We start from the raw sequence: 55,243 nt of genomic DNA on the forward strand, positions 1-55,243 counted from the left end.
GCCGCCCGCTGGGGCGGCGCCCCCGCCCCCCCCCCCGCGGGGGGGGGCGGGGGGGGGGGGGGGGCGGCGCGCCCCCCCCCCCCCCCCCCGCACTCCATAGATCCCGGGCTTCGAGTTCCGCACGTGGATGTGCGTCGACGCCGTCGTCCCGATCCACAGGTCGTTCAGCGCGGTCTCCGGTTCGTGCAACGACGGCCGCGCGAACTGGAAGCACCGCGCGGGCACCGCGTCCGGGTTGAAGTCGATCTGCAGCGTGTAGTCGTTCACCGGCCGCAGGAACCGCCGGTCGCAGACCTCGCTGTCCGCACCGGGCCTCATCCGGACCGTGTAGTCGACGAGCGCCGTCTCGCCCGCTCTGAGCATCCGGTCGAAGAGGATCTCCGCGACGAGGAACCCGGTGGAGTCCTCACTGCGCACCCTGCCGAGCCGGCACGGCGGCCCCGCCTCGATCGACGGCACGCCGAGGTCCGTGGCATCGGCCAGCTGGATCGCGAGGAACCTGTCGACGCCGTCCTCCAGCGCCTGGATCACACCGGTGCAGTGGTTCGAGACCTCACGGCGGTCCGGCCCGATCACCTGCCGGTCCTGCACGCTGAGGTACGTCGTCGCCGTCGGTTGCAGCCGGTCGATCCGCGACATGACCTCACCGAGGTCGGTGGCCCGCGAGTCCCACATGTCCTCCAGGGACAGCGACTGGTCCACCCAGCGCCCGCGCGGCCTCTTGTCGCCCAGCCGGTCGGTCAGGAAGCCCTCACCGAGGTCGAGCAGCTCCTCCAGGGCGGCGACGACCTTCAGCGACTCCGGGCGTTCCGGACGGCTGCGGCCGCGGCGCCAGTAGCTGAGCGTCGAGATGCTGACCTGCATGCCCCGGGCGGCCAGGTGGTGCTGGATGCGCTCGAGGCTGAGGCCGCTGTTGTCGACGGCTTTCGTCAAGGCCTCCGCGAAGTCCACCACGGGGACACCGTACGGCCCCGCACCTTGCGCCAGTAGGCCCACACGACGGGTGATGAGGGGTCTGTCTCAACTGGCGCGTTCCCCCCGACGCCACACCGAGTGCGTCAACGGGACGCCCGGCCGGTACGCCAGATGCGTGATCGAGGGTGCGTCCAGCACGTGGAGATCCGCCCGCGCACCAGGCCTGATGACACCGACGTCGGTGCGTCGCAACGCCTGGGCACCGCCCGCCGTCGCCGCCCAGACCGCTTCCTCGACGCTCATCCGCATCTGCAAGACCGCTGTCGTCACGCAGAACGCCATCGACGAGGTGTAGGACGAGCCGGGGTTGCAGTTGCTGGCGAGGGCCACCGTCGCACCGGCGTCGAGCAGGGCGCGGGCGGGCGGCAGCGACTGGCGGGTCGAGAGGTCGCACGCCGGGAGCAGCGTGGCGACGGTGTCCGAGGAGGCCAGCGCGTCGACGTCCGCGGCGGACAGGTACGTGCAGTGGTCGACGGAGGCGGCGCCGAGTTCCACGGCCAGCCGCACGCCGGGGCCCTCGCCGAGCTGGTTGCCGTGGACGCGCAGGCCGAGGCCCTTCGCCGCGGCCGCCTGGAGCACGGCCTTCGACTGGTCGTAGTCGAAGGCACCCTTCTCGCAGAACACGTCCGCCCAGCTCACCAGGGGTGCGACGGCGTCGAGCATCTCCCCGCGGACCAGGTCGACGTAGGTGTCCGCGTCCTCGCCGGGCGGCACGAGGTGGGCACCGAGGAACGTGACCTCGTCGGCCTGTTCGGCGGCGATGCGGGCCGACCGCACCTCGTCGGCGACGTTCAGGCCGTAGCCGGTCTTGGTCTCGACGAACGTCGTCCCTTGGCGTAGGGCTTCGGCGACGTGCCTGCGCACGACCGCGGCCAGTTCCTCGTCGGTCGCGGCACGGGTCGCGTTGACGGTCACGGCGATGCCGCCCGCGGTGTAGGGCTTGCCGGCCATGCGCGCGCCGAACTCGGCGGTCCGGTCGCCCGCGAACACCAGGTGGGTGTGGCTGTCGACCCAGCCGGGCAGCACCGCGCGGCCCTCGACGTCGACCCTGTCGTCGGCCGCCGGAGCGTTCGTGGACGAGCCGACCCAGGCGATCTCCGCGCCGTCGATGACCAGCGCGTTGCCGGTGACCTCGCTGTTCGTGGTCAGCTCACCGATGCCGGTGATCAGCGTGCTCATGCCCACAGCTCCTCGATCGCGTCCGCCAGCAGCCTGCCGACGTCTCCCAGGGTCTCGTGCACGCCACCCGCGGCGACCACGCGACCGCCGACCACGACGGTGTCCACATCGGACGCCGTGGCCGTCAGGAGGACCTGCTGCGGCAACGAACCCGCGGTGCGCGGCGTCGAGCAGCTGATCGCCACGAGGTCGCAGGGCGCCCCTGGCTCGATGCGTCCCCCGTCCCAGCCGAGTGCGGAGTGGCGGGTGGCCGCGTCGAGCAGTTCGGCCGGCGAGAAACGACCTCGCTGGCCGGTGCGGAGCCGTTCGTTGTGCTCCAGGGCGCGGGTTTCCAGCAGCGGGTCGATCACCGCGTGCTGGTCGCTGCCCAGCGACAACGGGCTGCCCGCGTCGGCCAGTTCGCGGGCGGGGCCGATGCCGTCGGCCAGGTCCGCCTCGGTTGTCGGGCAGAAGCACGCGCCCGTGCCGGAGCCGCCGAGCAGTGCGATGTCCTCGGGTGTCAGGTGCGTGGCGTGCACGGCCGTTGTCCGCGGGGAGAGCGCACCGGCCTCGTGCAGGAGCCCGGTCGGCGTGAGGCCGTACGCGGCGAGGCAGGCCTCGTTCTCGGCGGGCTGCTCGGAGAGGTGGACGTGCAGCGGGGCGTCCGGGAACGCCTGCGCCACCACGGAGAGCTCGGCCCGTGGGACGGCGCGGACCGAGTGGATCGCGGCGCCGACGCGCATGACCTCGTCGGACTCCAGCTCGGCGACCCGTGCGGCCCACGCCTCGGCGGTGCCGTCGGAGAAGCGCCGCTGCACCTCGTTGACGGGCTGGTCGATGCCGCCCGCGAGGTAGCAGGTGTCGAGCAGGGTCAGGCGGATGCCGGCGTCCTGCGCCGCCTCGCGTAGGGCGTACCCGAACTCGTTCGACCCGTCGTGGACGTAGTGGAACTCGCCCACGGCCGAGACACCCGCGAGCGCCATCTCGGCGTAGACCGCACGGGCCAGGCGGTAGTACGACTGCGGGGTCAGCTTCGACGCCAGCGCGTACATGCCTTCGCGCCACGTCCAGAACGTGCCGCCACCGTCGTGCGTCCGGCCCCTGAGCGCGCGGTGGAACGCGTGCGAGTGCGCGTTCGCGAAGCCCGGCACGACGATGCCGTGCAGCCGCCGCACACCCAGCGGAATTGTGTCCACTGTGGACACGTTCGCGATCACGCCGTTCTCGACCCTGATCAGGACGCGCTCGGCGAGCCCTGCGGGCAACCAGGCCCGCTCGCACCAGAAGTTCATGAGCCGAGGTGTTCGATCGTCGCCGCCAGCGCCCTGACGCCCTCGTCGACGTCGGCCTGCTCGGCGAACTCCTCCGGCGCGTGGCTGACGCCGGTGGGGTTGCGCACGAACAACATCGCGGTCGGCACGTGCGCTGCGAGGATGCCCGCGTCGTGGCCCGCACCGGTCGGCAGCGCCGGAACGCCACCGAGCGCTCCCGCGATGTCGTCCCGCAGCCCGCTGTCGAAGTACACCGTGTCGCCGTAGGACTCCTCGGTGATGGTGACCTCGCAGCCCTCCTCCTCGGCGGCTTGGCGGGCAGCCTCGGAGATCTCCGCGACCATCGCACGGGTGCGCGCGTCGTCGCTGTCCCGCGCGTCCAGCCAGACGTCCACTGAGGACGCGATGACGTTGGTGCCACCGGGGTTGGGGACGAGCCTTCCCACGGTGGCACGCCCGCCTGCCCTGGCCGCCTTCCTGGCGGCGAGGACGAGTTGGGAGGCCGGGAGCATCGGGTCGCGGCGGTCCTCGATCAACGTCGCTCCGGCGTGGTTCCCCTCGCCGGAGAACGTGAAGCGCCACCGGCCGTGCGCGAGGATGCTGCTCGCGACACCGACCGGCACGGTCAGGCCGCGGCCCTGTTCGACGTGCAGCTCGACGAACTGGCCGATGCGCCTCAGCGCCCGTTCGTCGCGGCCGACCAGGTCCGGGTCGTACCCGGAGGCCTTCATGGCCTCGGCCAGCGTGACGCCGTCCGGGTCCTTGAGCGCCAGCGCCTTCTCCGGGGCGATGGCACCGGTCAGCAGCCGCGAACCGAGGCACGCGACGCCGAACCGGCCGCCTTCCTCCTCCGCGAAGACCGTGATCGCGAACGGCCGCGCGGGCTTGAACCCCTTGGCCTGCAGGAGGTCCACGGCCTGCAGGGAGCTGGTCACCCCGAGCGGGCCGTCGAACGCGCCGCCACCGGGCACCGAGTCCAGGTGGCTGCCGGTGACGAGCGCGTTGTCGCCGCGCTCGCCCCACCAGGCCCAGATGTTGCCGTTCTGGTCGGTCTCGACGTTCAGGCCGCGCCTGACGGCCTGCTCGACGAACCAGTGCCGCAGCTCCAGCTCCGGCTTGTCGTAGCCGTGGCGGGAGTAGCCGCCGCGCTTCGGGTCCCTGCCGACGTCCGCGATCTGGTCGAGCATCAGCCCTCCACCGGCGTGCTCACGCAGGGGTCCCCTCCAGGGGGTCCCCCGATTTCCATTGTCCCAGCGAGGTCTGACAATTCTCAGCCCTCCATCGGGATGCGGACGCCCTTGTCCGACGCCACCGACTTCGCCTCGTCGTACCCGGCGTCCACGTGCCGGATGACGCCCATGCCGGGGTCGTTGGTCAGCACGCGCTCGATCTTCTGCGCCGCCAGCGCGGTGCCGTCCGCGACCGTCACCTGGCCTGCGTGGATCGAGCGGCCGATGCCGACGCCGCCGCCGTGGTGGATCGACACCCACGTGGCGCCGGAGGCCGTGTTGACCAGGGCGTTGAGCAGCGGCCAGTCCGCGATCGCGTCGGAGCCGTCGGCCATCGCCTCGGTCTCGCGGTACGGGGAGGCCACCGAGCCGCAGTCGAGGTGGTCGCGGCCGATGACGATCGGCGCGGACAGCTCGCCGGACGCCACCATCTCGTTGAACTTGAGGCCCGCGAGGTGCCGTTCGCCGTAGCCGAGCCAGCAGATGCGGGCGGGCAGGCCCTGGAACTCGACGCGCTCGCCCGCCATCTTGATCCACCGGTGGAGCTGCTCGTTCTCCGGGAAGAGCTCCAGGATCGCCTTGTCGGTCTTGGCGATGTCCTCGGGGTCGCCGGACAGCGCGGCCCAGCGGAACGGGCCCTTGCCCTCGCAGAACAGCGGCCGGATGTAGGCGGGCACGAAGCCGGGGAACGCGAACGCGCGGTCGTAGCCGCCGAGCTGCGCCTCACCGCGGATCGAGTTGCCGTAGTCGAACACCTCGGCGCCGCGGTCCATGAACCCGACCATGGCCTCGACGTGAGCGGCCATCGACCTGCGGGCGCGGTCGGTGAACTCCTCGGGCTTCGCGGCGGCGTAGTCCTGCCACTCCTCCAGCGGGACGCCGACGGGCAGGTACGCCAGCGGGTCGTGCGCCGAGGTCTGGTCGGTGACGATGTCGACGGCGACCTCGCGGCGCAGCAGCTCCGGCAGGATCTCCGCCGCGTTGCCCACGACACCGACGGACACGGCCTCACCGGCGGCCTTGGCGGCCAGCACGCGCTCGATCGCCGAGTCCAGGTCGTCCGCGATCTCGTCGAGGTAGCGGGTCTCCAGGCGGCGCTGGGCGCGGTGCGGGTCGACCTCGATGCACAGCGCGACGCCCTCGTTCATCGTCACGGCCAGCGGCTGCGCGCCACCCATGCCGCCCAGGCCCGCGGTGACCGTCAGCGTGCCGCGCAGCGTGCCGTTGAAGCGCTTGGTGGCGACGGCAGCGAACGTCTCGAAGGTGCCCTGCAGGATGCCCTGGGTGCCGATGTAGATCCACGAACCGGCGGTCATCTGCCCGTACATCGTGAGGCCCTCGGCCTCCAGGCGGCGGAACTCGGGCCAGTTCGCCCAGTCCGGCACGAGGTTCGAGTTCGCGATGAGCACGCGCGGTGCCCATTCGTTCGTGCGCATGACGCCGACCGGGCGTCCGGACTGCACGAGCAGCGTCTCGTCGGCTTCCAGGTTCTTGAGCTCACGGGTGATCGCGTCGAACGACGGCCAGTCGCGCGCGGCCTTGCCGGTGCCGCCGTAGACGACGAGGTCCTCGGGGCGCTCGGCGACGTCCGGGTCGAGGTTGTTGTGGAACATCCGGAGAGCGGCCTCGGTCGACCAGTTCTTCGCGGTCAGCTCGGTGCCGCGGTCAGCGCGAACAGCCATTACAGGGCTCCACTTCGGATCAGGGCCTCGGCGGCGGCGATCTCGGGGGCGAGGTGGCGGTCGGGGCCGGGACCGGCGACCGTCTCGCGCAACTTCGCCACGGCGGCGGCCGTCGCGGGGGCGGGCTTGAGGGGCGCGCGCAGGTCGAGCGCCCGCGCGGCGGTGAGCAGTTCGACGGCCAGCACGGTGGTGAGCCCGTCGACGGCCTTGCGCAGCTTGCGGGCGGCGGACCAGCCCATCGACACGTGGTCCTCCTGCATCGCGGAGGACGGGATCGAGTCGACGGAGGCCGGCACGGCCAGGCGCTTGAGCTCGGACACGATCGCCGCCTGGGTGTACTGGGCGATCATGTGGCCGGAGTCGACGCCGGGGTCGTCGGCGAGGAACGGCGGCAGGCCGTGCGAGCGGGAGACGTCGAGCATGCGGTCGGTGCGGCGCTCGGCGATGGAGGCCACGTCCGCGAGCGGGATGGCCAGGAAGTCCAGCACGTAGGCGACCGGGGCGCCGTGGAAGTTGCCGTTGGACTCGACGCGGCCGTCCGCCAGCACGACCGGGTTGTCGATCACGGACGCCAGTTCGCGGTCGGCCACCGTCGCCGCGTACGCGACGGTGTCGCGCGCCGCGCCGTGCACCTGCGGGGAGCAGCGCAGCGAGTACGCGTCCTGCACGCGGGTGCAGTCCGGGCCGCGGTGCGAGGCGACGATCTCGGAGTTCTTGAGGAACGCGAGCATCCGGGCGGCCGACAGGTTCTGGCCGGGGTGCGGGCGCAGCGCGTGCAGCTCCGGCTCGAAGACGCGGTCGGTGCCGAGCAGGGCCTCGACGCTCATCGCGGCGGTGAGGTCCGCGATGTCCAGCAGCCGGGTGAGGTCGGCGATCGCCAGCGACAGCATGCCGAGCATGCCGTCCGTGCCGTTGATCAGCGCGAGGCCTTCCTTCTCGGCCAGCTGCACGGGTTCGATGCCCGCTTCGGCGAGGGCTTCGGCCGCGGGGACGAGCTCGTCGCGCGAGTTGCGGACCATGCCCTCGCCCATCAGCGCGAGCGCGCACGCCGACAACGGCGCGAGGTCGCCGGAGCAGCCCAGCGAGCCGTACTCGTGCACGACCGGGGTGATGCCGGCGTTCAGCATCCCCGCCATCGCGTCCACAGTGGACAGCCGGACGCCGGTGTGGCCGGTCGAGAGCGTGCGCAGGCGCAGCAGCATCAGCGCCCGCACGACCTCGCGTTCGACCTCGGGACCGGCGCCGGCGGCGTGCGAGCGGATCAGCGACCGCTGCAGCTGGGCACGGCGGTCCGGCGGGATGTGCCGGACGGCGAGCGCGCCGAACCCGGTCGAGACGCCGTAGGTGGGGCGTTCGGCCGTGGCGAGCTGTTCGATGTGGCCGCGGGCGGTGGTGACCGCCTCGCGGGCCGCTGCGGTGATCTCCACCGGGGCGCCGTCGCGGGCGACGGCATGAACGTCCTCGAGGGTCAGAGGCTTCGGACCCAGCTCCACCGGTTGTCGCATGGAGACATCACAGCGCTCCGGGGCCGAGTCAGCGACCCCGGAGCGCTCGATGGTGTCTGAGATGCCAGACGGACCTACAGGCCCCTGCCGATCCAGCTCGTGTCGGGAGAGGGCGAGAGCTCGACGTCGTTCGCGGTCCTGACCAGCTCCTCCGGCGAGGCCGCACCCCGGACGGTCACCCACACGGAGCCGTCGAGCACCGCGACCGCGCCGTCCACCTGCACGCCCTGCTTGCCGCGCACCGTGACCGGCGCCCCGCCGGACAGGCCGGGCGAGCGGGTCGAGACCTGGACGACGAGCGGGTCCTCGGCCAGCTGGGCGCCCCAGTCACCGGGTGAGCTGCCCCAGACCTCGGTCGCCTCCATGCCCTTGAGCACGAACGGCGGCCGGTGGACGACCTTCGAGTCGGCTCGCACCGACTCCGCGACCCGCAGCGCGGTCTGCTTCACGTCGTCCGTGCCGCGCACCGTGACGCTCAGCCAGTCCTGCGCCTCCCAGACCAGCCGGGCGGTGAGACCCGGCGACTGGCCCTGCTCGGTGCGGACCCAGGCCTTCAGCCCGCGGACGGAGACCTCGTCCCAGCCCGTCGTGTCGGGCTTGCTCTTCGACTTGCCGAGCTTGGTCAGCGGGCCGCCGTCGGTGAACGGGTAGCCCTGGGCACCGGTGGGCACGTAGGCGCGTTCGCCGTCGAGCAGGCCCCGGTAGACCTCGCCGTAGCCCTCGGGCAGCCAGTGCGGCGAGTACTTGAGCGGCAGGCGCGAGACCTGGTCGTCGCCGACGAGCGCGGCCGCGGCGTTGTTCTGGTTCGGCGGCGTGTACCTGTCGCTCGCGATCACGCCCGCGAAGATCAGGACGACGACCGCGGCCATGCCGGCCGTGGCGATCAGGAAGATGTTGTTCCGCTGCCTCTTGCGCTTGCGCCGCAGGGCGTTCAGCGTCGGGCCCGGATGCGGAGTGCGTTCGGCCAGCTGACCGAGCGCCTCCTTGATGAGCTGTTCGGTGTCGTTCACGACAGGCCCTCCCCGAACCGCAACCCGACTCCAGCGGGTTCCGGCGTGTGGTCCAGGCGGAGTGTGGCCAGCGCACGCGAGATGTGGCTGCGCACGGTTCCCTCGGCACAACCGAGCATCTGTGCGATCTCCGAGTCCTCGTAGTTCTCGTAGTAGCGGAGCACGACGGCGGCCCGCTGTTTGCGGGGCAGCTTCGCGATCCGCTGCAACATTGCTTCCCGCTCGTCGTAGTGGTGCGTCTTGTCGCCGACGGGCGGGGTGACGGACTCGAGCGTCGTCATGCAGAGAGCGACGTCCTTCGCGGCCCTGCGTCTGCGCCACGAGAGGTACTCGTTGGTCACCATGCGCTTGACGTAGGCGTGAGGGAGGTCGACTGAACCGATGCGGTCCCACTTCTGCTGCGCGCGCAGCAGCACTTCCTGGACCACGTCCTGGGCCAGGTGCGGGTCGCACGTGAGCACGGTGGCATAGCGCAGCAACGGGGTCACCTGTTCTGCCACGAAGTCATCGAAACTCGGTGTCAATCCCGACCCCCTTCAAAACCGTCACGCCCCTCCAACGCTCCCCGGGCGTGTTCTGTTGAGTGTGCCCTGATGTCGTAACGGCGTGGGGTGCATCACATGGGAAAATCACCGACGTGGGCAGCAGCAGTGACGTTCCCGCGCTGCGGCGAGGGTTGGCAGTCCTCCGGCTGCTGGCGGGCAGACCGGGGCCCGTCTCCGCGGCGTCGGTGGCGCGCGAGCTGAACCTGCCCAGGTCCACGACCTACCACCTGCTGTCGGAGCTGACCGAGGCCGGCTTCGCGACGCACTTCCCCGAGGAGAAGCGCTACGGCCTGGGCGTCGCGGCGTTCGAGCTCGGCTCCGCGTACCTGCGGCACGATCCGCTGGAACGCCTGGCCCGCCCGTTGCTGCGCAAGCTCGCCGACCGGATGGAGAAGGTCGCACACCTGGGCGTCCTGCACGGCGCCGAGGCGCTGTACCTGGTGCGCGAGCAACCCCGCCAGCCGCAGTCGATCGTGTCCGACGTCGGCGTGCGGCTTCCCGCCCACCTGACGGCCTCGGGTCGCGCGATGCTCGCGCACCTGCCTCCAGCGCAGGTCAGGGCACTGCTGCCGTCGGTGGCCTCGTTCGTCGACCGCACCGGCCGCGGCCCGCACAACCTGCCGGCGTTGCGCCGGCTGCTGACGCTGGAACGGCGGCAGGGCTGGTCGGTCGAGGACGGGTTCGTGACGGCCGGGTTCGCCTCGGTGGCGGCGCCGGTGTTCGACCACGGCGAGCGGCCGATCGCGGCCATCACGCTGACGTTCCGGCACGTCTGCGACACGCCGTGCGGACAGACGTGGCCCGACCTGGCCAAAGAGGTGCACAAGGCCGCCGAGGAACTGACGCTGCGGATCGGTGGTCACGCCGCGTCCTGATAGTAGCCATGTATATAGTAGCCATGTACTGTATCTGCCATGAGCAGTGCGGAACAGACTCCTGGGCACCTCGTGTGGCGTTTGGCGATGAAGTGGCGGACGGCCGTTGACCGAGCGTTGGACCCTCTCGGGCTGACGCACGCGCAGTACGTCGTGTTGGCATCACTGCTGGCCCTGGACCGGCCCTCGCAACGCGAACTGGCCGATCACACAGGCCTGGAAGCGCTGTACGTCTCGAAGCTGGCGCGTTCGCTGGAGGCGTCGGGACTCATCTCGCGCACACGGGACGCGGTCGACACACGGACCGTGCGGCTGTCACTGACCCCGCAGGGCCTTGAGACGGTCGAGCCCGCCGTGGCACTGGTCCGCTCGTTGCTGGACCGGCTGCTCGCGCCGCTGGGCGACCGCACCTCCGCCTTCTCCGGCGAACTGCTCGCACTGCTCGCCGTCCCCCTCGACTGAGGAGCCCTCGATGCCCGTCGTTCCCGTCCTCGACTCGACCATGCACCACGAGGCCCACGGCTCCGCGCCGTTCGTGTTCCTGCACGGCAACCCCGCCTCGTCGCACACGTGGCGCAACGTCCTGCCCGAACTGGGCGGACTCGCCCCCGACCTCATCGGCATGGGCAGGTCGGGCAAGCCGGCCATCGGCTACTCGTTCGACGACCACTCCCGGTACCTCGACGCGTGGTTCGACGCCCTCGAACTGGACCAGGTGGTCCTGGTCGGCCACGACTGGGGCGGCGCGCTCGCGTTCGACTGGGCCGCCCGGCATCCCACGCGCGTGGCCGGCGTCGCGTTCTTCGAGACGATGGTGAAGCCCCTTCGCTCCGCCGACCTGCTGCCCGCCGCGCAGGAGCGGATGCGCAGGCTGCGGACCCCCGGCCTGGCCGAGGAACTGGTGCTGGACCAGGACACCGTCGTGCGCCAGGCGTTCACCGGCGGTGTGCGCACACCGGTCTCGGAGGAGGACATGGCCGCGTACCTGGCGCCGTTCCCCGACCGGGAGAGCCGCCGTCCGGTGCTCGCGTGGGCACAGCAACTGCCGGTCGACGGCGACCCGCCTGCTCTGGTGCCGCGCATGGAGGCTTACGGCGAGTGGCTGGCGACCTCGGAGGTGCCGAAGTTGCTGCTGACCTTCGAGAACGCGCCGACGCTGCTCATCACTCCTGAGCTGGCCGCATGGTGCTCCGAGAACATCGCGGCGCTGGAGGTCGTGGCGGCCGGTGAGGCCGGGCACCACGCTCAGGAGGACCGGCCGAAGGAGATCGCGGCCGCCATCAGGTATTGGGCGGAGAGCAACGGTCTGGTTGCATAGCGTGCATGGGGGTTACAACCGAACAGATCGAGGAACTGGATTTCTCCTCCGCGTCCGAGGAGGACCGGCGCGGCCTCTACGAGGTCGTGGCGGCCTGGGTGGTCGAGGACTCACCCGGCAAGAAGCGGCCGTCCTACGAAGCCTGCATCGCCAGGTGGGAGCTTCACGACGACCTCGGCTTCGAACCGCCGCGCTTCGTCGTCGCGCGAGAAGCCGGAAAGATCATCGGCTACGGCGAGGTGCGGATCTCCGAGGCCGAGGCCAACGCGCACCTCGCCACTGCCAACGTGGTGGTGCTGCCGGCCCACCGCCGGCGCGGCATCGGCACGGCGTTGCTCCACGCCATGCTGTCGTTGGTGAACGGCCGCACCGTCATCGAGGCGTGGAGCGTTTTCGGGGACAGCCCGGGCGAGCAGTTCGCCGCCGCCCGCGGATTCCGCGTCGTTTCCACCATGACCAGGCAACGGCTCGCCCTCTCGGATCCGCCCGAAGTCGGCGAGCTTCCGGCCGGATACGAGCTCGTCACGTGGAAGGGCGCGGCACCGGAGGAGTTCGTCGAGGCCTACGTCGAGGCGCTCAACGGCATAAGGGACGCTCCGCGGGGCGAAACGACGCTCGATCTGACGCGCAACACCGTCGAGAGCATCCGGCGGGAGGAGGCCGACGCCGTCCCGGTCCGATGGATCGTCCTCCTGCTGCACGAGGGCCAGGCCGCCGGCGTCACGGTCGTCGAGTTGGATCCGGCCGTGTCCACCGTGGCCGAGCAACTGCACACGGTCGTGCTCCCCGCACATCGTGGCCGGGGGTTCGGCAGGTTGATCAAGGCGTACATGCTGCACAACTTGAAAGGCGTCGAAACGATCTACACGCGCACCAGCAGCGAGAACGAGCACATGCTCCGCGTGAACCATTCGCTGGGCTATGAAGACACGTTCATCTACATGGGCGTACAAGCGAAAACCGCCGACCTGCAGGCATAGGCCTGCGGGCCGGCGGTCGTCAGAACGCGATCAGATGCCCGCGGAGGCGAGCCACTCCTTGGCGACCTTCTCCGGTTCCGGCTTGTCCGGCGCCGAGAGCTTCTGGTTCAGCTCCAGCAGCACCTTCGTGTCGAGCTTCTTCGAGATGGCGTTGAGGGTGTCGCGGACCTGCTGCGACGCCTTCTTCTCGTTGATGAGCGGCAACACGTTCTGCGCGGCGAAGACGTTCTTCGGGTCTTCCAGCACCACGAACTCGTTGGCCTTGATGGCCGCGTCCGTCGTGAACAGGTCGGCCGCCTGCACCGTGTTGTCCTTCAGACCGGCGACGGTCAGCGGGCCGCCGACGTCGAGGACCTTGAACTCCTTGAACTCGCAGGAGTACTTGGCCTTCAGGCCCGGCAGGCCGTCCGCGCGGCTCTGGAACTCCGGCGGGCCGCCGAAGACCAGGTCCTTGCAGTACGGCACGAGGTCGTCGATCGACTTCAGGCTGTACTGCGCCGCGATCTGCTTCGTGACGACGACGGCGTCCTTGTCCTCCGCGGACGACTTGTCGAGCACGATGAGGTTCTGCGGCAGCGCCTTCTTCAGCGCCGCGTACACCTCGTCGGAGCCGACTTCCTGCGCCTCCTTGTTGATGTACTTGAGAAGCACGCCGGAGTACTCCGGGATCAGGTCGATCGAGCCGTCCTGCACACCCTTGTAGTACAGCTCCCGGTTGCCGATGTTCAGCTTCTTGGACACCTTGACGCCCTTGGCGGCCAACGCTTCCGCGTAGATCTCCGCGAGCAGGCGCGACTCCGGGAAGTTGCCCGAACCCACGACGATGGTGTCCGTCGGGGCCGGGTTGTCGGCGCCGCCCGTCAGCGGGTCACCACCGCACGCCGACAGAAGCATCACGGCAGCGACAGCCGTGGCGATGCGCTTCATCTCTTTCCTCCGGTTCCCACTGGGCGCAATCCTGGCGAGACCGTCAGCCGTTGCAGGCCGGCGAACCCCAGGTCGACGAGAACGGCGAGCAGTGCCACGAGCACCGCGCCGGCGAGCATCTGTCCGAAATCCTGCAGGGCGAGGCCGTCGAAGACGAACCTGCCGAGTCCACCGGCGCCCGTGTAGGCGGCGATGGTGGCGGTCGCGACCACCTGCAGCGCGGCGCCGCGGAAACCGCCGAAGATCAGCGGAAGTGCGTTCGGGATCTCCACCTGGAGCAGCACGCCCGACTCGCGCATGCCGACGCCCCTCGCGGCGTCGACCGTCACCGGGTCGACCGCGCGGACGCCCGCGTACGTGCCCGCCATGATCGGCGGGATCGCCAGCAGCACCAGCGCGACGTACACCGGGAAGTCGCCCAGACCCGCCCACAGCACGACGAGGATCAGCACCGCCGTCGTCGGCAGCGCCCTCAGCGCGTTGGAGAGCCCGACGATCACGAACCCGCCCTTGCCGGTGTGCCCGACGAACGCGCCGAGCGGCACCGCGATCAACGCCCCGATCACCAGGGTCAGCAGCGTGTAGCCGAAGTGCTCCACCAGCCGCACCGGAATCCCGGTCGAGCCGGACCAGTGCGCGGGGTCGAAGAGCCAGCCCATCTCAGCTCACCTCCCCACCCGTGCCCACGGCGTGAGCAGCCGTCCGATCAGCAACAGCAGTCCGTCGGCGAGCACCGCCAGCACGACGGTCCCGATCAGGCCCGCGAGGACCTTGTCGGTGTTGTCGGTCTGGTAGCCCTCGGTGAAGAGCTGACCGTAGCCGCCGAGACCGACGAGCGCGCCCACGCTCACCATGCTGATGTTCGACACGGTCGCGACCCGCAGGCCCGCGATCGTGACCGGCAGCGCCAGCGGGAAGTCGACGGTGAGGAAGCGCCGCAGGGGCCGGAACCCCATCGCGTTCGCCGCGGCGACGACGTTGCCCGGCACCGCCGCCAGCGCGTCCGCGACCGCGCGCACCATCAGCGCGACCGTGTAGACCACCAGCGGCACGATGACGTTGATCTCGTCCAGGATCTTCACGCCGATCAGCACCGGCGTGATCACGATGAGCGCGATGGACGGGATGGTGAACAGGATGTTGGCGAACGGGAAGAGGATCGCGCGCGCCGTCTGCGACCGGCTCGCCCACCACCCGAGCGGGATGGAGAGCACGAAACCGATCACCACCGGCACGACGGAGAGCCGGAGGTGCACCTCGGTGACTTCCCAGAACCTTTCCCAGTTCTCGAAAATCCAGGTCACTTCGGGACCTCACCCGCCGCGCGGGCCTTCGCGAGCGCCTGGATCACGTCAGCGGCCTGCACCACGCCCGTGACCGCGCCGGCGTCGTCGACGACCACGCCGAGCGCGGACGGCGAGCTGAGCGCCGCGTCGAGCGCGCCGCGCAACGTCGTGCCGTCGTAGAGCGAGCCGCCGGAGATCAGGTCCTTCTCGGCGACCTCGACCTCACCGTCCACACCGGACAGCCAGCCCTTCGGCCGGTTCTGCTCGTCGACGACGAGCGTCCAGTCGGTGATGGTGACGCGCTCGCCGAGCCTGGCGGTGGTGACGGGGTGCACCGGTACGTCCGCGTGCAGGAACGTGAGGGTGCGGTAGCCGCGGTCCCGTCCGACGAACGAGGCCACGAAGTCGTTGGCGGGCGCGCTGAGCAGCTCCGCCGGCTTCGCGTACTGCGCGAGGTGCCCGCCCGTCTGGAACACCGCGACGCGCTCGCCGAGCTTGAGCGCCTCGTCGATGTCGTGCGTGACGAACACGATCGTCTTGTCGAGTTCCGCTTGCAGGCGGAGGAGTTCGTTCTGCAGGTCCTCGCGGACCACCGGGTCGACGGCGCTGAACGGCTCGTCCATCAGCAGCACCGGCGGGTCGGCCGCGAGCGCGCGGGCGACACCCACGCGTTGCTGCTGGCCTCCGGAGAGCTGGGCCGGGTAGCGCTTGCCGAAGGCCGGGTCCAGCCCGACGATCTCCAGCAGTTCGGCCGCGCGCGTGCGCGCCTTGCGTTTGTCCCAACCGGACAGAAGAGGCACGGTCGCGACGTTGTCCAGCACCGTGCGGTGCGGGAAGAGGCCCGCCTGCTGGATCACGTAGCCGATGCCGCGCCTGAGGGTGGGCGGGTCGACGGTCAGGACGTCCTTGCCGTCCACCAGGATCGTGCCCGACGTGGGGTCGATCATGCGGTTGACCATGCGGAGGGACGTCGTCTTGCCACAGCCGGAAGGACCGACGAACACCGTGATGGTGCCCGCCTCGACCGTGAGGTCGAGCTCGTCGACAGCGATGGTCCCGTCCTCGAACCGCTTGGTTACGGCCCGGAACTCGATCACCCTTCGGATCCCTCCGGTCGCGACGACCACCCCGATTGGGCCGCCCTGGATGTAGATCCCAAAGACCTTAACTCGTTCGGCGTACCCCGGCACAGCGTTCCACGATGTGACGGGCCGTATGGTTTACCGCTTGTGACGATCGATCAGGTTCGGCAGTTGGTAGCAGAGCGCGGCGTGCACGCCCGCAAGCTCCGCGAGGTGTTGTCCCTGCTCAGTGAGGACTGGCACCCGCTGGCCGAACTCGTGCGCCTGCCCGCCGTGCCCCGCCGCACCGTGCAGGACCTGCTCAAGGCCCTCGGCGACGACGCCGAATCTTCAGGCGATCGTTACCGCATCGCTCCAGGTCTGGTCGCCTCGTACCGCTCCGCCTTCGGCGTCTCGGGTGTCCGCGACCACACCGACGTGCTGCGCCAGATCCTCGTGGACATCGCCGACGTCCCGCCGCCGTTGTCCTCGTTGGACCACGTGCAGGCCACGGCCGAGACGGCGCTGAACCGCGCGGTGTGGCTGGACTCGTCGTACGACCTGACGGGCAGGCGCCTGCTGTGCCTGGGCGACCACGACCTGACCTCGCTGGCCGTCGCCGCGGTCAACCCGAACGTCTCGATCACGGTCGTGGACCTGGACGAGCGCCTGCTGGAGTTCATCGACGCACGGGCCGCCGCACGCGGGCTCGACATCAGGACGTTGCACTGCGACATGCGTTTCGGCCTGCCCAGTTCGGTTCTCGAGTCCTTCGACCTCGTTTTCAGCGACCCGCCCTACACGCCGGAGGGCATGGGCCTGTTCGCGGGCCGCGGCATCGAGGCGTTGGAGGACATCGCTTCGGGCCGCCTGCTGCTCGCGTACGGCTTCTCGGAGCGCACGCCCGCTCTGGGCCTGAAGGTGCAGCAGGAACTGCAGAAGCTCGGCCTGGTGTTCGAGGCGATCCTGCCCGCGTTCCACCGCTTCGACGGCGCGCAGGCCATCGGCTCGGCCGCCGACCTCTACGTGTGCCGTCCCACGGGGCGCCGCGCGGTGTCCGGTGGCACGCGGATCTACACGCACGGCGCGCAGTCCGTGGAGTCGTCCGGTCCGTCGCCGGAGGCTCTGGCCGCGCTGTCGGATCTCGCTCCCCGCCCGGAGTCCTCCCCGCCGCCGAAGCCCCGTGCGGCGGGCTGGTCCGAGCCCGTCGGCAAGGGTGCGGCCTCCCTGGCCGTGGACCTGTCCGCGGATCCCGGCCCGTGGCTGCTGCGCACGCTTCTCGCCTCGTCACCCGCGCGGCTGGCCTGCCTGGTGCCGAACAACCACCCGGCGGTGTCGTCGGAGGCCGGGCAGACGGAGCTGCAGGAGCTCGTGCGGACGCGGTTCAAGTTGAAGTTCCTGCGCAACAACCCGGATGGCAGGACGACGATCGTCGTCGCCGACCAGGTGCTGGCCGGCACGCTGTCGCTGGGCGAGCGCACGGTCCGCGAGGTCCTGATGAAGGCGCACGGCAAGCTGCGCAACAGCTGGCGCGAGGCGCTGATCACCGCGTCGCAGGGCGTGCTGACCAAGAAGCAGGCGGCGGAGATCATCGACCACGCCCCGGTGCCGCAGGACGACCTCGAACTGCGGTTGGTCGACCTGCCCAGGCACCGGATCGCGGCGCTGCTGCCGGAGATCTCAGCCAGCGCGGGGTATGTGGAGCGGCCCGAGAGCTAGCACCGCGCGGAACTCCTTGGGCGGCACGGGACGCGAGAACAACCAGCCCTGGTACGCGTCCACGCCGACACCGCGCAGGACGTGGAACTGGGTGGCGGTCTCCACGCCCTCCGCGACGCACTTGCGTCCCATCGCGCGTGCCATGTCCACCACGGCGCGCGCGACGGCGAAGTCCGAGGAGTCGTTGCCCACGCCCGAGACGAAGCGCCGGTCCACCTTGATGATCTGGGCCGGCAGGTCCTTCAGGCGCGCCAGCGACGAGTAGCCGGTGCCGAAGTCGTCGACGGCGAACTGCACGCCGCGCTTCACCAGTTCGTCCATCGACTGGCGGACCCGCGACGGCAGGTCGACGAACGCCGTCTCGACCAGTTCCAGCACCACCCGTTCCCACGGGACGCCGGACTCCATGATCGCGGTCGACACGATGTCGACGAACTCCGGATCGCCCGGCACCAGGCCGGCGAGGTTCACGGCGACCGACACCGGGCGGCCGTCCGGCGCGGGCCAGGTCGCGGCCTCCTTCAACGCCGTCCGCAGCACCCAGCGGTCCAGCTCGCGCATCAGGTCGCCCTGCTCGGCGACCGGCAGGAACACGTCCGGCGGCAGCAGACCGCGGTCGGGGTGCGGCCAGCGCACCAGCGCCTCGGCGGTCAGGACGGCGCCGTCGACGCCCACGACGGGCTGGTAGTGCAGCGCCAGGCCGTCGTTCTGCAGGGCCTCGCGCAGCTGGCCCTCGAGGTGCACCTGGCGGTCCGCCGACGCGATCAGGGCCGCCGAGGCCAGCGAGACCCGTCCGGCGCCGGCGCGCTTCGCCTCGAACATCGCGGCGTCGGCGAACCTGAGCAGGTCGGCGCCGTTGGCGCGCGAGCCGTTCGGCACGGCCGCGCCGATCGAGGCCGAGACGCGGACCAGCTGGCCGTGCACCGGAACCGCGGTCCTCAGCAGGGACGCGACCCGTGTCGCCAGAGCGTCGACGCCACCCACGGCGTCGAGGTCCTCGGCGATGATCACGTACTCGTCCCCGGACAGCCGGGCGGCGGTGCAGCCGTCCGGCAGGCCGCCTTCCAGGCGTCGCGCCAGGGCGACCAGGAGCTCGTCGCCCGCGTCGTGGCCGAGGGAGTCGTTGACGCGCTTGAAGTTGTCGATGTCGCAGAAGAGCACGGCGACCTTGGAGCGGCCGGGGCCCTCCAGCAGCTTGCCGAGGATCTCCTTCACCAGCGCGCGGTTCGGCAGGCCGGTCAGCTCGTCGTGGGTGGCCTGGTGCCGCAGGGCCTCGGCGGCGCGGCGGCGTTCGGTGATGTCCAGGAACACGATCAGCCAGAAGCGGCGGCCGTCGTCCTGCACGGACAACGCGATGTGCAGCTCGCAGTAGACCTTCTCGCCGTCCGGGCGGACGAGGATGCGCTGCGGGATCTTCTGCGTGCGCTCGGCGGCCCACTGCAGGCCGGGCGAGGTGTCCTCGGGGTGGGTGAGCTGTTCGGCGGTCATGCCGCGCAGCTGTTCCAGCTCCATGCCGAGCAGGTCGCACAACGCGTCGTTGGCGTCGACCAGGCGCTCGCCCTCGTCGAACAGGCCGATGCCCACCGGCGTCACGGACACGAGGTCGGTGAAGCGCTGCGAGGAACGCTTCATGCGCGCTTCGGCGGCACGCTGCTCAGTGACGTCCTGGGCCGTGCCGACGGCGAGCTGCTTGCCGTGCGCGTCGTGGACGATCATGCCGTGGCAGCGGAAGATGCGCGTCGAACCGTCGCGGCGGATCACCCGGTGCTCGCACTGCACCGCGATCTCGTCGGCCGCCAGCTGACGCCACAGGTCGTCGACCCAGCCCCGGTCCTCGGGGTGCACCAGGTCGAGGTAGTGCTGGTAGTTGCCCGCGACCTCGGCGGGGATGTCGTAGAGGTCGCGCAGCATGTCCGACCACACGACCTCGCCGCTGACCGGGTTCCACTCCCACATGCCGAGGCGGGCGGCCTGCTGCGCGTCCGCCAGTCTTCGGCGGTCCTCGCGCATCTGGCGTTCCAGCGCCCGCGCCTCGGTGACGTCCTGGATCGTGCCGTGGTAGCGCTCGATGCGGCCCGACGGCGCGATCTCCGCGCGGGCGCGGCACATGTAGACGCGCTCGCCGACCTCGCTGCGGACCTCGACCTCGACCGGTTGCCCGTCGCTCGCGTGCAGCAACGAGTGGCGGATCGCCTTGACGGCCTCCCGGTCGTCCGGGTGCACGCCGCTGAGCAGGTCGTCGTCCGGGGTCATGCCGAGCTCGGCGTACATCTCCAGCAGCACTTCGCTGCGGTGCACGGCGCGCGTGCCGGTCTCGTACGCCCAGCTGCCGATGCGGGCGATGCGCTGCGCCTCCAGCAGCCGCGCCCGTTCCTGGGCGAGGTCGGTGGCGGCACGCTTGGTCTCGGTGATGTCGCGGATGTAGCCGGTGATCTTGTCCAGGCCGCCGGCGTCGTCCAGCCTCGCCTCGGCGACACCGCGGATCCACCGCAGCTGGCCGTCCGGGCGCACTATCCGGTACTCGATGTCGATCGGATCGCCGGTGATCTCGCGACCGTGCCAGTACGTCTCGACCATCTGGTAGTCGTCGGGGTGCACGACGTCGAGAACGGCCTGCGCGCCCGGTACGACGGTGCCGCGTTCGAGGCCGAGGAGCTCGTAGTGCGTGTCCGACCAGACGGTCAGGCCGGTCCGGGGGTCGAACTCCCACGAGCCCAGGTTCGCGACCTTCTGCACCTTGCGCAGCCGGCGCTGCTCGTCGCGCAGCGCGTCCGCGGCGGAGGCGAGGTCGGAGACGTCGATCAGCAGCACGGCCTGCAGGCCCGTGCCGGGTACGGCGTGCCGGGCGACGCGCACCGGCAGTTCGGTGCCGTCCGCCCGCAGCAGCCTCAGGTCGGCGGAGTTGCCGAGGAGCAGGTCGCCGAGCGCGTGCCCGACGAGGTCGTCGGCGCCCTGCGCGACCGCGAGCTCCACGGCCGCGGGGTTCGCCTGCATGACGACACCCTTGGCGTCGACGAGCAACGACGGCGCGTCGGGCAGGGTCAACCCGTCCAACGTGATCGGAGGTTTCCCGTTCTCCGGGACAGCCGTCCGTGCACGGCCGTTCACCACCGTCGCGCGTCCCACCCACTTGGGCACCGGCCCACCCTCTCCCGCATCCACCGCCCGCGGCAATTCGGGTGGGCACGACAACGGCACCCGAACGGCGGCAAACACGAACCCTCTCCTCGGGTGAACACCCGAGGAGAGGGACGGTAGCGCTTCAGAGCGTCATCGCCCACCCCTGCACGGGTTAACGAAAAGCCACGTTCGTGGTTCCGGTACTCGTGCAGATGCAAAAAGGTGGCAAATGATCGGGCTGGATCAGGCGACTCCGTCGGCCTTCGCCGCGACGGCCACAGCAGCCGCGACCTCGGGTCCGACGCGCGGGTCCAATGCCGAGGGCACAATTCGGTCTGGGCCCAAATCATCCTTCGCGACCGCGAGAATGGCATCCGCGGCGGCGAGTTTCATGCCTTCCGTGATCCGTCGCGCACCCGCGTCGAGAGCACCGCGGAAAATGCCGGGGAACGCGAGCACGTTGTTGATCTGGTTCGGGAAGTCGCTGCGGCCGGTGGCCACGATCGCGGCGTGCCGGGCGGCGACCTCCGGGTGCACCTCGGGGTCCGGGTTCGACAGCGCGAAGACGATCGAGCCGCTAGCCATGCTCGCGATCAGGTCCTCGGACACCTTGGACGACGAGACGCCGATGAAGACGTCCGCGCCCCGCAGCGCCACGTCGATGCCACCGTCGAGGTTGCTGGAGTTCGTGACCGCCGCGATCTCCTCCTTGATCGGGTTGAGACCGGCGCGGCCCGTGCGGACGATGCCGCGCGAGTCGAGCAGCGTGATGTCGCCGGCGCCGGCGGCGATGAGGATCTTGGCGATCGCGATGCCCGCGGCACCCGCACCGGAGATGACCACCCGCTGGTCAGCGATGCTCTTGCCGAGGACGGTGTTCGCGCCGTTGAGCGCCGCCAGCGACACGACGGCCGTGCCGTGCTGGTCGTCGTGCATGACCGGGCAGTCGAGCGCCTCGATCAGCTTGCGCTCCAGCTCGAAGCAGCGCGGCGCGGAGACGTCCTCCAGGTTGACCGCGCCGAACGACGGGCGCAGCCGCACGAGCGTCTCGACGATCTCGTCCACGTCCGTCGTGGTGAGCACGAGCGGGATGGAGTCGAGGCCGCCGAAGGTCTTGAACAGCGCGGACTTGCCCTCCATGACGGGCAGCGACGCGCTCGGGCCGATGTCGCCGAGACCGAGCACCGCGGTGCCGTCGCTGACGACGGCGACCAGGCGGTGCGCCCACGTGTACTTCGCGGCCAGGGAGGGGTCCTCCGCGATGGCCTTGCTCACTCGTGCGACACCAGGTGTGTACGCGATGGACAGCGCTTTCGGGTCAGCCAGCGAGGCGGTCGCGCCGACCTCGAGCTTCCCGCCCAGGTGCGCGTTGAAGATCTCCTCGTCCGTCAGCTGCGTCGGATCGGAGTTCTCGGTGCGGGCTTCGTTCACTGCTGTCACGGCGTCCCTCCTGCGGTGCGGGCGGCGTAGTGGCCCAACATGGGCTCATCACCAGACGGCGCACCGGCCCAGCGTTGTCACGCCGGGTACACGGGGCCTGGAAACTCGGTCGATGCCCTCCGACGAGTTGCGTCGGAGAACCGCCCGAGTGTTGCGGGTGACGGAAGTGTGGCAGGGTCGCGCGTTGCTGTCTGCGGCGGGGATCACACTTTTTCCGCAGGTCAGAGGGCATGTAGCAAGACGTCCGTCCGGTTTTCTGAACCGACCGGTCAGTTTCTGCAGGCAGGAAGCACCCGATCGGTCAAGAAAGATTGACGCCTTAGAGTGACGGCATGCAGGCGAGTTCGCTGAAAATTGACGGCGCGTTCGAGTTCACCCCTCGGACATTTCCCGACGACCGCGGTGTGTTCGTCTCGCCGTACCAGGAGGCCGCCTTCGTGGAGGCGGTCGGGCACCCGTTCCGGGTCGCGCAGACCAACCACAGCGTCTCCCGCGCGGGGACGATCCGCGGCATCCACTACGCGGACGTGCCGCCGTCGCAGGCGAAGTACGTCTTCTGCCCGCGCGGCTCGTTCATAGACGTGATCGTCGACATCCGCGTCGGCTCGCCCACGTTCGGCCAGTGGGACGCCGTGCTGGTGAACTCCGAGAAGTGCAACGCGGTCTACCTCGCCGAGGGCCTGGGCCACGCGATGATCGCCCTCGAAGACGACACGACGATGAACTACCTCTGCTCCACCGTCTACAACCCGTCCGGCGAACACGGCCTGACGCCGCTCGACCCGGCGCTCGACCTGCCGTGGCCGCGTGAGCTCGAGTTCCAGCTCTCGGAGAAGGACACCGCGGCCCCCACTCTGGCCGAGGCCTACGAGGCCGGCGTGCTGCCGCGCTACGAGGACTGCCTGGCGCTGTACGCGTCCCTCAAAGCCTGAAACCGGGCCTCGGCCATAGTCGAGCTTTGACGACTCCGAGCACCTCCGCAGGTCCGAGGTGTTCGGAGTCGGTGCTCGCGAAGGGGTTGTCTCCCACCACGTGCCATCCCCCGTCCACTTCGTGGGAGGCGCGCTTCACCGACAGCTGATCGGGTCTGCTGGCCCATTTCACCAGCACGATCTGCCCAGGCTTGGGTCTGACACCCCACTTGACCAGCACGATGTCGTCGTCGCGCAGGGCAGGGACCATCGACGGACCCCGCACGAGCACGGTGGAGAGGCGCGGTCTCAACGATCACCCTTCGATCAGCCGGAGTAGGGTTCCTACCTGTCGGAGCATCCACTGTTTTCATTCTGGGAGGAACGATGCGACTCGTGTCGCGCATTCTCCGCCCGCGCGTCGAAGCCACCGCGCACTGCGACCTGCCGTGCGGTGTCTACGACCCGGCGCAGGCCCGCATCGAGGCCGAGTCGGTCAAGGCGGTCCAGGAGAAGTACCAGGCCAACGAGGACCCGGAGTTCCGGGAGCGCGCCGTCCTGATCAAGGAGCAGCGCAGCGAGCTCGTCAAGCACCACCTGTGGGTGCTGTGGACGGACTACTTCAAGCCGCCGCACTTCGAGAAGTACCCCGAGCTGCACGACCTGTTCAACCGCGCCACCAAGGCCGCGGGCGCGAGCGGCACGAAGGGGTCCATGGACCCGGCTTCGGGTCAGGCCCTGCTCGACCTGATCGCGCAGATCGACAAGATTTTCTGGGAGACCAAGCAGGGCTGAGCCCCGCGACGGTTTCACCGAACGGCGCCGCCCCCGCACAGGGGGACGGCGCCGTTCGTCGTTGTGGAGAAGGTGTGGCCGCGCCGCGGTCATCAGAACAGGTATCAGGAAAACGACCGTGCGAGCCATGCGCGGGTCCGCCTCAGCGAACGACAACCACCCAGCAGCACCGCGCTCAGGGATTCACGCCCGAACCAGGGAGGGTCTCACTGCCCTCTGGTGTCCGTGCCGCGCTCGTTCTGGCTCAGCTTGTTCCAGGTCGAGGTCAGCTCCGCGCGGATGCGGGCGACACGGACCCCGAAGGCCTCGCGGATCTCTCGGGCATCGACCTCGTCGGAGGCGCCGTGGTGGGGGTGCTCGGCGGTCATGGCGCGCTGGGTACCTCGTAGGCGGACTGCCCCAAACGTGGTCCCCGTCACTGCTTAGGATCGAACAGGTGAGCACCCACCTCTACCTGCTGCGTCACGGCCAGACCGAGTGGTCCGAGAGCGGCAGGCACACGGGACGCACTGACATCGAGCTGACGCCCGAGGGCGAGCAGCAAGCACGCCGCGCGGGCGCCACGCTCGCACGGCTCAGAGGCACCGACCAGGCCCCCGCACTCGTGCTGACGAGTCCCCGCAAGCGCGCCACCAGGACGGCCGCGCTGGCCGGGCTGGAGGTCAGCGCGATGACCGAGGACCTGGCCGAGTGGGACTACGGCGACTACGAGGGCATCACCACGCCGCAGATCCGCGAGCGCGTGGCCGGCTGGACGGTGTGGACGCACCCGATGCCGAACGGCGAGACGCACGCGGAGGTGCAGGAGCGGGCGCGCAAGGTGCTCGGCGAGGTGCGCAAGATCCTGCCCGGCGGCGACGTCGTGCTGGTCGGCCACGGGCACTTCAGCCGCGTGCTGATCGCGGCGTGGCTGGGCCTCGCGCCCGACCAGGGAGTCCACTTCGGACTGGACCCGGCCGGCATCTGCCAGCTGGGCGACGAGCGGGGCGACCCGCAGGTGCGCAGGCTCAACGTGCCCGCGTGGGAGGTGTGATGATCCGGCGGGTCGAACCGCGTGACGTCGACGCGGTCGTGGGACTGGTTCACGAACTGGCGCTGTACGAGAAGGCGCCCGAGCAGTGCCACCTCACTGCGGAGCAGTTGCACACGGCGCTGTTCAACGAGAACGCCGCGTTGTTCGGTCATGTCGCCGAAGTGGACGGTCAGGTCGTCGGCATCGCGTTGTGGTTCCTCAACTTCTCGACGTGGGACGGCGTGCACGGCATCTACCTCGAAGACCTCTACGTCACGCCGGACCAGCGCGGCAACGGTCTGGGCAAGAAGCTCCTGGAAGCGCTTGCCCAGGAGTGCGTGGCGAAGGGGTACACCCGTCTGCAGTGGTGGGTGCTCAACTGGAACGAGCCCAGCATCGGCTTCTACAAGTCGCTCGGCGCCGTGCCGATGGACGAGTGGACGACGATGCGCGTCTCGGACGAAGCCCTGGTCAGGCTCGGCACTTCACCCTGAAGGTTGACGGAAGGTCTCAAAAGGCTCACGAAACGGGTATTCCACTGAGGACAGGTCCACGGTGCTGGAAGCGTCCCCGCCGCCGATCCTCCGGCAAAAAGTAAGCGTGGAAAGAAGGAAAGACCGTGGGCACTGACCCGACTACCGTTGACCCCGCCGTCTCGACCGGCATCGGCGTCTTCGGCGCGATCATCTACCTGGCGTTCGCCGTCTTCGCGATCGTCGTGATGTGGAAGGTCTTCGCCAAGGCCGGTCAGCCCGGCTGGGCCGCGATCATCCCGATCTACAACATCTACGTGTGGCTCAAGGTCGCGGGTCGTCCCGGCTGGTGGCTGATCCTGTTCCTGATCCCGATCGTGAACATCGTCATGGCGCTGATCGTCTCGATCGACATCGCCAAGTCGTTCGCGAAGGACACCGTGTTCGGCGTCGTCGCGCTGTGGCTGTTCAGCATCATCGGTTACGCGATCCTCGCGTTCGGTGGCGCGCAGTACCGCGGCCCGGCCGCGCTGGTGAGCAAGCAGGGCGCCTACCAGGGCTGAGCGAGACCCCGAGGCCGGGCCAGAAGTCACCCCTGTACTTCAGGCCCGGCCTTCATTACGGCCAGAAATGAAACCGTTTTCACAATCATCCCGGCCGGCAACCACGAGGGAATTCGACGCCGCGAAGAGCCACCCGAGGTGTCCGGCGGGTACACGCCGCAGATCTTCGGCGTGCGGCCCGCGTTCGGCTTCTGGATCCGCCACGCGGGTCAGGCGCTGCGAGCCAGGAACGGCTAGACCATCCCGACAGCGCCGTACGTCGACGCGTCGGCGGCGGCGGACGTACCGGGGAGCTCGCCGTCCGCCCTCCAGTGAGCGGCGAGCACCAGCCCGGGCTCCAGCAGCGTCAGGCCGCAGAGGAACTCCTCGACGTCCTGCTTGGACCGCGGCACGAGCTTCGACCCCATGTCGTCCCCGAGGTCGACCAGCCGGCCGACGAGCTCCGGCTCCACGTCCTTCGTGAGGTGCGTCAAGGCGAGAAGGCTGCCCTCGGACAAAGCGGCCCGGTAGCGCGCGATGACGCCCGCGGGCTCGTCCGTGACGTACGGCAGGACGCCGACCATGAGCACGGCGGCAGGCTGGGTGAAGTCGATGAGGCGACGCGTCTCCGGGTGCCGCAGCACGGCGCCGACGTCACCGATGTCGGACTGGACGATGGCGGCGTTGAGGTTGTCGCGCAGCATCGTGCGGGCGTGGGCCACGGTCACCGGGTCGCTGTCGACGTAGACGACGGTGCACGACGGGTCGAGCGACTGGGCGACCTCGTGGACGTTGCCGGCGGTCGGGATGCCGCTACCGAGGTCGAGGAACTGGCGGATGCCGTACTCCTCGACGCACAGGCGCACCACGCGCCGGGAGAAGGACCTGATCGTGCGCGCCATCTCGGCGACGGGGAACCGCTTGATGATCTCCTCGGCCACCAGCCGGTCGACCGCGAAGTTGTGCGCTCCGCCGAGGTAGTAGTCGAACAGGCGAGCCACATTCGGGCGTTCGGAATCGCCGTTTGTCGTCACCCGCTGCGGGCCGTCCTGCACTGCGCACCTCACATGCTCCCGAGCGGCGCGAACGCTGGAGGCACGGTAACTGGCTACTCCGTTCGTGTCCATCCACCATTAGTGGTCACGTAGGGTGATGGCCCCCGGCCGGAGCCGGGGGCCATCGCAGGGTTTACCGCAGGTCGATCAGGGTGTGTCAGACACCCGCGTACTGACGGATCCAGGCGCGGTAGCTGGTGTTGTTGATGTTGGTGTAGTTCGAGACGCTCGAACGGTCCGAGGTGGACGCGACGCCGACCTGCCGGCCGTCCGCGAACATCGGGCCACCGGAGTCTCCACCGGCCGCGATGCCGTCGATCCGGCGCACGCTGATGGCCTGGCCACCGCGGTAGTCACGACCGTTGGTGGTCGTGACGCGGGTGTCCGCGACCTTCAGGTAGCGGGACTGGCAGTTGATCTCCGGCTGGTTGGTGCAGGTGGCACCCCAGCCGTAGATCTTCACGGTCTCGCCGACCGAGACCGTCGAGCCGAGCGGGGCGAACGGCGCGGACATCGACGTGCTGACCCGCGCGAGCGCGAGGTCGGCCGACGGGTGCTTGATGATCTGGTTGGCGGTGACCAGCTGTCCACCGGACGTCTGGTCGAGGCTGCCCGCGCGGAACGTGTACGTGCCGCTGCCGGAAACGCAGTGCTCAGCGGTCAGGATCCACTGAGGTGCGATCTTCGTGGCGGAGCAGTTCTCCCGGCCGTTGAAGAACAGGCGGGCGGCGTACGGGAAGTTCGACGCGTAGCTGCCACCGATGATCATCGGCGACATGTTCGGGTCCTCGGGCGCTGCCGAAGCCGTCGCGGGAGCGAGGGAGAGTGCCGCCAGGACGGCACCCGCGATCGCGGTCATCAAACGCATGGTTGGTCACCTCGGTGAGTGCAGGGAGTGGTTAAGCAACCACCCACAGCTTCACCCGGCCGTGTGACTGTGACCACCCTCCGTTAGTCGGCTTTGTCGTCTTCCGATACGTCGTCGAGGCCCATCGCCCACTTGCGCCCGTCGTTGGTGAAGAGGAACACCAGCACGACGACGCAGTAGATGCCGCCCAGCGAGCCGAGCAGCTGCTGCTCCGAAGGCCCGTAGGCGTACCAGGCGCAGCCGAGCAGCAGCAGCTGCGTGACGATCACCGGCGTGCGGGCGCCGTGGTGGCCGCGGAACAACATGACCGTCGCGAAGAGCACGCCGCCGAACCACACCACGAGCACACCGGCGGCACCGAGGATCGGACCGGCGGGCGTCGATCCGCCGATCACCCGGACGACGAGCGCGACGGCCAGCGCGATGCCGCCCAGACCCTGCACGAAGGTGAGCGCGGACGCGATGCGCACCGCGCGCGGGGGCGCCTGGATCTGAGTGGTCACGGGAGACCTTTCATCACGTTCTGTACTGGTCACGGATCGTAGGCCACCCGGTTGGAGGGCTCTCCGAGCACGTCGGGCGCGGGAAGATCAAGGGGCCTTCAGCGAGCCGGCGGTCGTCCGGGGTGCACTCGGCTGCGAGGTGAACGCGGTGCTGACGGAAGGGAGATCTGCGCCACTTTCGTGAGGCTGTAGCCACCCTGAGGGAGGACATGCGAGCCGCGGACGGTCACGCACTGTCTTACTCTCAAGTAGTGCGCGCTCTTCTCGTGGTGAACCCGCAGGCGACTACAACGACGCCGGCGGGCCGTGACGTGCTGGCGCACGCACTCGCGAGCGACGTGAAGCTGGAGGTCGTCGAGACCTCCTACCGCGGCCACGCGGCGGACGCCGCGCACCAGGCCGCGGCGGACGGGTTCGACCTGGTCATCGCCCACGGCGGCGACGGCACGGTCAACGAGGCGGTCAACGGCATCCTGCGCGGCGGCCCCCGTCCCGAGAAGCCGATGCTGGGCGTCGTGCCCGGCGGTTCGGCCAACGTCTTCGCGGGCGCGCTCGGCATCCCGCGCGACCCCGTCGAGGCCACGCACGTCCTGCTGCAGGCGATCGAGCACGGCACCCGGCGCCGCATCGGGCTCGGCCAGGTCTTCGCGGACGTCATCGAAGGTGGCCGCTGGTTCACGTTCAACGCGGGCATGGGCCTCGACGCCGATGTCGTCGCCGGCGTGGAACGCAAGCGTGCCAAGGGTCACAACGCGAGTCCCGCTCTCTACCTGAGCGTCGCCGTCAAGGCGTACGCGCACCTCGTGCGCAAGCCGCAGCACTTCACCGTCGAGGTTCCGGACGAGGCACCGTTCGACGACGTCGGCATGGTGTTCGTGTCGAACACCGACCCGTGGACGTACCTCGGCGACAGGGCGATCCAGCTCAACCCCAGCACGTCGTTCGACGGCGGCCTCGGCCTGAGTGCGTTGAGGACCTTGCGGGTACCCACCGTCGGGCGCTACATCGCCCAGGTCCTCGCGACGGGGAACCCGAAGGGCGGGAATCTCGTTCGGCGTGACGACGTGGGTTATGTCAGAGTGAAGTGCGAGGAGCCCGCGAACCTCCAGGTCGACGGAGATTTTCTCGGAACGACCACGGCGGTTGAGTTCCGGGCGGTCCCGGATGCGTTGACTGTTGCCCTGTAAGGAACTTGACAGTCCGTGATCGGTTCGTGACCGTCTCGGTACCCAGCCGGGATGTACTGCAGTCGAGTGACAGCAGAGCGTGAAACCCCAGGTGAACGCTGTCGATCTTTTGGGTGAGTTCACTCACCGGGTCAGTGGTTACCCCTTGACATCCCAGCCGTTCGTGAAAGCATTCACAAGCACCCCAAAAACGACCGCTGACAACCGGCGTGCCCTTGTGCGCGCCCACTCGCTGAGGAGTAGTTCCAATGGACTGGCGCCACCGCGCGATCTGCCGCGACGAGGACCCCGAGCTGTTCTTCCCCGTTGGGAACAGTGGTCCCGCGCTGCTTCAGATCGCCGAGGCGAAGACCGTCTGCCGCCGCTGCCCCGTCGTCTCCGACTGCCTCGCGTGGGCGCTCGAGAGCGGCCAGGACGCCGGCGTGTGGGGCGGGATGAGCGAAGACGAGCGCCGCGCCCTCAAGCGCCGCAACGCCCGCACGCGGGCCCGCAGCAACGCCTGACCAGGCAGTTAGCCGCGAACAACCACTAAAGAAGAAGCCCGACACCGTGCCAGGTGTCGGGCTTTTTCTTTGTTTGCACACCCTCCCGCATGACCACGTGAGACCGCTGAGGCTGGTCGTCACGTGTGCACGGCGTTAGTTTAGCGCCGCCCTCTGAGCGGCACGCGCAGGACCGCCTCAGTACCGCCTCGGGGCCTGCGCCGCAAGCTCAAAGAGCCTCTCAATTCGGAATCAACAAGGGTCCGAACGATCTGCAGGCCCAGCCGGTCGGTGCGTTCCAGGGAGAAACCCTGCGGAAGGCCCTTGCCGTCGTCGGTGATCGTCACGTCGAGCCACTTCGCCGACCGCTCGGAGTGCACGACGACCTCTCCGCGCTGGCCAGGGGCGTAGGCGTGCTCGAACGCGTTCTGCACGAGCTCGGTCAGCACCATCACCAGCGGGGTGGCGATCTCGGCCGGCACGATGCCGAACCCGCCCTCGCGGCGCACGCTGACCTGCGTCTCGGTGACCGCCACGTCGCTCATCATCGGGATGACCTTGTCGACCACGTCGTCGAGGTCGACCCGCTCGTCGACGCTCATCGACAACGTCTCGTGAACCAGTGCGATGGAGGTCACACGGCGCACCGACTCGGCGAGCGCTTCCTTCGCCTCCGGGTTGTTCAACCTGCGGCTTTGCAGCCGCAGCAGGGCCGCGACGGTCTGCAGGTTGTTCTTCACCCGGTGGTGGATCTCGCGGATCGTGGCGTCCTTGGACATCAACGCGCGGTCGCGGCGGCGCACCTCGGTGACGTCGCGGCACAGCACGATGGCGCCCGCCGCCTGTCCGCGTGGCCGAAGGGGCAAAGAACGGAACAGCACCGCGGCACCACGCCGCGACTCGGCTTCCATGCGCATCGACGGCTGGCCGTCCAGCGCCTGCCTGATGCGCTGCGCGACCTCGGTGGCGTCGAACGGGTCGCCGATGAGACTGCGCGTCAACGGCGCCAGGTGCACACCCACGAGGTCTGACGCGTGCCCCATGCGGTGGTAGGCCGACAGCGCGTTCGGCGAGGCGAACACCACGGCCCCGGACGGATCGAGCCTGATCAGGCCGTCGCCTACGCGCGGACTGGTGTGCACGTCCGGCGAGGGTTCGGGCGCGGGGAACGTGCCGTCCGCGATCATCTGGCACAGGTCGGCCGCGCTGCCGAGGTACGAGATCTCCAAAGGCGACGGCACGCGCGGCACGGCCAGGTTGGTGCTGCGGCTCAGCACCGCGATGACCTGGCTGCCCAGCCGCACCGGAATGGTCTCGCGCCGCACCGGCACGCCCAGGTGCCAGCGCGGGTCCTCCTCGCGGCAGATCCGCGACTCGTCGATGGCCCGGCGCAGCTGCGGGTGGTCCTCCGAGTCGACCTCGCTGCCGACGACGTCCTCCGGGTGGGCCGTGGGCGCCGTCGTGGGACGGGCCTGGGCGACGCAGAGGAACTTGTCGTCCTCGAGGGGGACCCACATGACGAAGTCCGCGAACGACAGGTCGGAGAGGAGTTGCCACTCCGCGACGACCAGCTGGAGGTGGTCGACGGCGGCGCCGGAGAGCTTGGTGTGCTCGGCCAGCAGGTCCGTGAGCGTGCTCAGAACTCCTCCATGAGAAACTGGTGGATGAAGCAGTTCTTGATCCTAGGAGACTCCCATGTCGAAGCGTGCTCGCAAGCGCCGCGACCGCAAAAAGGGCGGCGCCAACCGAGGCAAGCGCCCCAACGCCTGAGTGCTGCGAAAGGCCCTGGACACCACCACGGTGACCAGGGCCTTTTGTCTTGCTCGGATCTTGGCGGAGGACGTTTCAGTCCTCGCTGCGGATCTCCACGATCGTGGCGCGGATGCGCGCCTTCAGATCAGCGGGCGCGTAGTCCCCGCCGCACTTGCGGGCGAGCAGCGCCTTGAGGTGCTCCTCCAGCCCGAACTGTTCCAGGCACGGATGGCACTCGTCGAGGTGCGTCTGGAGCGCCGCGCGCCGGGTCTTGTCGCATTCCTGGTCCAGGAACAGCCAGACCTCGGACAGCACCTCTGAGCAGTCGGTGTCGTGGGGTTCGCCGCAGTTCATGACGCGTCTCCGTTGCTGCCGTTGCCGCCTCGGAGGAAGCCGCGGTCGCGGGCGACGTCCGCCAGCATGTCGCGGAGCTGGCGACGGCCCCGGTGCAACCGGGACATCACCGTGCCGATCGGGGTGCCCATGATGTCTGCGATCTCCTTGTACGCGAAGCCTTCGACATCGGCGAGGTAGACCGCGATCCGGAACTCCTCCGGCAACCGCTGCAATGCTTCCTTGACGTCGCTGTCGGGCAGGTTGTCGAGTGCCTCGACCTCGGCGCTGCGCAGCCCGGACGAGGTGTGGCTTTCCGCCTGCGCCAGCTGCCAGTCCGTGATCTCGTCGGTCGGCTGCTGAATCGGCTGGCGCTGCTTCTTGCGGTAGCCGTTGATGTAGGTGTTCGTCAGGATTCGGTAAAGCCAGGCCTTCAGGTTCGTGCCCTCCGAGAAGGAGGCGAACGCCGAATAGGCCTTGAGGAACGTCTCCTGCACCAAGTCCTCGGCATCGGCCGGATTGCGCGTCATGCGCAGGGCCGCCGAGTAGAGCTGGTCGAGCATGGGCATCGCGTCGCGTTCGAAACGCGCAGCGCGTTCCGCCGTCGTCTCTGTCGTGCCGGTGGCGGGCACCGCGCTCCCTTCCCACAGGTTCTGGGTCGGGACTGACTCTACGCGTGACCGCTCGAGCATGTTCGTTGCCACGTTCTGACCAACAACGGAGGTGCTGGTAGTAATTCCGCATGGCCGGACGTGGGACCCCCGCCACAGCGCTGCTGGACAAGCAGCGGGTGGCGCACACCTTGCACTCGTACGAGCACGACCCCCGCCACGAGTCCTACGGGCTGGAGGCGGCCGAGGCGCTCGGGCTGGTGCCGGAGCGCGTCTTCAAGACGCTCGTGGCCGAGGTGGACGGCAAGCTCGCGGTCGGCGTCGTGCCGGTGACGGTGCAGCTCGACCTGAAGGGTCTCGCGGCGGCGCTGAAGGGCAAGAAGGCCAAGATGGCCGTCGTCGCCGACGCCGAGCGCGCCACGGGTTACGTCGCCGGGGGCATTTCGCCTCTCGGCCAGAAGAAGCGCCTGCCGCTCGTGCTCGACGAGTCGGCGCTGCGGTTCGAGACCCTGTTCTGCAGTGCCGGCAGGCGTGGCCTCGAAGTCGAGATCACGCCTGCCGACCTGGTACGACTCACCGGCGCGGTGGTCGCGCGCATCAGCGCCTAGCGGCGCTAGCTGACCGGCCACCCGATGTTCCCGACCTGCACGGGAGCGCCGATCCACGACGGCCACGCGACGGTGACCCGGTCACCGAGGCTGCCCTGGCCGGGCAGGTCGAACTGGATGGACGCGGGCGTCACGTGCGGACCGCTGATCCGCGAGCCCACGTAGAGGACGGCGTGGTAGTCCCCGTGGACGGTCGCCTCGCTGTACTCGCCCTGGCCACCGGTCAGCGGAACGTCCACGTCCGCGCCCTCGGCGTCGAGGAACCGCAGGTTGCTCACGCTGCCGCCGATCGTGCAGGTGACGCCCTCCGCGGCGGCGAACCTGACCACGTGCCCCTTGTTCGTGTTCCCGTTCGGGCGCATGTCGTGGACACTGATCACCAGGTCGTCCCCGGTGCACCACGGCGCGTCGTCGGCCTGCGCCGTCGTCGTCACCGCGGCGGACAGGAGGGCGGCACCGGCCAATGCCAGTGCGGTGTTGCGGAACGAGTTCACGCGTTCTCCCCGAATACGTCTCGATTGGTGGTTCCCCTTACGACCGGGGTGACGCCATCGGTGCGCATTCGGTTGCCGTGCAGAAGAATTCCCGTACTTCCGGCCGATGAGGTGTCCATTCGGACAGCGCGCTATTCCCCCGTCTGCCCGTCGATCGCCTCGCGGATCAGATCGGCGTGACCGTTGTGGCGGGCATATTCCTCGATCATGTGCGTGAGGATCCACCGCAGGCTGGGAACTCGCCCGTCACGCCACGGCGCTCGCTTCGCCGGCTGGCTCAGGTCACCGCGCCTGAGCGCCTCGATGAGGTCCTTCCTGGCGCCGTCGACAGCACGCAGCCACAACGCGCGCAACTGCTCCGGGGTGTCGTCGGCGGCCGAGCACCAGTCCCAGTCGTTGTCCGTCTTCCAGTCGACGCTCGCCCACGGTTCCAGCGGCTCGCGGTCGTGCAGGACGACGCGGAACCACTGCTGCTCCACGTAGGCGAGGTGCTTGACCATCCCGCCCAGGGTCATCGTGGACTTCGCGGCGCTCACGTTGAGCTGCTCCGCGGTGAGGCCCTCGATCTTCCACATGAGGGTGGCGCGGTGGAACTCGAGGAAGCCCTTGAGGGTGGCGAGCTCGTCGCCTGCCATCGGTGGTTCTGGCCTGCCCTGTTCATCGAAGACCGTCATGGGCCGAACGTTAGTCCAGCGGGCGCAGCACGCGGTCCATCCACTCGCCGACGTAGCGGCCGACGTCCGCGACCGAGGCCTTCAACGAGTGGTCGCCCTTGAGCAACACGACCTCCCGGTGCAGCGCGCGGTCCGGCTGGCCGAACGGGTCGTTCTCGCCCTGCACGACCAGCGTGGCGACCTCGACGCCGTCCAGTTCGGCCATCCGCGACTTCTCGGGCTTGCCCGGCGGGTGCACCGGGAAGGCCAGGCACAGCACCGCGACGGCCTGGCCCTCGACCGAGGTCCGGCAGGCGACGCGCGCGCCCGACGACCGGCCCCCGAACACCAGGGGCAGGCCGTCGAACCAGCGTTCGCCCAGGTCCTCGACCACCGCCAGCCACGCCGTGTCGAGCTGGCCCGCCGGCGCCGGGGCACGGCGGCCCGCGACGCGGTAGGGCTGTTCGATCAACGCGACGTGCACGCCGACGGAGTTCGCGGCGTGGCACGCGGCGACGAGGTCCGGAGCCTCGACGCCGCCGCCGGCGCCGTGGCCCAGGAGCAGTGCCGCCCGCGGCTCGTGGGCACAGTGCAGCGAGGCACGCGCGGGGCCGTGCGGGGTGTCCACCAACAACGTGGTCATGACGGCTCGAACAAGGTGGGCGCGGGCTTCTCGTCCTCGGTGAGCGAGACGCGGTCCATGAGGGACGGCTTGTTGTTCTTCACGCTGTTCACCTCGGTCGACACCGGCCGCAGCTCGAGCGCCTCGACGATCGACGGGTCGGGGGACAGCAGCTCGCTCGGGTCGAGCGACGCCGGGTCGAGCCACGCCGACCAGCGGTCCGGGGGCAGCAGCAACGGCATGCGGTGGTGCACCTCGGTCATCGCGCCGATGGCGTCCGTGGTGAGCACGGCGCACGTGACGGTCGGGACGTCGTCCTTCCACCACACGGACCACAGGCCCGCCATCGCCAGGGACGTGTCGTCCCCGAGCGTGATGAAGTACGGCTGCTTGCGCCCCTCGCCCGGCTGCCACTCGTACCAGCCGGTGGCGGGGATGATGCAGCGCCGCTTGATCGCCGACTGCTTGTACGCGGGCTTGGTCAGCACGGTCTCGGCGCGGGCGTTGATCATCTTCGCCGCGCCGGAGAGGTCCTTGGCCCAGTGCGGGACGAGCCCCCAGCGCATGACGCGGAGGCTGCGTTCCAGCTCCTCGTCCTCCGGCTGACGCTCGACCACCGCCATGACGCGCTTGGTGGGAGCGATGTTGTAGTCCGCCCCCGGTGCCTCGTCGCCGGTCCCGTCCACCGCGTCGAACTCGGCCGCCAGCAGCGCCGGGTCCTTGGTGGAGGCGTACCTACCGCACAAAACCGATCACCTCCGAAGTCCAGATTGTCCCACGCCGGGAACACCTGTGCGAGCTTGCCCGGCGGGGTGACCACCGGCGTTCGCGCCGGCTCTTGGCGTTCAGACGGCCGTCGAAAGCCGCTGTGAAGGCTGGTGGTCACCCCGTCACCCCCGATGCGGGATCATTCGTGCATGACTCAGCACTGGTCAGCTCCCAGCGCGTCCGGCCCAGTCCACTCGACGGTGCCGGTGCCCGGCTCGAAGTCGATCACCAACCGCGTCCTGGTCCTCGCGGCGCTGGCCGACGGGCCGTCCACGGTCCACGCGCCGCTGCGCAGCCGCGACACGGTGCTGATGACGGCCGCGCTGTCGTCGCTGGGCGTCGGCGTCACCGATCGCGAGGACGGCGGCTGGGACGTGCAGCCCGGCGCGCTGCGCGGACCGGCCGAGGTCGACTGCGGCCTCGCGGGCACGGTCATGCGCTTCCTGCCGCCCGCAGCCGCGCTGGCCGAGGGCGAGATCCGGTTCGACGGCGACCCGCACGCGCGGACGCGGCCGATGAGCACCGTGCTGGGTGCGCTGCGGTCGCTGGGCGTCGAGGTCGACGGGGACGCGCTGCCGTTCACGTTGCACGGCAAGGGATCGGTGCCCGGTGGCGAGGTGACGATCGACGCGTCGGGCTCGTCGCAGTTCGTGTCCGGGCTGCTGCTGTCCGCCGCCCGGTTCGACAAGGGCGTGACGATCCGGCACGACGGCAAGCCCGTGCCCTCGTTGCCGCACATCGACATGACGGTCCAGACGCTGCGGTCGGTCGGCGTCGAGGTGGACACGAGCGTGCCGAACGTGTGGCGCGTCGAACCCGGTGCGATCAAGGCGCGCACGTGGCACGTGGAGCCGGACCTGTCGAACGCGACGGTGTTCCTCGCGGCGGCCGCGGTGACCGGTGGCGAGGTGACGATCCCGCACTGGCCCGCCACCACGACCCAGCCCGGCGACGCGGTGCGCGGCATCCTGGAGCGCATGGGCTGTGCGGTCGAGGTGTCGGAGCGCGGCCTGACCGTGCGGGGCCCGGCGAAGCTGTCCGGTGTGGACATCGACCTGCGTGACGAGAGCGAGCTCACGCCGACCGTCGCCGCGCTCGCGGCGCTGGCCGAGGGCCGCACGACCATCCGGGGCGTGGCGCACATCCGCGGCCACGAGACCGACCGGATCGCCGCGCTCGTCAACGAGATCAACGCGGTCGGCGGCAACGCGACCGAGACCGAGGACGGCCTGGTCATCGACCCCGCTCCCCTGCGCGGCGGCGTGTGGAAGGCCTACGCCGACCACAGGATGGCGACCGCGGGGGCGATCATCGGGCTGGTGGTGCCGGGCATGTCGGTGGACGACATCGGCAGCACCACCAAGACGATCCCCGACTTCCCGGGCATGTGGGACGCCATGCTCACCGGGGGCGCGTAGAAGTGAGCAAGCAGGACTGGCGCCGGCTCGACGAGTCCGATGTGCGCGTGCGCCCCGGCAAGGGGACGCGGCCGCGCAGCAAGAGGCGGCCGGAACACGCGGACGCCGAGACCGCGATGATCATCGGCGTGGACCGCGGCCGCTGGACGTGCGCCATGGAGTCCGGTGCCGTCGTCACGGCGATGCGCGCCCGGGAACTGGGCCGCACGCCCGTCGTGGTCGGCGACCAGGTGGGCGTCGTCGGTGACACGTCGGGGCAGCCGGACACGCTGGCCCGCATCGTGCGCGTCGAGGAGCGGACCTCGGTGCTGCGCCGGACCGCGGACGACACCGATCCGTTCGAACGGGTCGTCGTCGCGAACGCGTCCCAGCTCATCATGGTCGTCGCGCTGGCGGATCCCCCGCCGCGCACGGGTTTCATCGACCGCTGCCTGGTCGCCGCGTACGCGGGCGGCCTGGAACCGGTGCTGTGCCTGACGAAGTCGGACCTCGCCTCGGCGGACGCCCTGCTGGCGCTCTACACCGAGCTCGACGTGGCGGTGGTCGTGACCCGCTCCGACGAGGAGCCCGCCGAACTGCGCGCCCGCCTGGCCAACACGGTGTCGTGCCTGATCGGCCACTCCGGCGTCGGCAAGTCCACCCTGGTCAACAAGCTCGTGCCGGGCGCGAACCGCGCGGTGGGCGTGGTGTCCGGCGTCGGCAAGGGCCGGCACACCTCCACCCAGGCCGTCGCCCTGCGGCTGCCCGAGGGCGGCTGGGTCGTGGACACGCCGGGCATCCGCTCGTTCGGCCTCGCCCACATCACGCCGGACGACATCGTGAAGGCCTTCCCGGACTTCGCCGAGGCCGCCGAGGAGTGCCCGCCCGGCTGCGGCCACCTGGGCTCGCCCGAGGACCCCGGCTGCATGCTGGACGAGCTCGTGCCGGACGCACCGGGCCGGCTGACGTCGCTGCGGCGGCTGCTGGCGTCCCGTGCCGGCATGGACGACTACACGGATTGAGGTTGCGCCGGTCGGTCACACTGTCCCTTGTGAACAGACGTCTGGGGGCTGTGTGGCTGCTGGCCGTGCTGACCGCGTGCTCGACGCCCGCGCCGGCTCCGGCTCCAGCCACTCCGAAACTGCGTGACCTCGCCACGGTCGACGCCTGCACGTTGCTCGCCGAACCGGACTTCGAGAAGCCCTTCACGAAGGCACCCGAGCCGCTCGACGAGCCGCTGAGCTGCCGTTGGTCGGTCGAGGGCCAGACCGTGTGGATGAGCGTCGAGAACGAGTCGCTGGAGCAGGCGAAGGTCCGCGTGCACGAAGGCTCGGAACTCACCGTCGAGGGCCGCAAGGCCTGGTGGGGCGTGCAGTCCGACTTCACCAGCGAACCGTCGAGCAGCATCGGCGTCACCGTGACCGAGCTGGCGGCGGACCGCGTGCTGGTGATGACCGCTGAGAAGATTCCGCGCAACTACGACGTCGGGTCGGTCGCCCGCACCCGGTCCGTCGCGGTGGTGCGAAGGTTGTTCTCATGATCCGACTGCTTCCGGTGCTGCTGCTCGCCCTGACGGCCTGCTCGACCGCACAGCCGACCGCCCCGAAGTTCGAGGACACCGATCCCTGCTCGCTGCTGCGGACCGGCGACGCGGGCCAGATGAACGGCTCCCCCACCAGGACCGAGCGGACGTGCGACTACCCGTTCGGCTCGCTGACCGTGCGGCTGACGTTGCTGAGCGCGAAGTACGCGGACGAGTCGCAGAAGCTGCTGTCCGACGGCGGCTACGGCGGGGTGATCGGCGACCGCCCGCTCACGCGCAAGTGCGCCGTCTCCTCGGGCGAGGTGACGTGCGACGCCGTCGTCGAGGTGCGGGAGGGGCAGCTCATCGGGCTGAAGGTCCTGCAGCGCAGCCACGACCTCAACGTGGTCGGACAGGTCACCCAGGGACTGGCGGCGAAGGCCGTGGAGAGGTTGCCCAAGTGAAGCGCGTCCTGCCGTTGCTGCTCCTGCTCGCGGGCTGCACCGCCACCCCGGTGGCGACGACGACACCTCCGAGCATGACGCCCACGACCACCACGACGGTCACCACCACGTCGCCGCGCCTCGACACGCCGCGCAAGCTGCCCGCCGACCCGTGCCAGGTGCTCGTGGCGAGCGACTTCGACGAACCGCTGTCCGGCACCCCGCAGCCGCAGCCGGACACCCCGCGGTCCTGCCTGTTCCGGGTCGGTGCCGGGAACGACCAGGTTGTCCGCGTGAGGTTCGCGGACGCCTACGTGCGACCGGACCAGTCCATGGAGCTGCTGGTCGGTGACGGTCACTCGGCGTCGATGACGTGCGCCGAGACGCCGAACGGCATCGAGTGCACCGAACTCGTGGCGGTCAACGCCACCGAGTCGCTGGAAGTCGTCGTGTTCCTGCGGGGCGGCAACAGCGGCCAGGTCGCCAAGGCCGTGCAGGGCTACGCGGGCGACGCCTTCGCGCGGATGGTCGTCACATCCTGACGCGCTGCCTCGTCCACTGGTCATGAAGGTATTCGTGATCGGTGCGACGGGCGTTCTCGGACGCGAAGCGGTGCCCCAGCTGCGGGCGGCGGGACACGAGGTCGGTGTGCTGGACAGGCGGACGACCTCGGTGTTCGACGTGGACCAGCTCACGGCCGCGTTCACGGGCTACGACGCCGTGGTCAACCTCGCCACCCGCATCCCGCTCAGCGCCAAAGCCGTGCTCGCGAGCGCGTGGGCGGAGAACAACCGCCTTCGCACCGAGGGCAGTGCCGCCGTGGTCGAGGCCGCGACGAGGGCCGGGGTCGGGCGGGTCGTGCAGGAGGGCATCTCGTTCGTCTACGCGGACGGCGGTGACCGCGAGCTCGGCGAGGACGCGCCGATCAAGCCCGTCGGGCACATCGCCAGCTCGGTCACCGCGCAGCACAACGTGCTGAAGCACCCCGGCGGCGTGTTCCTGCGCATCGGGATGCTGATCGGCGGCGAGGCGATGTCACCGCCGGTGCTCGTCGGCGACGGCTGGATGTCGGTCGTGCACCCCGCGGACGCGGCGGCGGCAGCGGTCGCCGCGCTCGACGCGCCCGCGGGGATCTACAACGTCGGGACGCCGGTTCTCAAGCGGAACACGGGAATCACGCGCCTGCCGAAGTTCTTCGGCAGGTTCGCCGCGTCGCTCGAGGTGTTCGGCCGCTCACAGCGGGTGGTCAGCACGAAGCTCACCGAGGCCACCGGCTGGAAACCGCGGCACTAACCCATGTGCGGGTACCGGTGGTCCGTCTGCGGTACCAGGGTCTCCTTGATGGCACGCGGGCTCGTCCACCGCTGCAGGTTGTAGATCGAGCCCGCCTTGTCGTTGGTGCCGGAACCGCGCGACCCGCCGAACGGCTGCTGCCCGACGACGGCACCGGTCGGCTTGTCGTTGACGTAGAAGTTGCCCGCGGCGAACCGCAACGCGCGGTGTGCCTGCTCGATGGCGGCGCGGTCGCGCGCGAAGACGGCGCCGGTCAGCGCGTACGGAGTGGAGGTGTCGATGGTCTCCATGATCTTCTGGAAGTCCGCGTCCTCGTAGACGTGCACGGCGAGGATCGGGCCGAAGTACTCGGTCGTGAAGATGTCGTGGCGCGGGTCTTCGCCGAGCAGCACCGTCGGGTCGACGAAGTACCCCACCGAGTCGTCGCACGAGCCGCCGGCGAGCACCTCGACCGAGGTGGAGGCGGACGCCATCAGCAGCGCCTCCTTGTGCTTGGCGAACGCGCGGTGGTCGATCACCGCGCCGCCGAACACCGACAGGTCCGTGACATCGCCGTAGGACAACGACTTCGTGACGTCGAGCAGCTGCTCGCGCACTCCGCCCTCCCACAGGGACCGCGGGACGTACGCCCGCGAGGCCGCCGAGCACTTCTGGCCCTGGTACTCGAAAGCACCGCGCACCAGCCCGGTGACGAGCGCCTGGGGATCGGCGGAAGCGTGCGCCAGCACGAAGTCCTTGCCGCCGGTCTCGCCGACGACGCGGGGGTAGGCGCGGTAGTTGTCGAGGTTGCCCGCCATGGTCTGCCACAGCGTCTTGAACGTGCGGGTGGAGCCGGTGAAGTGCAGTCCGGCGAAGAACCGGTCCCGCAACGCGACCTGGCTCAACGCCTGGCCGTCGCCGGTCACGAGGTTGATCACGCCCGGCGGCAGGCCCGCCTCTTCGAGCAGCCGCATGGTGAAGTGCGCGGCCAGCTGCTGCGTCGGCGACGGCTTCCACAGCACCGCGTTGCCCATCAGCGCGGGTGCCAGCGGCAGGTTGCCCGCGATGGCGGTGAAGTTGAACGGCGTGATCGCCACGACGAACCCGTCGAGCGGCCGGTGGTCCATCCGGTTCCACACGCCCGGCGACGAGACCGGCTGTTCCTCGAGGATCCGGCGGCCGAAGTGGACGTTGAAGCGCAGGAAGTCGATGAGCTCGCACGCCGCGTCGATCTCGGCCTGCTGCACGGACTTCGACTGGCCGAGGATCGTGGCGGCGTTGAGGGTGTCGCGCCACGGTCCCGCGAGCAGGTCCGCCGCCCGCAGCAGCACCGCCGCCCGTTCGTCGAACGGCAGCTCCTGCCAGCCCGGCGCCGCGTGCTGGGCGGCGCGCATGGCGTCGGCGACGTCGGAGTTCGTGGCCTGTGCCGTCACGCCGAGAACGTGCCTGTGGTCGTGCGGCTGCACCACGTCGATGCGGTCGCCACCACCCATCCGCTGTTCACCGCTGATGGTCATCGTCAGCTCGTGCTTGGTGCCTTCGAGCTCCGCGATGCGTGCTTGCAGGCTGGCCCGTTCGGCGCTACCGGGTGCATAGGTGCGCACGGGCTCGTTGACCGGTTCGGGTGCAGACGTGACTGCGTCCATTCCCCCATCGTGGCACGCGGTAGTAGGGTCCGTCGGGTGGCGCGGGTGACTGGCATCGGCGGGGTTTTCCTGCGTTCAAGGGATCCTGTGCGCTTGGCGGCCTGGTACCGCGAGAACCTGGGCGTGCCGATGAGCGAGAAGGGCACCGTCACCTTCCACTGGCTCGACACGGCGACGAACGAGTACCCCGGCACGACGACGATGGCGTTGTTCGCGCAGGACACGGAGTACATCGGCGAGCCCCACCAGCGCACCATGCTGAACCTGCGCGTGGACGACCTGGTGTCGTTGATGGCCAAGCTGAAGGCACGCGGTGTCGAGGTGCTGCCCGACACCGAGGACTCGGAGTTCGGCCGGTTCGGGTGGTGCGTCGACCCCGAGGGCAACCGGATCGAGCTGTGGGAGCCCGCGGAGGGGATGTGACCGTGCTCGACGAGGCCGTGCGCGCGCTGCGGGAGTGGCAGCACGACGACCAGCCGTTCCAGCTCCACCCCGGAGATCTGGGCTGGTACCGGCGTTTCGGTGACGAGGCGGCGGCCGCGGCGGTGCGGACCTGGCGCAGGGACGGGCGGATCGTCGCCGTCGGGCTGCTGGACGGCGCCGACCTGCTGCGGTTCACGATCGCGCCGGAACTCCGCGCCGACGAATCGCTGGCCCTGCGGCTGGCCGACGACATCGGCACTCCCGAGCGCGGCGTCCTTCCCGCCGGGACGGTGTACGTGGAGTCCCCGCGGGGCACGCGGTTCCAGGAGCTGATGTTCGAACGCGGTTGGCGGTCGGACGAGCCGTGGACGCCGTTGCGCCGCGGCCTCGGCGAGCCCGTGGCGGATCCGGGCGTGCGGATCGAGGTGATCGGGCCTGACCGGGCCGAGGTGCACGCGGGCGTGATCAGGGCGTCGTTCGAGAAGTCGACGTTCACCGAGGAGCGCTGGCACGCGATGGCCGCCGGTTCGCCGTACGCCGACGCCCGCAGCCTGGTCGCGTTCGACGGAGATCACGCGGTCGCGGCGGTGACGGTGTGGTCGGCCGGTCCGGGCACGCCGGGGTTGATCGAACCGATGGGCGTGCACCACGACCACCGGGGCAGGGGGTTCGGCAGGGCCATCACCCTGGCCGCGGCGTCAGCGCTGCGGGACCTCGGCTCGTCGAGCGCGCTCGTCTGCACGCCGAGCTCGAACACCGGCGCCGTCGCCACCTACCGGGCAGCCGGGTTCGACCAGCTGCCCGAGGTGCACGACCAGCGCCGCTAGAGCAGTTCCAGGACGAACGGGAGCTCCTGCGCCGCGTACCAGGCCAGTTCGTGGTCCTCGGCGCTGCCCAGCGCGAACTCCGCGTCCGGGTCGCCCAGGTCCGCCGCGTCGATGACATCCACGGCCGCGCGCACGTCCTGTTCGGCCTCGGCCGTGTCGAGGTGCACGGCGGCGACGTCCTTCAGCGTGAACGAGCCGCCGACCTTCACGACCGAGAAGTCGAGGTCGGGGCGCAACGTCACGTCGTCCACGTCCACCGCGAGCACCGCGCGCCGCGGCTCCGCCTTCTCGTCGGCCGCGAGCAGCCGCAGGGAAGCCCGCGCGGCGTCGAGCATCGCCGCGTACTCCAGTTCCTCCGTGTCACCCGCCGCGTAGGACTCGCGCAGCGCCGGTGTCAGCGCGAACGCCGTGCCGGTGACCGGAGCCAGTTCGCCGTTGTCGACGAACGCGCGCAGCATCGGCACCGTGGCCGGGATGTAGACCCTCATGCGCTGGCCGTCCCCATCAATTCCTCCACCGACTCCTCGACCATGGTCGCGAGAACGTCCACATCGGACATGGCGTCGCGGTCGCCGTTCAAACCGAAGTACACACCGCCGTCGTACGACGTCACCCCGATGGCCAGCGCCTGGTTCTTGGCGAGCGGGACGACCGGGAAGATCTCGGTCATTCTGGCCCCCGCCGCGTACAGCGGCACCTGCGGGCCGGGAACGTTGGTGACGATGACGTTGAACAGCCGGCGGCTGAACGAGCTGGCGGCCCGCGCGCCGAGGGCGTGCAACGTCGGCGGCGCGAAGCCGGAGACCTTCACCAGCGCGTCGGCGGCGACGGACTGACCGGACTCCTGGTGCGCCCGCATCGCGTGGCTCACGTGGTGCAGGCGGACGACCGGGTTCGGCTCACCGACCGGCAGGTCGACCAGGTAGGCGCTCACGTTGTTGCCCGAGTCAGGATCGGCCTCGCGGACGCTCAGCGGGGCCATCGCGCGGATCGTGGTGCTGCCGGTGACGTTCTCGCCGCGGCTGAGCAGCCAGTTCCGCAGGGCGCCGCTCAGTGCCGCGAGCACCACGTCGTTGACCGTGCCGCCGTGCTGCTTGCGGATGGCGCGCAGGTCGTCGAGCTGGGCGCGTGCGACGGCGAACCGGCGCTGCGGCGAGGTGATGCGGACGTTCAACGGGGAGCCCGGCGCGGGCGTGGCGGCGGTGCGGACCGCCGAGGCGAGCACGCCGAACGCGTTGAAGACCTTCTCGACCGTGTTGACGGTGTCGAGGGCGGCGCTGCGGACGTTCTCCACGAGCTCGCCGGGGCTGTGCACGATGTCGGTGACCGCGTCGGCCACGAGCTGCAGCGCACTGGGCTCGGGCTGCGGCATCCAGAGGTTCTCGACGTTGGTGCGCGGCGTCGGCGAGACGTCCAGCATGACCTGGCCGATCTCCAGCGACGCGATGCCGTCGATCATGGCCTGGTGGGTCTTGGTGATGACCGCGGTCTGGTTCTTCTCGAGGCCCTCGACCAGGTAGATCTCCCACAGCGGGCGGGAGTGGTCGAGGGGGCGCGACATCAGGCGCGCGATCAGGTCGTGCAGCTGCGTCTCGTTGCCCGGCTTGGGCAGGGCGCTGCGGCGGACGTGGTAGGTGACGTCGAAGTCCGGGTCGTCGACCCACACGGGACGCGCGATGCGTCCGGGGACCTGCACGACCTTCTGCCGGTAGCGCGGCACGAGGCTGAGGCGCTGCTCGATGAGGTCGACGAGCTTGTCGTAGTCGAAGCCCGCCTTGGGCCGGCGGAACACCGCCACACCGCCGACGTGCATCGGCGTCTTGGCGTCCTCCAGGTACAGGAACGAGGCGTCCAGCGCTGACAGGCGGTCCGGCATGCACCCAGCCTAGTGGCGTCCGCGGTCCATCAGCTTCTGAAGTGCCGCGCGTTCGCGCGGATCGCGGTCGTGCCGCTCCAGCCGGATGCGCGCGGCCTCCGGGATCGCGTTCCTCGCCTCCGGGTCCACGTTGGCCATGAACGACCGGAGGAACCGCCAGCGCGTGAGCTTCATGACCGGCGCGAGGTGGGCGACGGCGAGCGACACCCAGCTCAGTGCGACGTCGAGCCTGCGGTCGCCCTTGGTGGCGCTCGCCCAGTCCAGGACCACCGGCCCCTCCGGGCCGAGCACGACGTTGCCGGGGTGCAGGTCGAGGTGCAGCAGGTCGCCCTCGCCGCTGAGGAAGCCGGGCGCCGGGATGACGTCGAGGCGACGGTGCAGGTCTGCGAGCTCCTCACCGAGGCTGCCCGCGAGCCACGGCCTGCGGCCGATCTCCTCGGACATCCGCGGGCCGGGCACGTACTGCATCACCAGTTCGTCCTCGGTGGCCTCGTGCACGCGCGGGACGGGGATGCCGCAGCCGCTCAGATACGCCATCATCTCGGCCTCGCGCCGCAGGTCACGGCCGGTGCGCGTGCGTTTGACGAGCAGCCCGTCGGACCGGATGAACACGTCCGAGTCCTGACCGCTCGCGAGATGTTGACGTTGCGCGACGCTGCGCATACCTGCCGTCATGTGACGATCATCATCGATATGATCCGAAACACAAGGGCCGAACGGCTCTAGTGGAGCTCTTCACCCGTTTGAGCTCCGTGTGCCCGCCTCTGGCACTCTCTTCCGGTGGAGATCTCGCCCAAGGACCGCTTCGTCACCGTCTACGGCCGCAAGCCAGTGCTGGAAGCGCTGGACGACTCGGCGCTCACGGTCGACAAGGTGGTGCTCGCCGACACGGCCCGTGGCCCGGCCGCGCGCGAGATCCTCGACGCGGCCCGTTCGCGTGGCGTCACCGTGCAGCGCGCGACCGCGCAGCGCGTGAAGGTGCTGGCGGGCAACGGCAAGCAGGACCAGGGCGTGCTCGCCGACGTGGTCGCGCCGCGGATGAAGCCGCTGGCGCTTGCGCTGGAAGAGGGATCGCTGGGGTCCGTGCTCGTGCTGGACGGCATCACGACCCCCGCGAACGTGGGCATGATCCTGCGCACCGCGACCGCCGCGGGCATCGACGGCATCGTCGTGCCGCGCCGCGGCGTCGCCTCGATCGACCCGCTCGTGGTGAAGGCCTCCGCCGGGGTGGCTTTCCGAGCGCCCGTTCTGCGCTGCGGCACCGCGGCGGAGGCCTCGGCTTTGTTGCGCGCGTCCGGCTATTCGCTGCACGCGCTCGATTCCCACGCATCCGACACGATTTATTCCGCTTCTTTCCCAGCACGCGCGGCTTTCGTGCTCGGCAGTGAAACGTCCGGAATCACCGACGACGTGCGTCCGCACATCACGTCGTGGCTTTCCATTCCGATGGCGGCGGGCGTGGAATCCCTGAACGTCGCGTCAGCGGCGGCCGTGCTCTGCTTCGAGCTGGTGCGCCGGGCTCAGTGATCAGAGCCAGTCGACGTGGTACCCGTCGACCCGCGGGTACCCGAGCAGCGACGTGCAGGTCGCCACCGAGGACTCGCCCCTGACCCAGCCGACCGTCCCTTGCTCGTCCCACACCCCGAGCCCGTTCGTGCAGTGCGCGACGGCCCGGAACCGCCCTGGCCGGCCGTGGTCGCAGAAGACCTCGACGGTGCGCCCGTCCCTCAGGTAATCCTCGTAGCAGCCGCGTTCCTGTGCCTGCGCGGGTGATGCAATTGCCGTGGCTGCAATGGCGACCGCAACACAAGCGACAATTCTTCGCATTTTGTCCCCTATGCAATCGACTACCGACCAATTCGACGCTAGTGCCTCGCCGAAAAAGCGGCAATGACGCTCCGGGGTGAACACTCAATCGCGGAGCGCGATCGCTAGCAGGATCTCCAACTCCTCGAGGGTGGACCGCGTCGACCGATGGTGGACGCCGACCATGCCCGCCTCGGCAGCCCCGTGGACGTTGACCGCGAGGTCGTCGACGAAGACGCACTCGCCCGGTTCCACGCCCAGCTTGGTGGCCGTGAGCAGGTAGATGTCGGTGTCCGGCTTGGCGAGCCCGACCTCGCCGGAGATGACCGCGACGTCCAGCAGCCCGCTCAGCACGGCGGGCGGCTGCCACCACCCGTCCGCATTGGACAGCAGCGCGGTCTTGAGCCCGCCCTGCCGCGCCTTGCGCAGGGCGGTGAGGAGCGGCGGTTCGGCGGGGTTGTCCTCACCGGGGTCGGTCAGGACGCCGCCGTAGTCGAGCACCAGGGCTTTCAGCATGGCTGGGACCGTAACGCCACTTTCGGGTGTTCGGTGTCCTGATCTGGCCGCTGGCGCGCCAAGTCGGCATGCCCCCAGTGGTCCGCCGCCTGCCCGCCTACGAACCTCCGGTCGGAGGCCCCGCCCAGATCCCCCTGCCCCGGCCGCGCCCGGTGTGGGTGCCGATCCCGGAGCCACCGTCCCCCGCGCTGGACGCCGCACGCCTGCTCGCGGTGGTGCTGGAGGTGCTGGACGGACGCCGGCCCGCCCGGCTGCTGCGGGAGGTCGCGGTGCCCGCGCTGGCGGCCCGGCTCGGCGAGTCGGTCCGCTCCCGGACCACGCGGATGGTGCGGCCGCCTCGGGTCTGCCACCCGTCGCGGCTCGTGGCGGAGATGTCGGTGACCGTGCGGAGGGAGGGGCGGGTGCTGGCCGTGGCCGGTCGCGCCGAGCACGGCGGCGGGAGGTGGTGGTTCACGTCGTTCACGGTGTTGGAGTGAGGTACGGGAGTGAGGTGCTGGGATGCGGTGCCGCCGGGAAGCGGGCGGCGTTCCCCGGAGGGACACCGCACGCCGGTTGGAACGCCGCGCACTCGATGGTGCCGGAATGAGGCGCCGGAGTGAGGCGCTGGCATGCGGTGCCGCCGGGGAAGCGGGCGGCGTTCCCTGGAGGGACACCGCACGCCGGTTGGAACGCCGCGCACTCGATGGTGCCGGAGTGAGGCGCCGGAGTGAGGTGCTGGGATTCGGTGCCGCCGGGGAAGCGGGCGGCGTTCCCGTGAGGGACGCCGTGCCGCCGGGTAGAACGCCACGCACTCGGTGGCGCCGACGGTGGGTCGCGGTCGCGCTCAGGGTCGGGTCGGCTCTGCTACGCGGTCGGCTCTGCTACGCGGTCACCTGGCCAATCCACCGCGCAGCATCCCCCGCCCGGCCTGCCGAGTCCGCCCAACCGGCCGACCCGCCTGACCTGTCGAACCGGGTCGATCCGCCCCGCACCATCCCCCGCCCCGCCTGCCGCACCCGGCCAGCCCTGCGCCATCCACCCAGCCGGCCTGACGTGTCGGCTCAACCGAATGGCCCGCCGGACCCTGCCGCACTTGTCAGGTCCTCCCCGCCCGCCGCGACTCACCCGCCGCGCCTCGCACCGCGCACACCTGCCGCACCCCACACGCCGCGCCCCGCCCGCCGTCCCGCAGCGCACGCCCCGCCGCGCCCTCTACCCCGCCGCGCCCCGCACCGCGCACACCTGCCGCACCCCACCCGCCGCGCCCCGCCCGCCGTCCCGCAGCGCACGCCCCGCCGCGCCCTCTGCCCCGCCGCGCCCTCTACCCCACGTACCCCACCAACCCCCAAACGCCGCGTGGGCCGCGCTCCCTGAGGAACGCGGCCCACGCGGGGTGGTGGTGCGGTGAGGCGTCAGCCCTTCTTGCGGTTGTTCTTCGCCGCCTGGCGGGCCGCCTCGCGGCGCTCCTTGCGGGTGCCGCCGCCCTGCTGGCCTGCCGCTCCGGCCGGCTCGCCGTGCTCGTCGACTCCGCCGTCCTCGGCCGGGCCGCTGTAGCTCAGGTTCTGCTGGCCGGGGCCGCCGAGGCCCTTGCCGCGCAGGGCGGGCGGGATGGCGTTGCCGCTGGCCAGCTGGGCCATGGCCGGGCCGGCGGGGGCTGCGGGCTCCCGCTGCGCCTGCTGCTGGGCTGCCGCCGCGGCACGGGCCCTGGCCCGTGCGCCGCCGCCTCCGCCGTTGCCCGACACCTGCGGCAGGGCCTGCGGGGCCGCGCCCAGGGTGACCGGGACCTCGGGCTGGGCGGGCTCGGGCTCCGCCGCTTCGACCTGGAGGTTGAACAGGAAGCCGACGGTCTCCTCGCGCAACGCGTCGAGCATCGCGTTGAACATCTCGAAGCCCTCGCGCTGGTACTCGATGAGGGGGTCGCGCTGCGCCATCGCGCGCAGGCCGATGCCCTCCTTCAAGTAGTCCATCTCGTAGAGGTGCTCGCGCCACTTGCGGTCCAGGACGGACAGCAGGACGCGGCGCTCCAGTTCGCGCATGGCGCCTTGGCCGACGCGGCTCTCGATGTCGGCCTCGCGGGCGTGGTAGGCGTCCATCGCGTCCTGCACCAGGAGGTCGCGCAGGTACTCGCGCGTGACGTCCTCGTCGGACTCGAGGATCTCCTTCGGGTCCAGCGAGACCGGGTAGAGGGTCTTGAGAGCGGTCCAGAGCTTCTCGAAGTCCCAGTCCTCGGCGTAGCCGTCGGCCGTGGCGCCGTTGACGTACTCCTCGACGACGCTCTCGATCATGTGCTCGACCTGCTCGCGGAGGTCTTCGCCGGCGAGGACGCGGTGGCGCTCGGCGTAGATCACCGTGCGCTGGCGGTTCATGACCTCGTCGTACTTGAGGACGTTCTTGCGGATCTCGAAGTTCTGCTGCTCGACCTGGGTCTGCGCGCTGCGGATGGCGCGGGTGACCATCTTGTGCTCGATCGGCACGTCGTCCGGCACGTTCAGGCGCGTCATGACCATCTCGACCATGGACGCGTTGAAGCGGCGCATCAGTTCGTCCTGCAGGGACAGGTAGAACCGCGACTCACCGGGGTCGCCCTGACGGCCGGTGCGGCCGCGCAGCTGGTTGTCGATGCGGCGCGACTCGTGGCGCTCGGTGCCGAGCACGTAGAGACCGCCGGCCTCGCGGACCTCGTCGGCCTCCGCCTTGCCCTGGGTCGTCAGCTCCTCGACGACCTTGGCCCACTCGGCCTCGTACTCCTCCGGCGTGGTCACCGGGTCGAGGCCGCGCTCGCGCAGCTCGTGGTCCGCGATGATGTCCGGGTTGCCGCCCAGCACGATGTCGGTACCGCGGCCGGCCATGTTCGTCGCGACGGTGACGGCGCCCTTGCGGCCCGCCTTCGCGATGATCAGCGCCTCGCGGTCGTGGTGCTTCGCGTTCAGCACCTCGTGCGGGATTCCCCTGCGCACCAACAGCTTCGAGAGGTACTCGGAGCGCTCGACGCTCGTCGTGCCGATCAGGACCGGCTGGCCCTTCTCGTGCTTCTCCGCGATGTCGTCGGCGACGGCGTCGAACTTCGCCTCCTCGCTCTTGTAGACGAGGTCGGGCTGGTCCTTGCGCTGCGGCGGGCGGTTCGTCGGGATCGGGACGACGCCCAGCTTGTAGGTCTGGTGGAACTCGGCCGCCTCGGTCTCGGCGGTACCGGTCATGCCGCCGAGCTTCTCGTACAGGCGGAAGTAGTTCTGCAGCGTGATCGTGGCGAGAGTCTGGTTCTCCGCCTTGATCTCCACGCCTTCCTTGGCCTCGATGGCCTGGTGCATGCCCTCGTTGTAACGGCGACCGGAGAGCACACGACCCGTGAACTCGTCGACGATCATGACTTCACCGTTGCGGAGGATGTAGTCCTTGTCGCGGTTGTAGAGCTCCTTCGCCTTGAGGGCGTTGTTCAGGTAGCCCACCAACGGCGTGTTCGCCGCCTCGTACAGGTTGTCGATGCCGAGCTGGTCCTCGATGAACTCCACACCGAGCTCGGTGACGGCGACCGTGCGCTTCTTCTCGTCGTACTGGTAGTGGTACGACTTCGACTTCTCCTCGATGACCTCGATGCGGTCCTTCTGGGAGAGCTGGGTGACGTCGATGCCGCGCATGCGCGGGACGAGCCGCGCGAACTCCGTGTACCAGCGGGCCGACTGCTCGGCGGGGCCGGAGATGATGAGCGGCGTGCGGGCCTCGTCGATGAGGATCGAGTCGACCTCGTCGACGATCGCGAAGAAGTGGCCGCGCTGCACGCACTCGTCGAGGCTCCACGCCATGTTGTCGCGCAGGTAGTCGAAGCCGAACTCGTTGTTCGTGCCGTAGGTGATGTCCGAGTTGTACGACGCGCGCCGCTGCTCCGGAGTCATCTCGGAGAGGATCGCGCCGACGGTCAGGCCCAGGAAGCGGTGAACACGGCCCATCCAGTCCGCGTCGCGCTTGGCCAGGTAGTCGTTCGTGGTGATGACGTGGACGCCCTTGCCGGCGATGGCGTTGAGGTAGACGGGCATGACCGAGGTCAGCGTCTTGCCCTCACCGGTGCGCATCTCGGCGATCTGACCGAGGTGCAGCGCCGCGCCACCCATCATCTGGACGTCGTAGGGGCGCTGGCCCAGGGTGCGCTTCGCGGCCTCACGGGCCACGGCGAACGCCTCCGGCAGCAGCTCGTCCAGCGACTCGCCCTCGGCGTGGCGCTTCTTGAACTCCTCGGTCTTGCCCCGCAGCTCGGCGTCGGAGAGGTCCACCACCTCGTCTTCCAGGTGGTTGATGTGCTGGGCGATGTTGCGGAGGCGCTTGAGCATCTTGCCCTCGCCGGAGCGGAGCAGTCGGGACAGCACCATCTGGATAGACCTCATCACCTGTATCGCGGCGCGCCCACGTCGGACGCCTTTCCCCTGCCCATCGTAGGCAAGTCGCCAAGATGTGTGCACGGACACAGGCGGATTGGGGCACCCGACCTGGTATGTGCAGGTCAGGTGCGGTTTCAGCGATCTTCCCAGGCCACCTGTCGCCGGTGCCCCCACCTCGGCTACTGGTGTGGAGAACGCTTGAGGGCCGCGCAAAGGTTCCTGGCCCGGCCGATTTCACCTTGACGTTGACTTCTCATTGCCCCGAAAGGCGGAGATTCGACGTCGGTTCAGCAGATGTGGCCGGTGCCGCAGACGCACGCCGCCGCCCCGCACGCGAGGGGTGCGGGGCGGCGGCGGTCGGAGGAACGTGGTCGAGCGGGGTCAGGCCAGCCTGATCACGCCGTAGTCGAATCCCTTTCGGCGGTAGACGACGCTCGGGCGTCCGCACTCGGTGTCGGCGAACAGGTAGAAGTCGTGTCCGACCAGTTCCATCTCGTAGAGGGCCTGGTCGACGGTCATCGGTTTGGCGGCGTGCTCCTTCTCGCGTACAACGCGTCCGGGCAACTTCTCTTCGAGGCCGTCGTCCCACCGCTGCGCGGGCACTTCCGCCATGCCCTCGTAGTCGGCCTCGGGTGCGTCGAGCACCGCGGTCTTGGCGCGGCGCGACGTCATGCTTTCGCCTGCGGACTGGTCGATCAGTCCGCTTGTCGCTTCGGCCACCGAGATCGGGGCGCGGGCCCCGTGGTGGACGCGCCTGCGGTCGTGTGACCGCCGCAGACGGTTCTCGAGCTTCGCGACCGCTGCATCGAGCGCGGCGTAGAAGTCACCCGCGCAGGCTTCGGAACGGACCACGGGTCCACGTCCCTTGCCGGTGATTTCGACCCGCTGGCAGTTCTTCGACTGACGGCGGTTCGGCTCGTGGAAAAGCTCCACGTCGAAGCGGATGACCTTGCGGTCGTAGCGCTCAAGCCGGGCCAGCTTTTCGGCGACGTGAACCCTGTAGTGATCGGGCACCTCGACGTTGCGGCCCTTAACGACGATGTCCATACACGACCTCCCTCGCTTTGCTGCGAGCTATGGCTGGACTGCTTTAAAAGCGCCGTGGCGATCTTGGATCGCGGATGTGTCGCAGAGGGTCGTCTCCCTCAGCTCTCACGGCGCCAGGGTCATGGGCTGTTCGCCTCCTCCCCGCGGGCCGGGAACGCTGATAGCGGTGCACGTTAGCTTGGGATTCACCGTCGCGTAAGCCCCCTTGCCGGGGGAACGATGAGATTTTTTGATGACTACGCAGCGCGACGACAGCGCGTTGCCAGTCGTTTCCCGAGCGTGCCCCGAACCAAACCCCACGGCACTCCGCTCACCCGAACGGCGCACGGCCGAACCGGCACTCGACGGCAGCCTCGCTGCGTCGAACGGGTCCAGTCGCGGCCTCATACCCAGCCAACGGGCGACCCCCGCGTCATGTTCCCGAAACCTGGAAGAGATCGATTCCGAACCACTCGGCGGTCCCCTGCGCACTTCTTCGCACCGATCCGCGCGGCGCGGATGCCCGATCACAGCCCAGTCACGCCTGGCTGAACGGTGGATTTCGCCCAATGGCGGACAAGGCAGACGATCACCGTTGGCGCGGGCGTCCGGCTATTGCTCACTAATAACCGCTGGTCAGCTCCACACGTGAATAATCGTTAACCAGACGGGGCTGTGGCGAGCACGCCTGAGGTCGTCCGAGGACGTGATGGTCGTGGGTCGGTGGTCGTTGATCGACGGCCTCATGTGCGGACGCCTCAGTTCTGAAACACCGCCTCAACACACGCTCGCACGAACCGGGCGAAACGTGTTGCGCCCTCTCGGAAGATCGTCACAGAACTCGCGCCGAGCAGGGGTTTCCGTCACGCCGAACGGCCTCGGAGATCGACAACGTCACCGGAACTTCACCCTTGTGGGCGGTGCCGAAAGACCCCGCCCAGGGCCTCTCCCCCGATTTTCTGTCAGACCTCACCGCCACCCTGGTCCCATGACAGCTCTCGACCTGCTCGTGCCGGCCACCTGCTCCGGCTGCGGCCGCCCCGGCTCCCTGTGCTGCGCCACGTGCTTCGCCGCGTTCGGCCCGCCTGCCCGGCTCCAGGTGCCCGGCGTGGGGCCGCCTGTGTGGACGCTGGCGGCCTATCACGGCGCAGCGAGGGAACTGGTGCTGGCCTTCAAGGAACGAGGCGCACGGCCCCTCGCAGCGTGGTTCGGCGCTCTCGTCGCGGTGGCGCTCGTCGCGATCGGGCCTCCACCTTGGACGCTCATCCCCGCACCGTCGCGCCGCAGCGCCGCGCGGAACCGCGGCGGCGACCACATGCTGCGGATCGCGAGGGAGGCGGACATCGCCGCCGTCGCCCCCGTGCTGTGTTTCGACGCCGGAGTGGCCGACTCGGTCGGGCTGGGCGCCGGAGCGCGGAGGCGGAACCTGGAGGGGCGGGTGCTGGTCCGCGGTCCGTCGCCGCCGGGCACCACCGTGCTGCTGGACGACGTGGTCACCACCGGGGCGACGGCGTCGGCCTGTGTGCGGGCGCTGCGGCAGGCCGGGGTGCGGACGAACGCGGTGCTGGTGCTGACGTCGGCCCGGCCTCACCGGCCTGGGGAGTGACGGGGTGGGCAGTCGGGGTTGGGCAGTCGGGGTTGGGCAGTCGGTGTTGGGCGGTGAGGGGGTCGGGCGGCGAGCGGTCGGGAGCGCGGCGAGAGGGCGAGCGGCGACCGGTCGGGCCGGGAGGGCGGCGAAAGGTCGGGCGGCAAGCGGAGGGGCTGAGCGGCAAGCGGAGGACCGCGAAAGGAGGGCGGCGGGAGTGAGAGCTTGAGCAGTGGAGGCCTGAGCGCCGAGGGCCTGGTTCAGGGGCGTTGGGCCTGGGCCGGGTGGCATGAGGCGGGGTGCTTCGGCTGCGCGCGCGAGAGGTGCGCTGCCGCGGACGCGTCCTGATGGCAGAAGGGGTCCGGCAGGAGGGCCCGGAGAGAGGGGCCTACAGGAAGGGGAAGTCTCTGGCCGGGTGGCGTGAGGCGGGCGCTTCGGCTGCGCACGAGAGGGGCGCTGCCGCGGACGCGTCCTGACGGCCGTAAGCCCTCAGCGGGCACGACTGGGCTGCGGTGTCGTGGCAGGCACGACTCGGCAGTGTGCGTCGCGGCGGGCGCGGCCAGGCTGCGGTGTCGCGGCGAGCGCGGCCTGGCAGCGGTGCGTCGCGGCGGGCACGACTGGACAGCGGTGCATCGCCGCGAGCGCAGACCCGGCTGTGGCGCGCCTCGGTGGGCGATGAGGTCTCTCGGCAACTCGCGGCGCCAGCACCACCGGCCAGCCTGCGCCGCGCAGTCGCAGGCTGCCAGTTCACCTCAGCCCAGCCACGCCTACTCGGCCACGGCCCG

Annotated in this window: 59 protein-coding genes; 25 read left to right on the forward strand and 34 right to left on the reverse strand. The window is 70.0% G+C overall.

Features of this window, described 5'->3' with window-relative positions; all coding sequences use genetic code 11:
- From ORI60_RS19335 to ORI60_RS19370, 8 genes are all read right to left on the reverse strand, one after another.
- A partial coding sequence (locus ORI60_RS19335) for a hypothetical protein (protein WP_266038939.1) occupies positions 1-951 on the reverse strand: 951 nt, incomplete at its 3' end.
- Positions 952-1,020: 69 nt separating this feature from the next.
- On the reverse strand, positions 1,021-2,154 hold the full coding sequence (gene hutI / locus ORI60_RS19340) for an imidazolonepropionase (RefSeq protein ID WP_266038940.1): 1,134 nt from the start codon (positions 2,152-2,154) through the stop codon (positions 1,021-1,023).
- Positions 2,151-3,425, reverse strand: a complete 1,275-nt coding sequence (locus ORI60_RS19345; protein WP_266038941.1) for a formimidoylglutamate deiminase — start codon at positions 3,423-3,425, stop codon at positions 2,151-2,153. Before ORI60_RS19345 ends, hutI begins: the two co-directional genes overlap by 4 nt.
- Positions 3,422-4,591, reverse strand: coding sequence for an allantoate amidohydrolase (locus tag ORI60_RS19350; protein WP_266038942.1), 1,170 nt, complete (start codon positions 4,589-4,591; stop codon positions 3,422-3,424). Before ORI60_RS19350 ends, ORI60_RS19345 begins: the two co-directional genes overlap by 4 nt.
- An 83-nt stretch (positions 4,592-4,674) precedes the next feature.
- Complete coding sequence (hutU, locus tag ORI60_RS19355; protein WP_266038943.1) at positions 4,675-6,315, reverse strand: urocanate hydratase; 1,641 nt, start codon at positions 6,313-6,315, stop codon at positions 4,675-4,677.
- A complete protein-coding gene (hutH, locus tag ORI60_RS19360) occupies positions 6,315-7,820 on the reverse strand; it encodes a histidine ammonia-lyase (RefSeq protein ID WP_266038944.1) in 1,506 nt (501 codons plus the stop codon). Before hutH ends, hutU begins: the two co-directional genes overlap by 1 nt.
- Positions 7,821-7,894: 74 nt before the next feature.
- The gene (locus ORI60_RS19365) at positions 7,895-8,830 is read right to left on the reverse strand and encodes a hypothetical protein (protein WP_266038945.1); all 936 of its coding nucleotides are present in this window, start codon (positions 8,828-8,830) and stop codon (positions 7,895-7,897) included.
- Entirely contained in the window at positions 8,827-9,354 is a 528-nt protein-coding gene (locus ORI60_RS19370; protein ID WP_266038946.1) for a SigE family RNA polymerase sigma factor, read from the reverse strand. Before ORI60_RS19370 ends, ORI60_RS19365 begins: the two co-directional genes overlap by 4 nt.
- Positions 9,355-9,467: 113 nt before the next feature.
- On the opposite strand from ORI60_RS19370, the gene ORI60_RS19375 reads away from it, so the two are divergent.
- From ORI60_RS19375 to ORI60_RS19390, 4 genes are read left to right on the forward strand one after another with little or no spacing between them, the layout of a single operon-like run.
- Entirely contained in the window at positions 9,468-10,250 is a 783-nt protein-coding gene (locus ORI60_RS19375) for an IclR family transcriptional regulator (protein WP_266038947.1), read from the forward strand.
- Between the two features lie 39 nt (positions 10,251-10,289).
- Entirely contained in the window at positions 10,290-10,712 is a 423-nt protein-coding gene (locus ORI60_RS19380) for a MarR family winged helix-turn-helix transcriptional regulator (protein WP_266038948.1), read from the forward strand.
- A gap of 10 nt (positions 10,713-10,722) precedes the next feature.
- On the forward strand, positions 10,723-11,568 hold the full coding sequence (locus tag ORI60_RS19385) for a haloalkane dehalogenase (protein WP_266038950.1): 846 nt from the start codon (positions 10,723-10,725) through the stop codon (positions 11,566-11,568).
- The gene (locus ORI60_RS19390; protein ID WP_266038951.1) at positions 11,538-12,548 is read left to right on the forward strand and encodes a GNAT family N-acetyltransferase; all 1,011 of its coding nucleotides are present in this window, start codon (positions 11,538-11,540) and stop codon (positions 12,546-12,548) included. Before ORI60_RS19385 ends, ORI60_RS19390 begins: the two co-directional genes overlap by 31 nt.
- Positions 12,549-12,578: 30 nt before the next feature.
- On the opposite strand, the gene ORI60_RS19395 is transcribed toward ORI60_RS19390, so the two are convergent.
- The 4 genes from ORI60_RS19395 to ORI60_RS19410 are packed head-to-tail and all read right to left on the reverse strand — an operon-like array spanning position 12,579 to position 15,858.
- The gene (locus ORI60_RS19395) at positions 12,579-13,475 is read right to left on the reverse strand and encodes an ABC transporter substrate-binding protein (protein WP_266038952.1); all 897 of its coding nucleotides are present in this window, start codon (positions 13,473-13,475) and stop codon (positions 12,579-12,581) included.
- Complete coding sequence (locus ORI60_RS19400) at positions 13,472-14,134, reverse strand: ABC transporter permease (RefSeq protein WP_266038953.1); 663 nt, start codon at positions 14,132-14,134, stop codon at positions 13,472-13,474. Before ORI60_RS19400 ends, ORI60_RS19395 begins: the two co-directional genes overlap by 4 nt.
- A 6-nt stretch (positions 14,135-14,140) precedes the next feature.
- A complete protein-coding gene (locus tag ORI60_RS19405) occupies positions 14,141-14,779 on the reverse strand; it encodes an ABC transporter permease (RefSeq protein ID WP_266038954.1) in 639 nt (212 codons plus the stop codon).
- Positions 14,776-15,858, reverse strand: a complete 1,083-nt coding sequence (locus ORI60_RS19410) for an ABC transporter ATP-binding protein (protein ID WP_266038956.1) — start codon at positions 15,856-15,858, stop codon at positions 14,776-14,778. Before ORI60_RS19410 ends, ORI60_RS19405 begins: the two co-directional genes overlap by 4 nt.
- 132 nt (positions 15,859-15,990) lie before the next feature.
- On the opposite strand from ORI60_RS19410, the gene ORI60_RS19415 reads away from it, so the two are divergent.
- Positions 15,991-17,541 (forward strand): bis-aminopropyl spermidine synthase family protein, encoded by a 1,551-nt coding sequence (locus ORI60_RS19415; RefSeq protein WP_266038958.1) that lies wholly within the window; start codon positions 15,991-15,993, stop codon positions 17,539-17,541.
- Here the strand turns inward: ORI60_RS19415 and ORI60_RS19420 are convergent.
- The gene (locus tag ORI60_RS19420) at positions 17,503-20,679 is read right to left on the reverse strand and encodes an EAL domain-containing protein (protein ID WP_266038960.1); all 3,177 of its coding nucleotides are present in this window, start codon (positions 20,677-20,679) and stop codon (positions 17,503-17,505) included. The genes ORI60_RS19415 and ORI60_RS19420 overlap by 39 nt on opposite strands.
- Positions 20,680-20,904: 225 nt before the next feature.
- Positions 20,905-22,101, reverse strand: a complete 1,197-nt coding sequence (locus tag ORI60_RS19425; RefSeq protein WP_416234455.1) for an NAD(P)-dependent malic enzyme — start codon at positions 22,099-22,101, stop codon at positions 20,905-20,907.
- A 332-nt stretch (positions 22,102-22,433) separates the two neighbouring features.
- Here ORI60_RS19425 and ORI60_RS19430 point away from each other — a divergent pair, with 332 nt between their 5' ends.
- On the forward strand, positions 22,434-23,033 hold the full coding sequence (locus ORI60_RS19430; protein ID WP_266038961.1) for a dTDP-4-dehydrorhamnose 3,5-epimerase family protein: 600 nt from the start codon (positions 22,434-22,436) through the stop codon (positions 23,031-23,033).
- Here ORI60_RS19430 and ORI60_RS19435 read toward each other — a convergent pair.
- Positions 23,023-23,304, reverse strand: a complete 282-nt coding sequence (locus tag ORI60_RS19435) for a S24 family peptidase (protein ID WP_323055927.1) — start codon at positions 23,302-23,304, stop codon at positions 23,023-23,025. The genes ORI60_RS19430 and ORI60_RS19435 overlap by 11 nt on opposite strands.
- A gap of 95 nt (positions 23,305-23,399) precedes the next feature.
- Between ORI60_RS19435 and sodN the strand changes: the two genes are divergently transcribed.
- Positions 23,400-23,807 (forward strand): superoxide dismutase, Ni, encoded by a 408-nt coding sequence (sodN, locus tag ORI60_RS19440; RefSeq protein WP_030476597.1) that lies wholly within the window; start codon positions 23,400-23,402, stop codon positions 23,805-23,807.
- 206 nt (positions 23,808-24,013) lie between these two features.
- Here the strand turns inward: sodN and ORI60_RS19445 are convergent, their stop codons facing one another.
- Positions 24,014-24,175 carry a hypothetical protein gene (locus tag ORI60_RS19445; RefSeq protein WP_266038964.1) on the reverse strand — a complete coding sequence of 54 codons (162 nt, stop codon included), beginning with the start codon at positions 24,173-24,175 and terminating at the stop codon, positions 24,014-24,016.
- A 68-nt stretch (positions 24,176-24,243) separates the two neighbouring features.
- Between ORI60_RS19445 and ORI60_RS19450 the strand changes: the two genes are divergently transcribed.
- The 3 genes from ORI60_RS19450 to ORI60_RS19460 all read left to right on the forward strand — a co-directional run bounded on the left by ORI60_RS19450 (position 24,244) and on the right by ORI60_RS19460 (position 25,855).
- On the forward strand, positions 24,244-24,840 hold the full coding sequence (locus ORI60_RS19450; RefSeq protein ID WP_266038966.1) for a histidine phosphatase family protein: 597 nt from the start codon (positions 24,244-24,246) through the stop codon (positions 24,838-24,840).
- Positions 24,840-25,313 (forward strand): GNAT family N-acetyltransferase, encoded by a 474-nt coding sequence (locus tag ORI60_RS19455; protein ID WP_266038967.1) that lies wholly within the window; start codon positions 24,840-24,842, stop codon positions 25,311-25,313. The genes ORI60_RS19450 and ORI60_RS19455 overlap by 1 nt, the downstream gene beginning before the upstream one ends.
- Before the next feature lie 125 nt (positions 25,314-25,438).
- Positions 25,439-25,855: a DUF5684 domain-containing protein gene (locus tag ORI60_RS19460; protein ID WP_266038969.1), complete on the forward strand. Its 417-nt coding sequence runs from the start codon at positions 25,439-25,441 to the stop codon at positions 25,853-25,855.
- Positions 25,856-26,088: 233 nt separating this feature from the next.
- Here the strand turns inward: ORI60_RS19460 and ORI60_RS19465 are convergent, their stop codons facing one another.
- The 3 genes from ORI60_RS19465 to ORI60_RS19475 form a co-directional block, all read right to left on the reverse strand.
- Positions 26,089-26,961: an SAM-dependent methyltransferase gene (locus tag ORI60_RS19465; protein WP_266038971.1), complete on the reverse strand. Its 873-nt coding sequence runs from the start codon at positions 26,959-26,961 to the stop codon at positions 26,089-26,091.
- Positions 26,962-27,046: 85 nt separating this feature from the next.
- Positions 27,047-27,757 carry a S1 family peptidase gene (locus tag ORI60_RS19470; protein ID WP_266038972.1) on the reverse strand — a complete coding sequence of 237 codons (711 nt, stop codon included), beginning with the start codon at positions 27,755-27,757 and terminating at the stop codon, positions 27,047-27,049.
- An 83-nt stretch (positions 27,758-27,840) separates the two neighbouring features.
- The gene (locus ORI60_RS19475; RefSeq protein ID WP_266038973.1) at positions 27,841-28,260 is read right to left on the reverse strand and encodes a hypothetical protein; all 420 of its coding nucleotides are present in this window, start codon (positions 28,258-28,260) and stop codon (positions 27,841-27,843) included.
- 251 nt (positions 28,261-28,511) lie between these two features.
- Between ORI60_RS19475 and ORI60_RS19480 the strand changes: the two genes are divergently transcribed.
- Together ORI60_RS19480 and ORI60_RS19485 are read left to right on the forward strand one after the other, a co-directional pair.
- The gene (locus ORI60_RS19480) at positions 28,512-29,447 is read left to right on the forward strand and encodes a diacylglycerol/lipid kinase family protein (protein ID WP_266038975.1); all 936 of its coding nucleotides are present in this window, start codon (positions 28,512-28,514) and stop codon (positions 29,445-29,447) included.
- A gap of 248 nt (positions 29,448-29,695) precedes the next feature.
- The gene (locus ORI60_RS19485) at positions 29,696-29,950 is read left to right on the forward strand and encodes a WhiB family transcriptional regulator (RefSeq protein ID WP_015104912.1); all 255 of its coding nucleotides are present in this window, start codon (positions 29,696-29,698) and stop codon (positions 29,948-29,950) included.
- 140 nt (positions 29,951-30,090) lie between these two features.
- Here ORI60_RS19485 and ORI60_RS19490 read toward each other — a convergent pair whose 3' ends face one another.
- Positions 30,091-31,569 carry a PAS domain-containing sensor histidine kinase gene (locus tag ORI60_RS19490; protein WP_266039363.1) on the reverse strand — a complete coding sequence of 493 codons (1,479 nt, stop codon included), beginning with the start codon at positions 31,567-31,569 and terminating at the stop codon, positions 30,091-30,093.
- A 55-nt stretch (positions 31,570-31,624) separates the two neighbouring features.
- On the opposite strand from ORI60_RS19490, the gene ORI60_RS44770 reads away from it, so the two are divergent.
- Entirely contained in the window at positions 31,625-31,699 is a 75-nt protein-coding gene (locus tag ORI60_RS44770) for a 50S ribosomal protein bL37 (protein WP_369809028.1), read from the forward strand.
- Between the two features lie 75 nt (positions 31,700-31,774).
- On the opposite strand, the gene rsrA is transcribed toward ORI60_RS44770, so the two are convergent.
- Together rsrA and ORI60_RS19500 are read right to left on the reverse strand one after the other, a co-directional pair.
- Positions 31,775-32,035, reverse strand: a complete 261-nt coding sequence (rsrA, locus tag ORI60_RS19495) for a mycothiol system anti-sigma-R factor (RefSeq protein WP_319988898.1) — start codon at positions 32,033-32,035, stop codon at positions 31,775-31,777.
- The gene (locus tag ORI60_RS19500; RefSeq protein ID WP_266039364.1) at positions 32,032-32,706 is read right to left on the reverse strand and encodes a sigma-70 family RNA polymerase sigma factor; all 675 of its coding nucleotides are present in this window, start codon (positions 32,704-32,706) and stop codon (positions 32,032-32,034) included. The genes rsrA and ORI60_RS19500 overlap by 4 nt, the downstream gene beginning before the upstream one ends.
- A 50-nt stretch (positions 32,707-32,756) precedes the next feature.
- On the opposite strand from ORI60_RS19500, the gene ybaK reads away from it, so the two are divergent.
- The gene (ybaK, locus tag ORI60_RS19505; protein ID WP_266038982.1) at positions 32,757-33,233 is read left to right on the forward strand and encodes a Cys-tRNA(Pro) deacylase; all 477 of its coding nucleotides are present in this window, start codon (positions 32,757-32,759) and stop codon (positions 33,231-33,233) included.
- A gap of 5 nt (positions 33,234-33,238) precedes the next feature.
- On the opposite strand, the gene ORI60_RS19510 is transcribed toward ybaK, so the two are convergent.
- From ORI60_RS19510 to ORI60_RS19525, 4 genes are all read right to left on the reverse strand, one after another.
- Positions 33,239-33,727: a hypothetical protein gene (locus ORI60_RS19510; RefSeq protein WP_266038984.1), complete on the reverse strand. Its 489-nt coding sequence runs from the start codon at positions 33,725-33,727 to the stop codon at positions 33,239-33,241.
- A 131-nt stretch (positions 33,728-33,858) separates the two neighbouring features.
- Positions 33,859-34,401 carry a DinB family protein gene (locus ORI60_RS19515; protein ID WP_266038986.1) on the reverse strand — a complete coding sequence of 181 codons (543 nt, stop codon included), beginning with the start codon at positions 34,399-34,401 and terminating at the stop codon, positions 33,859-33,861.
- A gap of 10 nt (positions 34,402-34,411) precedes the next feature.
- Positions 34,412-35,023: an alpha/beta family hydrolase gene (locus tag ORI60_RS19520; protein WP_266038988.1), complete on the reverse strand. Its 612-nt coding sequence runs from the start codon at positions 35,021-35,023 to the stop codon at positions 34,412-34,414.
- The gene (locus tag ORI60_RS19525) at positions 35,020-35,748 is read right to left on the reverse strand and encodes an SOS response-associated peptidase (protein WP_266038990.1); all 729 of its coding nucleotides are present in this window, start codon (positions 35,746-35,748) and stop codon (positions 35,020-35,022) included. Before ORI60_RS19525 ends, ORI60_RS19520 begins: the two co-directional genes overlap by 4 nt.
- A 171-nt stretch (positions 35,749-35,919) precedes the next feature.
- On the opposite strand from ORI60_RS19525, the gene aroA reads away from it, so the two are divergent.
- From aroA to ORI60_RS19555, 6 genes are read left to right on the forward strand one after another with little or no spacing between them, the layout of a single operon-like run.
- The gene (gene aroA / locus ORI60_RS19530; RefSeq protein WP_266038992.1) at positions 35,920-37,188 is read left to right on the forward strand and encodes a 3-phosphoshikimate 1-carboxyvinyltransferase; all 1,269 of its coding nucleotides are present in this window, start codon (positions 35,920-35,922) and stop codon (positions 37,186-37,188) included.
- Positions 37,189-37,190: 2 nt separating this feature from the next.
- Positions 37,191-38,189, forward strand: a complete 999-nt coding sequence (gene rsgA / locus ORI60_RS19535) for a ribosome small subunit-dependent GTPase A (RefSeq protein ID WP_266038993.1) — start codon at positions 37,191-37,193, stop codon at positions 38,187-38,189.
- A gap of 29 nt (positions 38,190-38,218) precedes the next feature.
- Positions 38,219-38,707, forward strand: coding sequence for a hypothetical protein (locus ORI60_RS19540; protein WP_266038995.1), 489 nt, complete (start codon positions 38,219-38,221; stop codon positions 38,705-38,707).
- The gene (locus tag ORI60_RS19545; protein WP_266038997.1) at positions 38,704-39,153 is read left to right on the forward strand and encodes a hypothetical protein; all 450 of its coding nucleotides are present in this window, start codon (positions 38,704-38,706) and stop codon (positions 39,151-39,153) included. Before ORI60_RS19540 ends, ORI60_RS19545 begins: the two co-directional genes overlap by 4 nt.
- The gene (locus ORI60_RS19550) at positions 39,150-39,674 is read left to right on the forward strand and encodes a hypothetical protein (protein ID WP_266038999.1); all 525 of its coding nucleotides are present in this window, start codon (positions 39,150-39,152) and stop codon (positions 39,672-39,674) included. The genes ORI60_RS19545 and ORI60_RS19550 overlap by 4 nt, the downstream gene beginning before the upstream one ends.
- A gap of 34 nt (positions 39,675-39,708) precedes the next feature.
- Positions 39,709-40,425, forward strand: a complete 717-nt coding sequence (locus tag ORI60_RS19555) for an NAD-dependent epimerase/dehydratase family protein (RefSeq protein WP_266039001.1) — start codon at positions 39,709-39,711, stop codon at positions 40,423-40,425.
- On the opposite strand, the gene pruA is transcribed toward ORI60_RS19555, so the two are convergent.
- The gene (pruA, locus tag ORI60_RS19560; protein ID WP_266039003.1) at positions 40,422-42,050 is read right to left on the reverse strand and encodes an L-glutamate gamma-semialdehyde dehydrogenase; all 1,629 of its coding nucleotides are present in this window, start codon (positions 42,048-42,050) and stop codon (positions 40,422-40,424) included. The two genes, ORI60_RS19555 and pruA, sit on opposite strands and share 4 nt — an antisense overlap.
- Before the next feature lie 45 nt (positions 42,051-42,095).
- On the opposite strand from pruA, the gene ORI60_RS19565 reads away from it, so the two are divergent.
- Positions 42,096-42,473, forward strand: coding sequence for a VOC family protein (locus tag ORI60_RS19565; RefSeq protein ID WP_266039365.1), 378 nt, complete (start codon positions 42,096-42,098; stop codon positions 42,471-42,473).
- On the forward strand, positions 42,470-43,300 hold the full coding sequence (locus ORI60_RS19570; protein WP_266039005.1) for a GNAT family N-acetyltransferase: 831 nt from the start codon (positions 42,470-42,472) through the stop codon (positions 43,298-43,300). The genes ORI60_RS19565 and ORI60_RS19570 overlap by 4 nt, the downstream gene beginning before the upstream one ends.
- Here ORI60_RS19570 and ORI60_RS19575 read toward each other — a convergent pair.
- Genes ORI60_RS19575 through ORI60_RS19585 form a run of 3 tightly spaced genes read right to left on the reverse strand, consistent with a single transcriptional unit; the run spans position 43,297 to position 45,851 of the window.
- The gene (locus ORI60_RS19575) at positions 43,297-43,788 is read right to left on the reverse strand and encodes a DUF6912 family protein (RefSeq protein WP_266039008.1); all 492 of its coding nucleotides are present in this window, start codon (positions 43,786-43,788) and stop codon (positions 43,297-43,299) included. The two genes, ORI60_RS19570 and ORI60_RS19575, sit on opposite strands and share 4 nt — an antisense overlap.
- Positions 43,785-45,176, reverse strand: coding sequence for a WS/DGAT/MGAT family O-acyltransferase (locus tag ORI60_RS19580; RefSeq protein WP_266039010.1), 1,392 nt, complete (start codon positions 45,174-45,176; stop codon positions 43,785-43,787). The genes ORI60_RS19575 and ORI60_RS19580 overlap by 4 nt, the downstream gene beginning before the upstream one ends.
- 9 nt (positions 45,177-45,185) lie before the next feature.
- A complete protein-coding gene (locus ORI60_RS19585; protein WP_266039012.1) occupies positions 45,186-45,851 on the reverse strand; it encodes a phosphotransferase in 666 nt (221 codons plus the stop codon).
- 105 nt (positions 45,852-45,956) lie between these two features.
- Between ORI60_RS19585 and ORI60_RS19590 the strand changes: the two genes are divergently transcribed.
- Positions 45,957-46,703, forward strand: a complete 747-nt coding sequence (locus ORI60_RS19590) for a TrmH family RNA methyltransferase (RefSeq protein WP_266039014.1) — start codon at positions 45,957-45,959, stop codon at positions 46,701-46,703.
- On the opposite strand, the gene ORI60_RS19595 is transcribed toward ORI60_RS19590, so the two are convergent.
- Positions 46,704-47,003, reverse strand: a complete 300-nt coding sequence (locus ORI60_RS19595; RefSeq protein ID WP_266039016.1) for a hypothetical protein — start codon at positions 47,001-47,003, stop codon at positions 46,704-46,706.
- A gap of 84 nt (positions 47,004-47,087) precedes the next feature.
- Entirely contained in the window at positions 47,088-47,498 is a 411-nt protein-coding gene (locus tag ORI60_RS19600; RefSeq protein ID WP_266039018.1) for an HAD-IA family hydrolase, read from the reverse strand.
- A 68-nt stretch (positions 47,499-47,566) separates the two neighbouring features.
- Here ORI60_RS19600 and ORI60_RS19605 point away from each other — a divergent pair, with 68 nt between their 5' ends.
- The gene (locus tag ORI60_RS19605; protein WP_266039019.1) at positions 47,567-47,974 is read left to right on the forward strand and encodes an Rv3235 family protein; all 408 of its coding nucleotides are present in this window, start codon (positions 47,567-47,569) and stop codon (positions 47,972-47,974) included.
- A gap of 915 nt (positions 47,975-48,889) precedes the next feature.
- On the opposite strand, the gene secA is transcribed toward ORI60_RS19605, so the two are convergent.
- Positions 48,890-51,838, reverse strand: coding sequence for a preprotein translocase subunit SecA (secA, locus tag ORI60_RS19610; protein WP_266039021.1), 2,949 nt, complete (start codon positions 51,836-51,838; stop codon positions 48,890-48,892).
- Positions 51,839-52,228: 390 nt separating this feature from the next.
- A complete protein-coding gene (hpf, locus tag ORI60_RS19615; RefSeq protein ID WP_266039023.1) occupies positions 52,229-52,894 on the reverse strand; it encodes a ribosome hibernation-promoting factor, HPF/YfiA family in 666 nt (221 codons plus the stop codon).
- Between the two features lie 967 nt (positions 52,895-53,861).
- Here hpf and ORI60_RS19620 point away from each other — a divergent pair.
- A complete protein-coding gene (locus ORI60_RS19620; protein WP_266039025.1) occupies positions 53,862-54,479 on the forward strand; it encodes a ComF family protein in 618 nt (205 codons plus the stop codon).
- Positions 54,480-55,243 lie beyond the last annotated feature (764 nt).

Origin of the sequence: Lentzea sp. NEAU-D7 (genome assembly GCF_026242055.1) — a bacterium.
GTDB lineage: Bacteria > Actinomycetota > Actinomycetes > Mycobacteriales > Pseudonocardiaceae > Lentzea.

Coding starts and splice junctions, on each gene's coding strand:
- hutH (WP_266038944.1), bottom strand. CDS start 7,820: ATGCGACAACCGGTGGAGCTGGGTCCGAAGCCTCTGACCCTCGAGGAC.
- ORI60_RS19520 (WP_266038988.1), bottom strand. CDS start 35,023: ATGACCACGTTGTTGGTGGACACCCCGCACGGCCCCGCGCGTGCCTCG.
- ORI60_RS19485 (WP_015104912.1), top strand. CDS start 29,696: ATGGACTGGCGCCACCGCGCGATCTGCCGCGACGAGGACCCCGAGCTG.
- ORI60_RS19345 (WP_266038941.1), bottom strand. CDS start 3,425: ATGAACTTCTGGTGCGAGCGGGCCTGGTTGCCCGCAGGGCTCGCCGAG.
- ORI60_RS19385 (WP_266038950.1), top strand. CDS start 10,723: ATGCCCGTCGTTCCCGTCCTCGACTCGACCATGCACCACGAGGCCCAC.
- ORI60_RS19595 (WP_266039016.1), bottom strand. CDS start 47,003: ATGCGAAGAATTGTCGCTTGTGTTGCGGTCGCCATTGCAGCCACGGCA.
- aroA (WP_266038992.1), top strand. CDS start 35,920: ATGACTCAGCACTGGTCAGCTCCCAGCGCGTCCGGCCCAGTCCACTCG.
- ORI60_RS19620 (WP_266039025.1), top strand. CDS start 53,862: ATGACAGCTCTCGACCTGCTCGTGCCGGCCACCTGCTCCGGCTGCGGC.
- ORI60_RS19430 (WP_266038961.1), top strand. CDS start 22,434: ATGCAGGCGAGTTCGCTGAAAATTGACGGCGCGTTCGAGTTCACCCCT.
- ORI60_RS19545 (WP_266038997.1), top strand. CDS start 38,704: ATGATCCGACTGCTTCCGGTGCTGCTGCTCGCCCTGACGGCCTGCTCG.
- pruA (WP_266039003.1), bottom strand. CDS start 42,050: ATGGACGCAGTCACGTCTGCACCCGAACCGGTCAACGAGCCCGTGCGC.
- ORI60_RS19515 (WP_266038986.1), bottom strand. CDS start 34,401: ATGACGGTCTTCGATGAACAGGGCAGGCCAGAACCACCGATGGCAGGC.
- ORI60_RS19575 (WP_266039008.1), bottom strand. CDS start 43,788: ATGAGGGTCTACATCCCGGCCACGGTGCCGATGCTGCGCGCGTTCGTC.
- ORI60_RS19465 (WP_266038971.1), bottom strand. CDS start 26,961: ATGGACACGAACGGAGTAGCCAGTTACCGTGCCTCCAGCGTTCGCGCC.
- ORI60_RS19350 (WP_266038942.1), bottom strand. CDS start 4,591: ATGCTCGACCAGATCGCGGACGTCGGCAGGGACCCGAAGCGCGGCGGC.
- hutU (WP_266038943.1), bottom strand. CDS start 6,315: ATGGCTGTTCGCGCTGACCGCGGCACCGAGCTGACCGCGAAGAACTGG.
- ORI60_RS19455 (WP_266038967.1), top strand. CDS start 24,840: ATGATCCGGCGGGTCGAACCGCGTGACGTCGACGCGGTCGTGGGACTG.
- hpf (WP_266039023.1), bottom strand. CDS start 52,894: ATGGACATCGTCGTTAAGGGCCGCAACGTCGAGGTGCCCGATCACTAC.
- ORI60_RS19380 (WP_266038948.1), top strand. CDS start 10,290: ATGAGCAGTGCGGAACAGACTCCTGGGCACCTCGTGTGGCGTTTGGCG.
- ORI60_RS19580 (WP_266039010.1), bottom strand. CDS start 45,176: ATGCCGGACCGCCTGTCAGCGCTGGACGCCTCGTTCCTGTACCTGGAG.
- ORI60_RS19605 (WP_266039019.1), top strand. CDS start 47,567: ATGCCCCCAGTGGTCCGCCGCCTGCCCGCCTACGAACCTCCGGTCGGA.
- ORI60_RS19600 (WP_266039018.1), bottom strand. CDS start 47,498: ATGCTGAAAGCCCTGGTGCTCGACTACGGCGGCGTCCTGACCGACCCC.
- ORI60_RS19500 (WP_266039364.1), bottom strand. CDS start 32,706: ATGCTCGAGCGGTCACGCGTAGAGTCAGTCCCGACCCAGAACCTGTGG.
- secA (WP_266039021.1), bottom strand. CDS start 51,838: ATGGTGCTGTCCCGACTGCTCCGCTCCGGCGAGGGCAAGATGCTCAAG.
- ORI60_RS19400 (WP_266038953.1), bottom strand. CDS start 14,134: ATGGGCTGGCTCTTCGACCCCGCGCACTGGTCCGGCTCGACCGGGATT.
- ORI60_RS19395 (WP_266038952.1), bottom strand. CDS start 13,475: ATGAAGCGCATCGCCACGGCTGTCGCTGCCGTGATGCTTCTGTCGGCG.
- ORI60_RS19470 (WP_266038972.1), bottom strand. CDS start 27,757: ATGCGTTTGATGACCGCGATCGCGGGTGCCGTCCTGGCGGCACTCTCC.
- rsrA (WP_319988898.1), bottom strand. CDS start 32,035: ATGAACTGCGGCGAACCCCACGACACCGACTGCTCAGAGGTGCTGTCC.
- ORI60_RS19585 (WP_266039012.1), bottom strand. CDS start 45,851: ATGACGGCAGGTATGCGCAGCGTCGCGCAACGTCAACATCTCGCGAGC.
- hutI (WP_266038940.1), bottom strand. CDS start 2,154: ATGAGCACGCTGATCACCGGCATCGGTGAGCTGACCACGAACAGCGAG.
- ybaK (WP_266038982.1), top strand. CDS start 32,757: ATGGCCGGACGTGGGACCCCCGCCACAGCGCTGCTGGACAAGCAGCGG.
- ORI60_RS19445 (WP_266038964.1), bottom strand. CDS start 24,175: ATGACCGCCGAGCACCCCCACCACGGCGCCTCCGACGAGGTCGATGCC.
- sodN (WP_030476597.1), top strand. CDS start 23,400: ATGCGACTCGTGTCGCGCATTCTCCGCCCGCGCGTCGAAGCCACCGCG.